The sequence below is a fragment of the [Limnothrix rosea] IAM M-220 genome, assembly GCF_001904615.1.
Classification (GTDB): Bacteria; Cyanobacteriota; Cyanobacteriia; order Cyanobacteriales; family MRBY01; genus MRBY01.
In genome coordinates this window covers 1-57671 of sequence record NZ_MRBY01000018.1, presented here as the reverse complement: position 1 = coordinate 57671, position 57671 = coordinate 1, and the positions used below count along the sequence as shown (strand labels likewise).

Genomic DNA, 57671 nt, shown 5'->3' with positions numbered 1-57671 from the left:
ACAATGTCAGCATTCTCGATGGTGGTTTTGCCGCTTGGGAAAAGTCAGACTATGAATGTAATCAAGAGTTACCTCAAACAGCAACCCAAACCGCTTTTCGACCGCAAATCCGACGTGATTTATTAATTAGTCGGGATGAACTTTTAGTTGCAACGGACAACCAACGCATCGTTTTGGACTGTCGGGACGAGGCGCGCTATCTAGGACAAACGGAGCCGTTAGACCCCGTTGCTGGTCATATACCCGGTGCAATGAATTCACCATGGAAAGCGGTTTCCGATGCAGAGGGATTTGCTTTACCTTTCAAAGAGCAACAAAAACTTTGGCAGGTGTACCCGAAAGATCAGGAGTTGGTTTTGTATTGTGGGTCAGGTGTCACGGCCTGTGTCAATTGGCTCTCACTAGAGATTACGGGACACAATAATCTCAGGCTCTATGTCGGTGGCTGGAGTGATTGGTGTAGTTATCTATCAGAAATGTGAGCTGGTGTAATTTCTCACAATGGATGCGTTGCAAGATTTTTGGTGCGCAGGATGATCAAGGGTCCACCAGCATGGCAATTTATTCCGGGGGCGGCGATCGCCGATATTTCGGACGCTTTACGGTTCGATGGGGTCATCTGATGGTCATCGTACTTGGTGGCGTATTCTCTAGGTCGCGTTTGTTTGGATGGCGTTGACGAAATTTATCGATAAATACGAACACTTTTAATCTGTTGTTGCCCCATCACCCAGTCCATGCTCCTGTTGCTATCATTTAGAACAAACTTAATTTATTTTGTTGGGGCGATCGCCCCCATTAGGTCAGGAAAAATATGTCTGGAATCAACTTTGAATATTTCCTCGATGCTGAAGAAGCGCGTTCTTTTGAGCTACCCGGTGCGAAACCCCACTACAATCCAGACCGTCCGGGACAAGTGAAACATATTCTCCTTGATCTAGATCTTGACATTACAGGGCGATCGCTGACGGGTATTTGTACCATCACCTTGGCTCCCATTCGTCCCGGGGTAACCACTCTGACCCTCGATGCGGTGGATATGGCCATAGAATCCGTGTGCGTTGGCAGTGTTAGTCAACCTTTCGACTATGACGGCGAAGTTTTAACGGTTACATTACTGCAACCGACCACCACCGAAAAATTTGATTTGGCGATCACCTACAAATTGGAGCAACCCCAGCGGGGCATCTATTTTATTAAGCCAGACGACCATTACCCCGATAAGCCAGTACAAGTGTGGACGCAGGGAGAAGATGAAGATTCGCGGTTTTGGTTCCCCTGTTTTGATTACCCCGGACAACTGGCCACCTCTGAAATTAAAATCCGTGTGCCCAAACCCTACCGCGCGATTTCCAATGGCGAACTGGTGGGCACAGAAGAACAGGGCGATCGCACCCAATACCATTGGCACCAAAAAGAGATTCACCCCTCCTACCTCGTCACCCTTGCCGTCGGCGATTTTGCTGAAATTCAAGACGAGTGGCAAGGTATTCCCGTTCTCTATTACGTCGAAAAAGGGAAAGAAGAACAGGGCGATCGCAGTATGGGTAAAACCCCTGAGATGATGGATTTCCTCAGTGCAACCTACGGCTACAAATACCCTTTCCCGAAATATGCCCAAGTCTGCGTCGATGACTTTATTTTCGGTGGCATGGAAAATACTTCCACCACCCTTTTAACAGATCGCTGTCTCCTCGACGAACGCGCAAGCCTCGACAATACCCGCACCGAAACCCTTGTCTTGCATGAGCTGGCACACCAGTGGTTTGGTGATTTAGTGGTGATCAAACATTGGAGCCACGCTTGGATCAAAGAAGGAATGGCCACCTATGCCGAAGTCCTCTGGATGAACCACGAATATGGCAAAGACGAAGCCGCCTACTATCTCCTAGAGCAAATGCGGAACTACCTCAACGAAGACCGCAGCCGCTACCGTCGCCCCATTGTTACCCATGTATACCGTGCACCCATCGAACTGTACGATCGCCACCTCTACGAAAAAGGGGCTTGCGTCTATCACATGATTCGGACACTTTTAGGTGATGACCTATTTTTTAAAGCGATCCGCACATTTATTGGCACCCACGCCCACCGCACCGTAGAAACTATTGATTTACTCCGCGCTGTCGAAGAGTCCACAGGCTTTAATATTGCGCCGCTGTTTGATCAGTACGTTTTTCGCGGTGGACATCCCGATTTTGACGTGAGCTATAGCTGGGATGGCGGTAGCGGTTTAGCTAAACTCACCATTAAACAAACCCAAGCAAAAAAAGATGAAAAGGCATTATTTGATCTCAAAATTCCCGTTGCCTTTGGTTATGTTGACGGCGAAGATGTCACCCAAAAAACCTTTACTTTCCGCCTAAATGAAGCAGAGCAAACCTTTTATCTACCCCTCGAAAAGAAGCCCAGTTTTGTCAGTTTTGATGTGGGAAATCATTGGACAAAAACAGTGAAATTGTCCTACCCAATGGGCGAACTGAAAGCGCAATTGAGCCACGATCCAGACCCTATTTCTCGTATTTACGCTGCCGGGGCGATCGCCAAACAAGGAAATCTCGAAGCCGTCAAAGCCCTCCAAACCGCCCTAACTCAAGAAAAATTTTGGGGAGTGCGCGTTGAGATTGTGAAAGCCCTTGGCAAAATCCAACTCAACCAAGCAGAAGATGCTCTGATGGTGGGACTCAAAGACAGCCATCCCCGCGTCCGCCGTACCGCCCTAACCGCCCTCGGTAACTTTAAAACACCAGATAGCTACAAAGCAGTGAAAGCTTGTCTACTCAAAGGCGACGACAGTTACTACACAGAAGCCGCCGCCGCCAGAACTTTAGGCTCAATGGTATCGGTCAGTTTAGAAGAAAAAGCAGCCGAAAGCCGCGACCTACTCAAACAAATCCTTGAAACTCGGGCTGGCTGGAATGAAGTTGTCCGGGCTGGGGCAATTGGTGGTTTGGCTGCCATGACAACCTCCCCAGAGGCCGTCGACTTATTGTTGCCCTACACTGAAATTGGTGTGCCTCAGCCGTTGCGTCTGGCCGCAATTCGCTCCCTTGGCACTGTGGCTAGTGGCCAAACCAATGACAAACTTGAAGTGATTCTCAACCGTCTAGAGGCGATCGCCCGCGAGACCTTCTTCCTCACCCAAGTGGCGATCGTCGCAGCATTAGGACGTATCGAAAATCCCAAAGCCATGGGATTATTACAAACCCTTGCCAGCCAAGCTCCCGACAAACGAGTGCGTCAACGCGCCGAGGAAACTGTTAGCTCACTTCAGAAAAAATTGAGTAAAGATAAAGCCGTTAAATCCCTACGAAATGACCTCGATAAACTAAAAGAAGAAAACAAACAATTACAAAGTCGTTTAGCCAAACTAGAAGCTAAAACCTAATCTGAACTTCTTAGAAAATATCAAGGTATCCACCGAACTTTTCTCCTCTTTCCACCGTCAAGAAAGCAGGAGAATTTTGTTTTTTGTACCTTTTGATGCAGGCGATCGCCGAAGGAACATTTATCCATAAGGGTGTTAACAAACGAACTGCTACACTCTGAAGAATCAACTTATCAATTCTTTATACTCCAAAGTTCCGTGTTAACATCAGTGTCAAAAAGATGCGGAGAGCAAAAAAACTTTAAACTCTCTCAACATCCAATGGTGGAGGAGTACAAGGAGTTTCTAATTCTATGTCCCAAACAACGGCTGGTGTATCTCAACAACCAAACATTCGCATCGGAGTCATCGGTATCGGTAATATGGGTCAGCACCATACCCGTGTCCTCAGCCTACTCAAGGATGTCGAATTAGTCGGAGTAGCAGACCTAAATGTTGAGCGAGGTTTAGATCTAGCCAGTAAGTATCGCATTCGTTTTTTTGAGGATTATCGCGACCTCCTGCCCCTCGTTGACGCTGTTTGTATCGCTGTCCCCACAAAGCTCCATTATCAAGTCGGCTTAGAATGCATGGAAGCTGGAGTGCATGTCATGATCGAAAAGCCGATCGCCGCCAGTATTGCCGAAGCCGAAGCCCTAGTAAATGCCGCTGCCGAACACCACGTCATTCTGCAAGTCGGACATATTGAGCGGTTCAACCCAGCCTTTCAAGAACTTAGCAAAGTCCTAAAAACAGAAAAACTATTAGCCATTGAAGCCCACCGCATGAGTCCCTATTCCCAACGGGCTAATGACGTTTCCGTCGTTTTAGATTTGATGATTCACGACATTGATTTACTCCTTGAAATGGCCGCATCTTCCGTCGTCCAATTAACAGCAACTGGCTCTAAACGCGAAGATTCTAACCACCTTGACTACGTCACCTCAACCCTAAACTTTGCCAATGGTATTGTGGCCACACTCACAGCCAGTAAGGTGACCCATCGTAAAATTCGTACGATCGCCGCCCATTGCCAAAACTCCCTAACCGAAGCCGATTTTTTAAATAACGAAATTGAAATTCATCGCCAAACAACAGCAAACTATACGACCGACTATGGCCAAGTACTCTATCGTCAAGACGGTCTCATTGAACAGGTTTATACCAGCAACATCGAGCCGCTCCATGCCGAACTAGAACATTTCGTCCAATGTGTACGGGGCGGCGAACAGCCTTCCGTCGGTGGTGAGCAAGCCCTGAAAGCATTGCGCTTAGCCAGCTTGATCGAACAAAGTGCCCTCGATGGCAAAGTTTGGCACGAAATGGACTGGCAATATCAACATCTCAATAAACCTGAGACTGCCGCTGCTCCCGTCAAGCTTGCCTAAAGGTTTTAGACGTTATCAAAATCTTCTGAGCGATCGCCCTTTAAGTTCGATACCCTAATAGATGTAATCCCTTTGCATTTTGTGGAATAGGAGCCACTTACAAATACCTATGTCTGATCTTAACCGTGGCATTATGAAATTTGACGGCGCTGATAAACCCATCGTCGTTGCCGTTTCGGCTGTGCTCGTCCTCGGGGCGATCGCCGCTCTGATTATTTGGGGTGTAACGACAGCCTATACCTTCTAAAGCCTGTTACCCTTCGTTATGTAACCCACTTATTTTCTGGACAAATTGAATTTTCTAGTTGCGATCGCCGAACCCCGTCCCCTTCTCGGAGATGTTTGGCTAGATGTCGCTGTACTGGCGGTAATGCTCTGTATGTCTGCCTTCTTTGCAGGCTCCGAAACAGCAATTACCGCTTTTGACGATCTGAAGCTCGAAGGACTGATCAAACGACAGGGCGATCCACAGGGAATGTTTCGCCTAGTCAAGAAAAATCGCACGAGATTTATTACAACCCTGCTCCTCGGTAATAATCTTGTCAATAACTTTTCTGCCATTATCACCAGTAACCTGTTTGCCATTTGGCTAGGTAATGCGGGTTTGGGCGTTGCGACAGCCGTCGTTACCATTGTCGTCTTGATTTTCGGTGAAATTACGCCGAAATCCCTAGCTATTTTAAATGTGCGTTCCACCTTCATGCTTGTGGTGCGACCCATTTATTTGTTGTCGCAATTTTTGTCACTATTCGGCATTATCTACATTTTTGAAACGATCACCGAAAAAACAATTAAGCTTTTTGCCGGTCAGCAAAACAAAAACGCTCCCACAAGTGAAACACTGACCGAACTACAACTGATGATTGAGATCCTTGGCGGTAAAGGCAAACTTGATCTGCAACGTCGCCGAATTTTAGGCAATGCCTTACTACTCGATAACATGATGGTAAAAGATGTGGTGAAACCCCGCATCGAAATGCAGACGATCGCCCATGATGCCACTGCCCAAGAACTCGTGGATCTATGCCTTGAAACTGGTTATTCAAGGATTCCAGCCCAAGAACAGTCCAAAGATCACATCATCGGCATCGTCAATCTCAAGCAAGCACTGAAGGCAATGAGTGAGGCCTCCCCAGAAGGCCAATCAAACATTTTAGTGAGTATGGTCATGGATACACCAGTCTATGTGCCAGAAACTAAGCGGGTGGCTGATTTACTCAAGGAAATGTTGCAACAGCGCCTGCACATTGCCATTGTGGTGGATGAGTATGGCGGCACGGTGGGGTTGGTGACCCTTGAAGATTTATTAGAAGAATTAGTCGGCGAAATTTACGACGAAAGTGACCTCGAACCGCTTGGCGATCGCCCCTCAAAGCGATACTAGGCCCAGTCAATTTCAGTTAAAAATGACATCTAGAAATTCTTGAGAAAAGGTGCTGTGGCGGCAAGCATGCGGAGACAGGAGACAGAGCAAGATTGCCCTTGTCCTCACCCCGGTCTCACCAAAACTCATTAGGCGAAGACATCGCTCCCTCTTTCCCCATCACCCGGTCCCATTGCAGACTGTACCTAACCCAAACTCCGGCGAAACCATAGACACAAGAAAAAAACTTGCCTAGGGGGTTGCAGAAAATTTCCTTTATGTTAGGATTGATAACTGTGAAAAGAAAAACGTGGGTCGGTGCCCGAGTGGTTAATGGGGGCGGACTGTAAATCCGCTAGCTATGCTTACGCTGGTTCGAATCCAGCTCGGCCCACCACCTTTTCCATGCCCATATGGCTCAGGGGTAGAGCACTCCCTTGGTAAGGGAGAGGTCACGAGTTCAAATCTCGTTATGGGCTTATTGAGCAATAAAAGTTCCAAGTATTTATAGGCTCACCCATCAAAGTTTTTTATTTTTAGAAAATGTATTTTTCTTCGTTTTGAGCGTGCTCTAGACTGCTTGTGGTCTAGATATTACTGAATCTACTGGTGGGTACAGGAGTAGATGTAAGCATCGGCGATCGCCGTGATTGATTGATTGATTGAAATGTTGGTTATGACTGCAGACCATATCTAATATCCTTAATTATTCAAGGACCTGTTTTTTATAAAAGCCATAGAATCAATAAAAAAGGAACGTTTATTGAAACGCTCCTGATTAAAGAATCAATCTTAATATTGAAAAAATTGAACTTGAAAGTGTTGGATTATGCGTTAACAGTCGCTGCATTTCTCGCTTTTTGGAAAAACTTTTCACGAATGGACTGTGCCATTTGTGCAGGAGTCAAACCATGGGCAATTTTAGATTGGTCTGGTGTTGCGTGGTCAACCAAGACATCTCTAATGCCGAAGCGCTGGACAGGAACTTGGATATCATTGTCCTGTAAAGCTTCGCAGACAGCTGAACCGAAGCCACCCATTAAGCAGCCTTCTTCAAAGGTTGCCACTTTACCAATTTCTTTGGCTAGAGGTGCAATTAATTCTTGATCTAAAGGCTTGACAAAGCGAGCATTAATTACTGTGGCAGAGATGCCATGTTCACTGAGGATTTCGGCTACTTGTAGGGTGGGGTGAACCATTGCGCCATAGCCGATCAGTAGGATGTCATCACCATTACGAAGAATTTCGCCTTTACCAATTGGTAATGCTTCCCAGCCTTCTTCCATGAGGGGGACACCAACGCCACTACCACGGGGATAACGCATGGCGATCGCCCCATCTTGGTATTCAATGCCCGTGACGAGCATCCGTTGCAATTCTGCTTCATCCTTGGGAGCCATCACCACAATATTGGGAATGAGACGGAGATAGGAAATGTCGTACATGCCTTGGTGGGTCGGGCCATCGGCACCGACGATTCCGGCACGATCTAAACAGAAAAAGACAGGCAATTTTTGAATGCAGACATCGTGGATAATTTGGTCGTAGGCTCGCTGGAGAAACGTAGAATAGATGGCTACAACAGGGTGAATGCCTTCACAGGCTAAGCCCGCTGCAAGGGTTACTGCATGTTGCTCTGCGATACCAACGTCAATGTATTGCTTGGGTAGTTTTTTCTGAAGTTTGTCTAGTCCCGTGCCTGTTGCCATTGCTGCGGTGATACCAATGATTTTGGGGTTATTTTCAGCAAGGGTTGTGAGGGTGTGGGCGAAAACTTTGGAATAGCTGGGCGGTGTGGGCTTATTGGAAGGGTAAGCTTTGCCTGTGGCTAAGTCAAAGGGTTTCTGGGCATGGTAGCCAACTTGATCTTTTTCGGCGATCGCATAGCCTTTCCCTTTCGTCGTAGCGACATGGACAAGGGTGGGACCCTTCGCCTTGTGAGCCTGCTTAAAGGTGCGAATGAGTTCCTCAATATTGTGACCATCAACGGGGCCAAAATACTTAAAGCCGAGCTCTTCAATCACTGCCCCAACTTTAGAGACAGCAAGGCGCTTCATACTGTCCTTAAAGCGCTCCATTTCTGGAGTGATAGATTCACCGAGGAACGGTAAATGCTTCACTTGCTCTTCGAGGTTGTCCGTTAAAAACTGTACCGGATCACTGAGGCGTACCTTATTGAGATAGCGCGAAATTGCTCCAACATTCGGCGAGATGGACATTTCATTGTCATTGAGCACCACCATCAGGTTTGTGTCGGGGAGATGTCCTGCATGGTTAATAGCTTCTAGGGCCATACCACCGGTTAAAGCACCGTCGCCGATGACCGCCACAGTTTTGTAGTCTTCTCCTTTCGCATCCCGCGCGAGAGCCATACCAAGGGCGGCGGAAATACTGGTAGAAGCATGACCTGCACCAAAGTGGTCAAATTGATTTTCACTCCGTTTGAGATAGCCTGCCACACCGTCTTTTTGGCGTAGGGTGTGGAACTGGCCATAACGTCCAGTGAGGAGTTTGTGGGGGTAGGCTTGGTGGCCAACGTCCCAAACGACTTTGTCGCAGTCTAGATCAAGGGTTTGATAAAGGGCAATTGTCAGTTCGACAACGCCTAAACCGGGGCCAAGGTGACCACCACTGGCGGCGATAGTTTGTAGGTGTTTTTCGCGGATTTGACGGGCTATTTCTTCTAGCTGACGAACCGATAAACCGTGGAGTTGGTTGGGGTGGGTGATTTCACTAAGATGCATAGGTTTGCTGGAAAGCCATCTTATAAAAAGGTCTAGTTCTCAGCATATCAGGTCTGCTAATTTTGATCAGAATAATCAAATTTTTTAACGGGGATCGCGCTCTAGCAGAGGCTAGAGATCACGGAAAACGAATGGCTATTGGTCGCAAAAAGTACCAAATAACCTATTTTTGCTAAAAACATCTGTTGTGCTTACGTATATGGTTTCGTTTGCTCTCAGGGGAATTTTTTCATAGGGGGCAAGTCGAATTCTAGGCTTGTCGAAAATGAAGTGGATATTGTAAGAAATGGAATGTTTCTAGCAGAAGAACTTCGCTGTACTCCGACCATAGGTGAAAGCTTGGTTGGTGGTGTAGCGAAGCGTGAACAAAGTGAGCAGTTTACACAGTTTTTTTATCTTGTAGATATGCTTAATGTGACATGGGAATTCAAGCTAGAGCTACCTGCCGAGTAGGTTGTAGAGATTGAGCGCACTTTAACGGTTTGCTGTAGGGTGTGGAACTTTGCTCTGCGAGGGCGGAAGGATTGACTCAGTTCTGGGAAATCACCGATCAATGCTTGCTCGATTCGGCAGGAGTTCATCTTGCCAGCAACGTATTGCTGATACCCGTAGGGACTGGCATTTTAAGTTGGCTCATTATCTGTGTGATAACGCTGGGATGGTGTTCGTGGAAGATTTGGACTTTCGCATGGTGCCAAAGGGATGTTAGGTCAGCACACTTTGGATGCTGGTCTAGGTCAGTTCACCCACCAGATTCTCCCTTGGGTGTGTTGTTTCAAGCGGGATGTGTATTACGGCAAGGTGGATGCGCGTGGCACGTCTCAAGGGTGTCCAGATGGTGGAGCGGCGGTCGGGAAAGACCTCTCAATGCTTATCTATCACTGCTACAACTGCGGGTCAGTTAAGCCTCGTGATGTGGCGGCTGCTCAAGTGATTAGTACCCGTGGGCAACGGGAAATCGAAAATGCCTGTGGAGTCGAGGTAGCGGGGGCATCGGTAACGGTGTCTAGCCAACGGGTGGTGAAGCAGGAAATCTTTGGGGCGACCCAAGGAATCTCTCTGGATACCTGCTAGGGTGGCTGGGAGTGGGTGTCAATGAGAAATAGGGATTTCACGGTGGATAATGAAAGCTAGACTGATGGTCAAGGTTTTGTGAAAAGTCTTTGATTTGTTTTTTGTGGCGATCGCCGATTAATGTTGTGAAAAAACCTGAACCCCTACAACTAAAGCAACTAGCACCCTACGAAGATATGTTGCTCCATGCCCTCGCTTTTTTTCGGACAAACCGGAGCGTTGAGACCCAAGCCCATCATTGTTTGTCAATGTATTTGCGTCAAGGGGAAGCCCGTGTTATGGGGGAAGTGGGCTTTTATGCGCAACTTTTGGGGATGGAACCCAAGGATTTGTTGCAGCTAATTTATACAAATCCCGACGAGGCGATCGCCCGCTTGTCACCGTGTGGGGAAATTGCGCCAGTGGCGGAGGAAAATAATGAACTTTAATAGGCATAATAGAAAAAGAGCACCTTCGCTGCCCTGTGTCTATGACAGCTAAACCCGCCCCCGAAACCTATCAGGTTGAAGATATCCAAGAAATTCTCCAGTTGGCGATCGCCCGCCGTGAAGAAGATAGTGAGCTTACTCGCACCCAGCTAGAGGAGATTGCTGCGGATTTGGGAATTCCCCAAACGGATTTGGTGGTGGCGGAAGAAACATGGCGTAGCCAGAAAATCGTTAATCAAAAAAAACAAGAGTTTAACCAGCATCGCCGCCATTTACTAAAAAATAAAACCACCCGTTTTGCCATTATTAATGCATTTTTATTGGGCTTGAATACCCTCGGTGCGGGGCATCCTTCCTGGTCGCTTTATATTTTGCTCATTTGGGGTCTATTTTTTAGTTTAAAAAGTTGGCAGCTTTGGCAAACGAGCGGCGAAAACTACGAAACCGAATTTCAGCGCTGGGATCGTAAAACGCAACTGAAAGAATCTGTGCAAACCCTCTGGCAAAAAACCCAGAAGTTTCTCAATGGTGGCGATTTTAGTTAGAAAGTGCAACGGGTGGTGAACCGTTATTTTCTAAATTTTCTGGACTGTTGTCCCCTCGGAGGCGATCGCCAAAACCTTTGTTTGGGCATTGATCTTAAATTTTGCCCAAGCTGTTGCCATAGATTGAGCCACCTGTTCAGCATTGTCCGGAGGGGTTAAGGCCAGTAACGTTGGCCCTGCACCGCTGATCACCATGCCAAAAGCCCCAGCGTCTATGGCTGCCTGTTGCACTTGGTCATAGCCGACAATCAGATTTTTGCGGTAGGGCTGATGAATTTGATCATCTAGGGACGCTCGTAAATAGTCAGGATGATTTTGAGCCAAGCCATGGGGCAACAGACCAAGACGAGAGGCATTAAAAATGGCCTGGGCGCGGGCATATTGTTGGGGCAAGACGAGGCGAGATTCCTCGGTTGACAGCTCAAAATCCGGAATCGCAACCACGGGAATTACCGCTTTATGCCAAGCCCAGGGACAAATGACCCATTTTTGTTGATGATTTACCGAAAGCTGACAACCGCCGAGCAACGCTGGCACAACGTTATCGGGATGCCCTTCTAGTTCAATGGCGAGTTGCATCACTTCCGGTTCCTTTAAAGGCGAACCTGCCAAGGTATTCGCGCCAACCAAGCCGCCGACAATAGCTGTGGCTGAGCTACCAAGCCCCCGTGATAGGGGCACATTTAAATCGATAGCAATATGGATATTGGGGATAGGTTGACCAATTTTTTCGTAAAGGTATTTAAAGGCGACATAGAGCAGATTATCTGGGTCTGCATCTAATTTATTCGCTTCCACTGCCGCCCCAGTGACTTCTAGGCTAAAGGGTTTTGCCTCTGCATCAGTTGGTGTAAAGCGAAAGGTATTATTTAGGGTGAGGGCAGCACCAAGGCAATCAAAGCCTGCGCCGATATTCGCCGTTGTGGCAGGAACCTTTACTTGAATTGTTGTCATTGGTCATTAGTCTCTTGGTGGAGTTCTTGGTTGAAAAAGAAATTCAGGTTAAGGAAATTTAGGGGAGGATATTGGCTTTGAGTCGGATAATTTGCTCGGTGGGAATGGCGATCGCCGTAAAGTTATTTTGACTTAATAAATTTAGGACTTCAATGAGGCGATTTTCGTCGGTCGTTTGTTCGACGAGGAGATAGCCCCGGGTGCCATGGGTAACAAGATCAATATCCTGCGCAAGTAAAGCTTTCAGTTCCGTGGCGATCGCCGGATTTACACCATAGTCTACGAGGATGCCATACCCATCACCAGTCAAAGCCTGTGGCTCAAATCTCTCCACAGACTCAGACGTAGGCGCTAATTCAGCACTGAGAGTACCTACTGGAATAGTACGGTCGGGTTTAATGCGCCCTTGAAAAACATCCGGTGCCACAACCCCCTCTGTCGGTACAACAACCTCAGGCGGATCTGCAGCTCCCAATAGGGTTGGAATCACTGGCGGTTCCACTGGCGTATTAGCCATTGTCGTCACTGGAGTAATGACCATTAACGGTAAACCCACCGCATTGTCAAAATATTCAGCCCACTGTGTGGCGCGCGCTTGGGATGTGAAATTGCCCACACGACTGAGAATATTGCCGCCGTACTGGCAGACTAAAAGATGATGGTCTTTAGAAAGCGTCCGACCCACCTGTAATCGAACTTCTTCCCGGAGAGGCTGTGACGGTGTAAATACCAATACGAGAAATTCATTGGCAGCGGGAGATGGGCAAATGGGCAGATTTTCATCCTGGGCGATCGCCCCCTGTGCCGTCACAAAGGCAGACAAGCTACCCAATAGAACAGACAGCCACGGCGATCGCCCGATCTTCCAAAACTTACCCATTACTGATTCCTCCAGCGGCAATAAATCACAGCCCCATTTTAGGGAATTCCCCGACTACATCACCTCTCCAGACAAAGACTTGAGCGGTTCTGGAATTTCGTCAGAAGGGGCTTCAAATTCCCCCAAATAGACGTATTCGAGGCGTAGCTTGAGCCAAGTAATAAATTTTTTGTTGGTGGAAATAACCGCAGCACAGGGTTGGGGCGTTGTGGCTTTTGCCTCCTTTTGGCTAGGAGCATCAATGAATGCCGGATCTTGAACAACCCAAAAATCCTTTTCTAAACCCTTATCGGCATAGTGACGCTTACGTTCTTTAATCACCTCTGGAAAAGGCTCATCTTCAAAGAGAAATTTCTTGCTTGCCAGCGCGTAATAATACGTGGTCATAACAGTTGATATAAAAGTATTTTTAAAGGTTTTTGCCTCAGTAAAGATACCCTACAATTGCCCCCCCATGGCAAGCTTCATTTCCCGGACAGCACGCTCTAAACCCACCAAAACGGCGCGGCTAATAATGGTATGACCAATATTGAGTTCTTCCATGCCCTCAATGCAAGCGACGGGGAAAACATTACGATAGGTTAAGCCGTGCCCCGCATTGACCCGTAACCCTTGGGCGATCGCCTGTTGTGCACCACGACGCAGATAATCTAATTCCACCTGTTGTGCTACTTCGCTAGGGGCTTCAGCATATTTGCCCGTGTGTAGCTCAATAAATTTTGCCCCAGTTTTTTGGGACGCTTCAATTTGTTCCGGCTCCGCATCAATAAACCAGCTCACAGGAATATCTGCCCCTTGTAGCTCGTCGACTACACCTTTAAACCGTTCAAAATTGCCCACAATATCAATGCCCCCTTCCGTGGTGATTTCCTCACGTTTTTCGGGAACAAGGGTGACATAGTCCGGCTTGATGTCGAGGGCGATCGCCACCATTTCGTCCGTGGGAGCCATTTCGAGGTTGAGGTGAGTCTGTACCGTTTGGCGCAAAATCTGCACATCACGGTCTTGGATATGGCGACGGTCTTCCCGCAGGTGCACCGTAATGCCATTCGCACCCCCCAGCTCCGCTAGGGCTGCAGCCGTGACCGGATCCGGTTCTACCGTACGACGAGCTTGGCGAATGGTCGCAACATGGTCAATATTGACCCCAAGGGTGAGAAGAGGACTAGGACTTTGCATCGGAATCTATACAGAAAAATAGCGAATTGGAAAAATACACAGGCTCTATCATATCAACTATTCCCAATGGCTTGCAGTGGCGATCGCCAATCTATACCCATCCATTTCAAGGCTATTTTGGCTCAGTTTAAACCCCTTCACCGCAACTAAAGCTAACGATCAAAAAAAATAAAACCGATATTTATGACCATACTTTTAGCGATTCAGTTGAGTAGAGAAAATGCATTTCCCTTGATCCCTAACTATGATTTCCTAGGATCTCGATATTTCCTTATGTAGATTGGCGATCGCCCCAGCAAATCTTAATCAAATGATCCCTTTCCCTTAGAATACGCCGTTGAGAATCAGACCTACGGAGGATATTTACAAGAAAAGTAGCAAAAAGTTTGCATTTTTACTTTTCCAGATGACCCCTACAGTCATAAACTTGACTCAGAGGTCACAGGCAGTCATGAGGTCTTTTTTGTGAAACGCGTCCTAGGAATAATACTCGGCGGCGGCGCAGGTACTCGCCTATATCCGCTAACTAAGCTTAGAGCTAAGCCCGCAGTACCTCTAGCAGGAAAATATCGTCTGATCGATATTCCCGTTAGTAATTGCATCAATTCTGAAATCCATAAAATATACGTTTTAACTCAATTTAACTCGGCATCCCTAAACCGACATATTGGTAGAACCTATAATTTTGCTGGCTTTAACGATGGCTTTGTCGAAGTTCTCGCAGCCCAGCAAACTAAAGAAAATCCCGACTGGTTCCAAGGTACAGCCGACGCTGTCCGTCAATATAGCTGGCTGATGGAAGAATGGGATGTCGATGAATTTATCATCCTCTCCGGTGACCACCTCTACAGGATGGATTACCGTGACTTTGTGATGCGCCACCGCGAAACGGGCGCAGATATTACCCTCTCCGTTGTGCCCGTTGGTGAAAAGGTCGCCCCAGCCTTTGGTTTAATGAAAATCAATGACCAAGGTCGTGTGGTTGACTTTAGCGAAAAACCCACGGGTGAGGCTCTTAAAGCAATGCAGGTAGATACCCAATCCTTGGGTCTTGACCCTGAGCAAGCAAAGGAAAAGCCCTATATCGCGTCGATGGGAATTTATGTTTTTAAAAAGCAAGTTCTTCTTGATCTACTGAGACAGGGCAAGGATAAAACTGACTTCGGTAAAGAAATCATTCCTGATGCGTCTAGGGACTACAACGTCCAAGCATATTTATTTGATGATTATTGGGAAGATATAGGCACTATCGAAGCGTTCTATGACGCTAACCTTGGTTTGACGAAGCAGCCTATTCCTCCCTTTAGCTTCTACGATGAGCAAGCGCCGATTTATACCCGTGCTCGTTATTTGCCACCGACAAAGGTTCTCAATGCGAATGTCACTGAGTCGATGATCAGCGAAGGCTGCATTATTAAAAATTGTCGTATTCACCATTCTGTCCTTGGTATTCGTACCCGTGTTGAGGCGAATTGTACGATCGAAGATACGATGATCATGGGTTCTGACTATTATCAACCCTATGAGAAGCGCCTTGAAAGCTTGAAAAATGGGAAGCCTCCGATTGGTATTGGTGAGGGGACAACGATTCGCCGGGCGATTGTTGACAAAAATGCTCATATTGGCAAGGATGTCATGATCGTCAATAAGGATGGGGTTGAGGAGTCTAACCGTGAGGAACTCGGTTTCTATATCCGTAGTGGTATTGTGGTGGTTCTTAAGAATGCGATTATTCCTGATGGCACTGTGATCTAAGGGCGATCGCCTTTTGTTTTTTGTTTAAATCTCTTTTTGACACAAGCTCTTTTTAAAAAAAGTTTAAATATTTTAGTTTTGCCTCTAACTGGTTTGTCGTTAGAGGTTTTTGTTTTTTGTTAATTTAAAGCTGCCATCGCCAATGGTGTCGGGAGAGGCGATCGCCGATCATCTTTTCCCACTTACTTAATTGTTCTGGGAATTTCTGATCATTAATACCTTTGCGCCACATGATCAAAGCATCTTCGCCAGTAGCTTGGTAATATCCTTTGCGCCGCCCTGCGATCTGAAAGTCAAATTTTTCATAGAGGGCGATCGCCTCCTTGTTTTAGACCTTCAGCCAGTCAAAGATTTCTGTGACTGATAGTTGCCAATCTTCAATCTCGGCGATTAAGGTCAATGGCTCTGTCGCATTACGTTCTAGAGAATAAACTTTTGGAAAACTGGTTTGTTGGAAAATAGAAATGGATTTCACTTGGGGATCAATAAGCCAGCCTAATTCTGTACCTTGCTCCATACAGAAAATAATTTTTTCCATTACTGTTGTGGCGGATTGGTCTGGAGAAAGAATTTCAATTGTCCAATCAGGGAAACGTTCGTAGCGATCGCCGATATCTCCATCTTCATCCCTCGGTAAATTGTCCCAACGCACCACTGCAATATCTGGCACCAGCGATCGCCCACCAAAAGTACAACGTAATTCTGTCAGCGCAAGGGCAATTTTTTTATTTTCTGTCTGTAGATCAATTTCTCGCGCCAATCGACTCTGTAAACGGCTATGTTTTCCTTTGGGCATTGGCTTTTGAGTAATTAATCCGTGAGCATATTCGTTGGCTGGTTTAGTTTCTGGCATCGCCAAAAAATCTACCAAACTTATGCTTTTTTCTACAGCTGTGGTCGTAAGCATTTTGCCGTTCTCGTAAAGGCTTACTCCCGATTGTACTCACTTTGAAAGCGCCAACTGTTTTGCCGGAGGCGATCGCCGACCATTTTTTCCCACTTATTTAATTGCTCAGGAAATTTCTGCTCATTAATACCCTTGCGCCACATGATTAGGGCATCTTCGCCTGTCGTTTGGTAATAACCTTTACGTTTGCCTGCTACTTGAAATCCAAATTTTTCATAAAGGGCGATCGCCGCCGTATTGGATTCTCGGACTTCTAAAGTGGCCCGCTCTAAACCCCGTAGCCAAGCATCCCGTAATAATCCCAGCAGAATCAGTTGCCCTAGACCCTGTCCTTGAAAATCAGGGTGGACTGCCATAATAGTGACATGGGCTTCTTCAACAATAGACCATAAACAGCCTAAACCCATCAGGCGATCGCCATCATTTGGCAAAGGTAAAATCAGCAAAGTACTATTCGGACTGGCCATTTCTCGAAGATAACCATCCTTTGACCAGAGTCCTCCGAAGCAAGCCTGATCTAGCTCTAAAACCTGTGGTAAATCATCTTCGGTGAGCAGTTGGAGTTGTAAGGAAATGGTGGTCACAGGTAGAAAAAGCGTAGAGGGGTAGGATTATCACCGTTACAGGAATCAATTCATACCTTACACTGCTTAATTAACTTTATTCGTTATGGAAATTATCTAAACCAACGCTTATGTTAACTGTCGAATCTACCGCAAATACGGGACGGCAATATTTGCCAGAAAACCCCGAAACCCTTTCCCCAAACCAAAGCTTAATGCCCTTAACGGCGACGGTGAATGACCAAGATCATTTAGTTGTCGGTGGTTGTGATGTTGTTGAGCTGGTGGAAAAATATGGCTCCCCGCTCTACATTCTCGATGAGCACACCCTCCGCACCACTTGTCGTCAATATCGTGAGAGCCTCCAAAAATATTATTCCGGTGAATCCCTTGCGATTTATGCTTCTAAAGCTTGGAGCTGTATGGCAATTTGCGCCATTGTGGATAGTGAAGGTTTGGGCTTTGATGTGGTGTCTGGCGGTGAAATCTACACGACTTTACAGGCTGGCATTAGCCCGACAAAGATCTATTTTCACGGTAATAACAAGTCCCGCGAGGAGCTAAACTTCGCCCTCGATAGCGGCGTTACCATTATTGTTGATAATTTCCTTGAGCTAGAAATGCTGGCAGAAATTACCGGCGATCGCCAAGCAACTGCCAATATCATTTTGCGCCTCACTCCCGGCATCGAATGCCATACCCACGAATATATTCGTACCGGCCACCTCGACAGTAAATTTGGCTTTGATCCCAACCAAATCGAAGAAACCTTTACCCTGGTTGGTCGCCATGACTACCTCAACTGCATCGGTCTCCATGCCCATATCGGTTCCCAGATCTTTGAACAACAGCCCCACAAAGATCTCGGTGATGTACTGGCTGGCTGGCTAAAAAAAGCCGGCGAATACGGCCTTAACCTTGAAATCCTCAACCTCGGTGGTGGCTTAGGCATTCGTTATACCGAGTCTGATGATCCCCCAAGTATTGAAGCTTGGTGTCGTAATGTGGCTGAGTCCCTAGAAGCTGCCTGTCTAAAGTATGGTGTTGGGTTGCCAAAACTGATTGTTGAACCCGGCCGTTCCCTGGTGGGTACTGCTTGCATCACGGCTTATACCGTGGGTAGCCGCAAAGTCGTCCCTGAAATTCGTACCTACGTTTCGGTTGATGGCGGCATGTCTGACAACCCCCGCCCGATTACCTATCAATCTTTGTATCGTTCTGTCGTTGCAAACCGCATGTCTGATGAGTGCAATGAAACGGTTACTGTGGCGGGTAAACACTGCGAGTCTGGCGATGTTGTGATTAAAGATGCGCGACTGCCGACACCCCAGCCCGGCGATATTCTCGTTGTCCTTGATACGGGAGCCTACAACTACAGTATGGCATCTAACTACAACCGTATTGGTCGTCCTGCGGCAGTACTGGTCAATGAAGGGGAAGCTCAAGTGATTATTCGTCGGGAAACCTATGATGATTTAGTTCGCCAAGATTGTTTGCCGGAGCGTTTACGCCAAATTTAAAGCGTGAGTCGGTCATTACTGATTTGCTCAAGTTCTAATCAAAATTCGAGAAATTCAAAGGGGTGATCGTTGTCAGGCGATCGCCTTTTTTTAGGTCTTTTAACATTTTCTAAATTTGTCTAAAGACGCTTAAAACCGACTGGAGTTCCCAAAAACGTAAAAGCAAAACTTAAGAAAAAACAAGCATTAAATTTGCTGAATCAAAATGGCATGATCCGACGAAACCCAGCAAAATTAATAGCATTCATCGTGGGGCTCTATGCCATGATAGAGTCTAACCGCAGGTTTGTCGGTTATGCAGAGGTAGCGGTTATCGCAGATGCCGAGTTGGCTTTTCTATAGCGTTGATATTGCGCTGACTTTATTCCTGATCTACGTGGCATTGTTTGTCATTGAAGAGCGACGTACGTTGTGGGTCGTACGCGGTTTTTTAGTGCTAATTATTGCCGAAAAAGTGGCTCACCTTGCCCAGTTTGGTTATGTCGAAGCGATCCTCGATAAATTGGTGCTCATCTCTGCTGTGGCGATCGCCATTGTTTTTCAATCCCAGTTGAGACGTTTACTAGAACGCATTGGACGAGGAGATATTGTCAGTCTCTTGCGACCTTCGCCCGTACGGGTGATTGCGACCGAAGACAATTTACTCGACAGTATCGTTGAAGCCATTAAAAGCCTGTCCCAAAACCGGACTGGTGCGTTGCTGGTGATCGAAACGATAACGCCCATGGACGAAAAAGATTTCTCCGTTCCCGGCGTGATCCTTAATGCCGAAATTTCCAAAGAACTCCTCCAAACCATTTTTCAGACCAGCACATTGCTCCATGACGGCGCTGTTTTTATTAGCGGTTCACGTATCGTGGCCGCTGGCGTAATTTTGCCCCTCTCCGAAAAATCAGCATCACGACAGTTGGGCACAAGGCACCGGGCGGCCATGGGGATCACAGAGCGCGTTGAACATTGCGTTTGTGTTGTTGTCTCCGAAGAAACAGGCTCCATTTCCTTAGCTGAGCGTGGCAATCTAAACCGACCTCTAACGAGTAGCAAACTAAAAGAACTATTGGCCGAATACTTTACCCCTAGCGATCATGAATCTGTCACCCCGGATCTTGGGCGGATCAGTCGACAGTTAAGTTTTCAGGGTAGAGTTTTGCTAGAGCGTTTTTTGCGGTTACCGTCCTCCACGGTAGACAAGGATTGAAGTGCTTTCTTTTTTTCTTAATTCCGTAGATTACACTTGGCTATTTGTAGATTATTTTTGTTCGTATTTATCCGTACTAAAAAGTTTGCTCGCGTTATGGCTTATCCTCTGCCCATTGATCTTGATCCAAATAAATTACCTCAACATATTGCCGTCATCATGGATGGCAACGGCCGCTGGGGTAAGCAACGGGGATTACCGCGCATCATGGGTCACCAGCGGGGGGTAGACACGATTCGCAATATTTTGACCTATTGTCAAGATTGGGGGGTGGGGGCTTTAACGGTATATGCTTTTTCAACGGAAAATTGGCGTCGTCCCCCTGCGGAGGTGGAATTTTTAATGGCGCTATTTGAAAAGGTGCTGCGCCGCGAAATTAAGATTTGGGCGCAAAAGGGTATTCAAATTCGTTTTGTGGGCGATTTGACTTCCCTCCCCTATTCGCTCCAGGAGGAAATTCAGCGCTCGGTTTTACAAACGAAAGATAATACTGGTATTCAGTTTACTGTCGCGACAAACTATGGTGGTCGGCAGGAACTCGTACAGGCTTGTCGGGCGATCGCCGTAAAAGTTGCGGCGGGGGAATTGGATCCGGCGGATATTGACGAAAATCTCATCGACAATCATTTATATACCCGTGGCATTCCTGATCCTGATCTGTTGATTCGCACCAGTGGCGAAATGCGCCTCAGTAATTTTCTCCTGTGGCAGATGGCCTATAGCGAGATTTATGTGACACCAACCCTTTGGCCAGACTTTGATAAGCACGAATTTCATCAAGCCTTACTCGCCTTTCAAAAACGGGAGCGGAGATTCGGGAAGGCATCTGTGTCCTAATCCTAAGGCTTCGTTACCCTGCTCAAGGCGATCGCCCTACTTGATTTCTAACCACTACAGCAATATTTTTTTTGCTTTAGGGGGTTGACATAAATTTTTTCTGTGAATATATTATTAAAAGTGACTTAAACCACTGGGGACTGTAGTTCAGCTGGTTAGAATGCCTGCCTGTCACGCAGGAGGTCGCGGGTTCGAGTCCCGTCAGTCCCGTTCAAACAAAGCCTAAGTCTGGCATAGAGCATTACTTGAATTATCTTGAAGTTAAATGCTTTTATGCATCTGGGCAGTAGTCAGATACAAAGATGGCTGGTAGTCTGATATCAGGATTCTCAAGGGCCACAGTTCAAGATGAGATTGGATCGACGCAGCTTCTTACAAGGGTTAGGATTAACTCTATTATCCCTTGGTCTTTTTGACCGAGGATTTCGAGGTGAAGTTGGCCGTTATGCTCAAGCCCTCGATAAATTTTCTGGGCGCAAGTTTGCGCTCCTGATTGGTATTGACCGTTATCCCGATGCGGATGATCTGGCGGGTTGTGCCGTTGATATTAATATTCAAAAGCGGCTTTTGATCCATCGTTTTGGTCTTGACCCTGCGGATATTTTTGTCTTAAAAAATGAAACGGCTAATCGCGAAAATATTTTTACAGCCTTTCAAAAGCAACTGAAGGATCTGCTGACACCAGAGGACTTTTTGCTCGTTCACTTTAGTGGCTATGGCACCACGATTACAACGACCCAGGGAAAAGCGATTAATGCTTTGATGCCTGTCGATGGTGTACTGGGCAAATCTAAGGCTGTGATTAATAATGCGATCGCCGTCTCGACCATTGAAGGTTTTATGCGATCGCTGAATGTCGCCCAGTCGGTGTTGGTCTTAGATACTAGTTTTGAGCCATTGCCTAGGGGAGAGTATCAGTATTTGCGTGGGAGAGCCTACCCGAAACCCTTGTCTGGTAGTGCTAATCCTTCAGAAATCGCCATTGCAGAACAGCTACAACGGAATTTACTCCAGCGAAATCTCAAGGGCAAATCTCTGCTAAAGCTTAGTGCGGCACAGCTCACTGGCGGTAAAGAATTTGCTATTAATGGGACAAATGTTGGTTTATTTACGGTGACTTTGGCGCAATATTTGGCGGCGGTTAATCCGAAGGCGACGGTCGCTGAGGCCAATACTTTTCTGAATTTTCGATATCAGCAGTTACAAATTCTGCCCGAAGAGCGTCCTGTCCCTAATTTTGCGGAAAACAACCTGCCCCTTTATGGTTTAATCCCGACTCGAGTTATGCTGCCCAGTGCTGGGCATGTGGTCAATACTGAAGGGAGTTTAACGGAAGTTAGTTTGCTCGGCTATTCGCCGGAAGTATTGCAGGCGATCGCCCCAGAAAGCGAAGTAAAAACCATTGAAGCCGAGCCAAAAATACTGGTGATCACCACAAAAAATGGCCTTTCTGCCCAGGCAAAGACCAACGACACAGCCCCAACACCAGATACACCACTCCAGGAAAATTTACGGGTACTACCTCGTAATCTCACCCTACGTATTTCCCTCAGTGATCATCTCAGTCGCATTGAGAGGGTTGACGCGACCAGTGCCTTTGCCGGCATTGCAACCGTTGCTAATGTGGGGAATCCTTCTGAATGGGCAGACTATATTTTTGATGCGGGCTACAATCTATTTTCCCTGAGTGGTCAACCCTTACCTGCCCTATTTCCCATGGAGAGTAATCAGGCCATTAAGTCTTCTGTGGAGAATTTGCAGCCTACCCTTGAACAGTTATTGGCGTTGAAATGGCTACGACTACTGGTGAACGAAACAAGTTCGACGTTACAGACTCAAGTCAGCTTTAATCGTCTCCAACCCAAGCGATCGCCGCTAATTCAGAAAGTTTCACCCGTTAGTATTGCCCAAGCCCCGAAGTTTCAGGCGGTTAAGGTCAAACCTAGCGAAACCCTGACGTTCCAGTACAAAAATTTAGGCAACGCAACGATTAATTTTATTGGTTTAGCGGTCAGTCCCAAACAGGAAATTATCCTACTCACCACCCAAAATCCATTACAGGTAGAAGTGAATGCTGGTAAAAGCCCTGAGCTTACCTTTATTCCCCAACGTCCGGCTGGTCGCTGGCAAGTGTATTGGATTGGCAGTATTGATCCCTTTACGAAATTTCAGGCGCAACTCGATAGACAATTTTCTAATCTTGAGACCAATACCGTTAAAGTTGAGCAACCATTACCCTTAATTCGCTCTATTCTCGAAGATCTGAGTGCGGTCACGAGTGGCGGTAGTGAAAGTAGTAAGGAAACTTATCGACTCGCGACGAGCCGATGGTTTTCTGGCTGTTTTATCTATGATGTTACTGAGAATGTGCCGAAGGTTAACTGAAGCTTCCTGAAACTGTTTGATCTTGTCGAAAAATCTGGCCATCATGATTTTCGATAGCAACATGGGTTGGGTTTGCTATGGGTTTTTGTTGTTTGTTTCGCTGCACTGTTTGTGGGTTTGTCGCTTTTTTGTTGGCGATCGCCTAGCCCCGCCATGGGAGCCTCGACCTTTAAAGAGCTGCCGGATCTACCCGGTGTGGAGATTGAGCTAGAAAACCTCAGTTTGGGTTAAGGATTTCGCCTCAATGCTTCAGGGAAAAGGAGACACGGGGACATTGGGATAGGGAGGCACGGGATATCAACGGACACCCGCATTAGAATTATTCGAATGAAAAATCTCCCCATCACTCGCTCTCCCTTTCACCGCGTCGTCATCCTAGACCATTCTTAAACCGAACTCAGGTTAGAAACGATTCTTCCCAATCTGCGTGCAGGAAAAAGTTGCCCTCGCTACTCCACAAGAGCAAACCAGTAGACTCAACATCAGCCAGAGCCTAAATTCTTTGCAAATCATTGAGGACTGTTACGTTTGCGTAAGGGATTGTGGGCGATCGCTTTACACTAGCTAGAAGTCATTTTTTATTTTTCGCTTTTATTTAGAATTTAGTACCTATGTTCCCTTCAATGCGTCCCCGCCGTCTGCGTCAAAGCGATTCCCTCCGCCGGATGGTGCGAGAGACGACCTTAACCGCAAATGACATGATCTACCCTTTGTTTGCTGTGCCGGGCGAATCCTTTGCGAAGGAAGTCTCTTCCATGCCCGGTGTCTATCAGCTATCCATCGATAAAATTGTGGACGAAGCCAAGGAAGTTTGGGAACTAGGTATTCCTGCGGTCATTTTGTTTGGGATTCCCACCGACAAAGATGTTGAAGCCACAGGTGCTTGGCATGATTGCGGCATTGTCCAAAAAGCAGCTACGGCCATTAAAGAAGCGATTCCTGAAATGACAGTTGTGGCCGACACTTGCCTCTGTGAATATACACCCCATGGCCACTGTGGCTACCTCGAAACAGGTGATTTAACGGGACGCGTATTAAACGATCCGACCCTCGAACTTCTGAAGAAAACCGCCATTTCCCAAGCAAAGGCAGGGGCAGATATTATTGCGCCATCGGGCATGATGGATGGTTTTGTGGCAGCAATTCGCGAAGGTCTTGATGGAGCGGGTTTTCAGGATATACCGATCATGGCCTACTCGGCCAAATATTCTTCTGGTTATTATGGCCCCTTCCGCGATGCTGCTGAGTCTGCGCCCCAGTTTGGCGATCGCCGCACCTATCAAATGGATCCCGCCAACTCCCGCGAAGCCCTCAAAGAAGTCGAACTAGACATTATGGAAGGCGCAGATATCGTGATGGTTAAACCAGCCTTGTCCTACATGGATATTATTTGTCGCATTAAGGAAATGAGTAATCTGCCCGTGGCGGCCTACAACGTTTCCGGTGAATATTCCATGGTAAAAGCCGCCGCCCTGAACGGTTGGATTGACGAAAAAAAAGTCGTGCTCGAAACCCTGATGAGCTTTAAGCGAGCAGGAGCAGATTTAATTTTGACCTACCACGCTAAAGACGCTGTGCGCTGGCTCGCGGAATAACTTTGACGTTTACAGCAAAATTTAAGCACAAAAACATTTGAGCGCTTTTATAGATATTTTGAATAAGAATGAGAAGGTTCTCCCCCTTGAAAGGGCGGTGGGTTGCCAGTACATTACGCAACCTATCGAAACCCCTTCCCCCCTGTGGATACCTTCCCCAAGGAAGGAAATGGATCACTCTAGACTTTATTCGAAATTACTACATTGACAAGGGCGTTCTTTTTTTCTTTTTCTTTTTCCGATTTTGACTGAAAAACAAGTTTTGTTTGACTGCTATTTTTTGCCATGATTCATCTCGGAGGTCAACCTGAAATAAATTACCGAGGGGGGGTAAATTAAAGCCCAGTACTTGGTCGTCTGCTGGCATAGTGGAATGATTGCTGTCGCCCATTGCGCGCGTAGTTTGGCGAAAGAATTTCGATATCATCTTGATTGCAATAATCCTGCATATTTTGGTGCAGCTCGGAAGAGAGTCGTTCAACTTGTGGTGGATCGCTAATGCAAACTCTGCAGCTCGTAAAAAATCACTAAAAATCCCTTGTCCTCGGAATCACTCAAACCGCGAAGCCTAGTCAAAGTTTTGCACTATTGCTTGCAATCCTACACCGATTTTCTAAATCTAGACTAGCCAGTGCGCCATAGGATTAAAGCTGCAGCTCCTAAACCTAAAGCATTAGGTAGCCATGTTCCAACGAAGGGCGTTACCGTACCCCAAACTCCCATCGAAGTGGAAATTACTGAAATTAAATAATAGGCAAACACAATCGCGACTGATAAACCAACACTAGTGGCGCGACTGGCATTTTGAGGACGCAAACCGATCGCCGCCCCAACCACGGCAAAAACCACACAGACAAAGGGAATCGCAAACTTTTCTTGCTTGGTGACCTGTAGCGTCCGGATCTTTTTTTGGTTACGGCTGAGCTTCAGGCTATCTAAACAGAGATCAATGACATCTAAACTCATTTCATTGACATTTTGACAGCGTGTCGCCAAAACAAGTGGAGCTTCCGAGATGTCTAAAAATTCCGTTTCAAACTGACGAATACTATTAAAAGACCCATTTTTATCAATTTGATAAATGCTGCCCTGTTGAATTTGCCACCCCTGGGAACTCGGATGCCACTGCGCCGAATTAGCCGTAATTACTAGACTCGTATCCACATCGGCACGGTCAAGAATTGTCAATCGCTGCATAATTTCGCCGTCGAATTGCTCTGCATAGAAGAGTGTTTTTAAGACTTCGCGGCGATCGCCCGCCTCATTTTTGATGCGATGATATTCAGGATAGATAATATTTTTTTCCTTAAAAGCATTAACGTCCTCACCAATGGCCTGTTGTATCAAGGTAGAAGCTTGGCGTGTCGTTGTGGGTACAACCAAATCGTTGAGGCCAAAGGTGACAACACTGACAATTAGTCCAGCGACAATACAGGGAACCATTAGACGAATCGGTTTAAAACCAGCACTACGGAGCGCAATAATTTCACTAAAGGAAGAAAGGCCACTATAGGCCGTCAAGCTCCCCAAGAGCACAGCCATTGGTAAGCCCAGCACCAAATACTCCGGTAAGCGTAGGACTAAAACCTGCCCGGCGATCGCCCAGGTGATTTCATTGGCGACGACCTTGCGCATCACATCAAAAAGCACACCAATGGATAGGCTAAGGCTCGTAAACACACCAAGACCAAACAAAAATGGCAACACCAGCTGCGCCATAATGTAACGGTCAACAAGGGAAAATAAAGGAAAAGATCTCAACATTACGCCAAACTTCACTGGAAATTCTCACCAGAGAACCCCAAACACCATAATGCCAAAGAAAAGGTCTTTTTGTAATTTTGCTGCAACTTTTCCCCTAGAGCGACAGTCATACACTCGCGAAACTCAAAAACTTTCAACAACCGCCTAAAATATGACACAGAAAACCTTAAAACTTTGATGATTTGCCCCATGCTCTACCGAATAAGAGATCATCAATACTGCGATTTCCTCAGTGGTGACATAAAAAAATATCTATTGTTTTGGACAGTTTGAGACATTAATGCTTGATCTTCTTTTGCCTTTTCTGCTAACTCAGCCCCCTAATCTGTCTGAGTCATTGACAAAGAACGTTATACCCGTGTCTTCGACGGCCTCTGAAGATACCTCGGTCATTGCCCAAAGTGCTGGCCGACTCCCTAAAGAAAACGAGGAAGCAAAGGAGTCCCCAGACCCCGATAATACCGCCGAAATTTCTGAGATAGAAGAAGCCGAAACGATTGAAGAGTTAGAAGAATTTCTGGAGCTTGACCGAGATATCCCTGCCTTTGAGCCAGAGTTGCCCAAGATATTAGTAGATTATCAGTCTGTATTGCCCCTACCGGGAGAGCTCAATCAAGTGCCGGTCTTTAACAGCAATAGCCCTGAGATTATTACCCAGGAAGGTATTCTACTATCGACATTTCCCAAAAGTACTAAAAGGTATCCCCATGCCCATCTCGAAGCAGCCTTGGAGGGGCGCTTTGATATTTTTACCCACCACATTTCCCGCCCTGCCGGAACCCCAAAAACCCTCTACCAAGGTCTCATTGTTAATAATCCCACGGGCAAACGCCGTAGTATTCGCATTTTGCAAGGGCTGAGTTATCTCAATAGTCAAGATGCCCCTTTTCGTGAGTTGCCTCCCTTTATCGAAGATCCTAATGGTCATGTTTTTTCTGGGCCGGGCTCGCGCTTAGTGGGTGATTTGTTGCGTGGGAAAAACCAAGAAATCTTTCCTGAGCTGGTTTCTGTGCCCCCCTACAGCACAAAAATTTTATTTAGCTTACCGATTCCGCCGAGTAGCTCCCGTTCAACCTATTTGCAGTTAGAGAGTGATGGGGGTCTTTATCTGGCTAATCTCGCTAAATATGAGGTGACAGATTTTATTGAGCGTGAAGTTGTTGATGAAGAGGCTTGGGATCGCATTCAGGAGGAGCGTCGCCAAAAACCTGTTGAAACGGAGTTGGAGGGGCTAGAGTCTGACTCGAAGGGCTTTGAGATTGATTTTGGTCGAGGTGAAGCTGATGAATCTTTATTCCGGATTCCGACAAAAATTATCCGTGAGTCTTTTGTGCGATCGCCGTCTTTAGATGAATGGCGTACGCTCCTGACTACAGGTAAATTAGTGGAGCCTCGCGATCTTGCTCCGATTCCCAACCCTAGTAGTAATCAAGTCATTTATGGGCGTGTGGCTGGGGTTTCTGTTGGTTCCCAGTGGCATACGACTGTTACTAATTTAGATAAAAATAAATTTATCATTCCAGATGTAGGTAAGGCGGTTTCTTTTCCCATTAGTACGACGAGCACTGGTACTTTTAATACGGAGCAAGTCCATAGTGCGCCGATGTTGGTGCGTTATCCGGATACGGCTTGGGAGGGACATGGCAACTATTTAGTCCATTATGATCTTCAGTTTCCGTTGCATAATGCCACTGATGAGACGCAAAAGGTTTCGCTGATTTTCCAAACACCGATTAAGCAAAATCAGTTTAGCGATCGCCTGACTTTTTTTGAAACGCCGCCGGATCGGGTATTTTACCGGGGCACAGTGCGAGTCCGCTACCCAGATATGTGGGGAGATGAAGTTACTGATTATTATCATTTGGTGCAGCGGCGCGGTGAGCGGGGGCAACCGCTTGTAACCTTAGATATTCCGCCAAATCAAACAATGGATGCACGGGTTGATTTTTTCTATCCTCCCGATGCAACGCCACCTCAGGTGATTACTGTTAAAACGTTAGATGTGGGAAGTGAAACTGACTAGGTTGCTTTTGTGGCGATAAAACTAGAGTCGAACGCTGGGGAAAATCTGTCCCATCGGGATACCCCAGCAGGCAAAGTCGCGGCGGATGCTTACGTTGGGGTGAGGGTCAATGGCTGTGACGGTACTTTCTGATAGGAATAATGTTGGTAAAAGGGTCAGGGACATTTGGACAATCACATTGCTTAAGAAAAAGCCGGCGATCGCCAATCCTAAGCCGATAATTCGCCAGTGCAAAAATCCTTCGCTAACACCTGTCGCGAGGGGAGAATAGTGGGCAATTTGCCAAAGGAGAATCACCATCACCACTGCACCAAGGGCATTGAGTAGCGGTTGGCGCGTGCCCTGAATGAGGCGCAAAATTTGTTTTTGGCGTTCATCCATCCGTTCTGGTGGAATCTGAAAAATCAAAAATCCGAAGGGTTGCCACGGGCGCAAAATTTGCAACACCCACACGGGTACACCACCGACTAGAACAATAGCGACTAACTCCAGTACAGAAAATGGTAGCGGAATCCCCCAAGCTAGGGCGATCGCCACTAATGCCAAGGTGAGCGGCAGTAGCGCCAAACCCACTAAATGCAGCCAGAGATACGGGTCGAAAACCATCACAACATTGCAAAATCAGATATCTCTTTTATTCTACGGGAAAGTTTTGCGTCGCTCCCTTTAGTTTTGCTTCTGGGACTGGCGAACAAGTTCAATTTTTTCTTCGGGGAAGCGCGTGTAGCTCACACCACGGTAAGTGAGGATACATCCTGCTTTGCTTTGCTGGCGGGGAGATTGGATAGTTTCGTCTTTCACACTAAAACCTAAAACTGCGGCGTAAATCGAGCAGACGGCAGACATTGCGGAGGTGAACTGGAGAATAGTGATGACGCTAACCATGTGATGAACTCCAAAAGAAAAGAAATGCTTGCTGATGTCTTTAGTATCGTCAACTCTTGCGGCTTTTTCGGTGATGTGCCAAGACAAACAGGCTGAATTTACTCACGTTGTCACAGGGTTTGGAGTGACGCATATTCTCGATGGATATCTCCTAATCTCAGTGATTTTACTCACATGGCGATCGCCAAATTATTTATTTTCACAGCAAAAATCCCCAACCTATTTCAAGTCAGGGATTGTGGAATTGGACTAGATCTTATCGGTTTGGTCGAGGCGTTTCGCGAAATGCCTTTACAAGTTAGCGCGAAAATCCGGCTTTCTTTTTTTTAATAGTAGTTACCCACTTTCCGGTGGTGGACTGCGGTTAAGCCCTCTTGATTGGAGACTCTGCCCGTTTCTACTTTGCTGTAGACAATCCAGTGATCGCTCGCTTCCATACGGCTCATCACTTCGCATTCTAAATAGGCTAACGCCTCCCCAAGAATCGGCGAACCATTTTTTGCCATCTGAACATTTACGCCTTCAAAACGATCCGCACCGGGTGGGAAACGCTTGAGGAAATGTTTCATTAAGCCTTGATACTTGCCTTCTTCAAGGATATTTAGCACAAAGCGATCGCCGACTTGCATGAGAGATTCAATGGCACGATCCTTCGCAACCGCAACGGTAAATCCGGGTGGTTCAAAACTAGCTTGGGTCACCCATGAGGCGACCATTGCCCCTTTCACATCACCTTTTTGAGCGGTCAGAATGTAGAGGCCACCGCTAATGCGACCCATGGCTTTATCGAGATCGCTATCAAGGGATTTACGAGCTTTTAGTTTTTCTTTTTGGGTTAAAAGTTGACCAAGGTCTGTACCGGATTCTTCACAGAGTTGGTAGAGGGCTTCGTCGGGTTCTGTCTTCACGCGAATGGAGTCGAAAGCCGTGGTTAGACCTGTATCGCGGAATTTCATGAGGAGTGGATCGATGGGTTCATCGTTACCACCGTAGGACTCAAACATCCCGAAGACCTGCTTATCTTTGGAGGCTGCGAGGATTGTACCGACAGCTTTACTGAGCTCGTCATTGTAAGCGCTATCGAGGGGCGGCATCCCGATCACCAAACCGGCGGCGCGACCCACAATTTCGTGGACATCTTGGGGATCTGCCACTTTGAGATCCACCATTTCTACGGCAACGCCTGCTTTGGTAATGCCTTTGGCGATCGCCTGAGAAATTCGATCACTATAGCCGTAGTCGGAAACGTAAAATACTGCTGCGGTTTTATCGCCCTTTGTTTGGGCTTCACTCCACTCGCGATACCACTCCATCAACTCCTTCGTGTTGTGTTTGAGGAGGGGGCCATGGCCATTGGCGACGAGGGTAATCTCGCTGTCGAGCTTGTCGATGCGCTTCATGGCACTGAGGACAGAGCGGGCATTGGGAGCCATCAAACATTCGTAATAAAAACGATAATCTGGGGTAATGGCCTTCAAATCATCGTCGTAGGTCGCGGCGGAGCAATAGTGCAATCCAAAGGCATCACAGGTAAACAGTGTTAGGGTTTTGGGATCGTAGGTGAAAATGGTGTCTGGCCAATGCAGGTTAGGCGCACTCACAAATTCAAGATCGTGACCTTTGCCTAAATCGAGGCGATCGCCGCTTTTGACCTGAATAAATTCAAAAGGATCATGAACTAAATCTTTCAGAAATTTGATAGCAACTTTCGCGCCGACAATTACCGCTTGGGGCGCAAGTTTTAGCACATCTGCGATCAGACCGCTATGGTCAGGTTCGGTATGACTGACAATGATGTAATCAATGGTGGTGGGATCAATTTCCCCCGTCAAGGCATCGAGGTAAAGCTGGCGGAATTTGGCGTGGGAGGTATCCACAAGGGCAATTTTTTCGCCACGGATAATGTAGGAGTTGTAGGTGGTTCCGTTCTGTAAACCGAACTCGATATCGAAGCGATCGCGATCCCAGTCAAGGGAACGAATTGTGGTGGTGTCTTCGTTAATCTGTTCTGTCTGGATCGTTAATCTTTTTTCGGTTTGATTTTTCTCGGGTTTAAGGGGCGTAGCAACCATCGGGAAACCTCCTCCGTACGATTCGGTAGTCATCTTTACTTATTGTGACATGATTTCTTTTTGGTGGTAATAGAACCTAGTGATTTCAGGTATCAGGTATCAGTTATCAGTTATCAGTTATCAGTTATCAGTGACCAGACATCAGATATGAAATGCTTCGAAAAACTCTTTGACCTCTACACCAAAATGACTGCCTAACCATCCTTCCTTGGGGAAGCTTTTCGTATAAGGAAGGGGTTTCGATAGGTTATGTAACCTACTGAGAACCCACCCCTAGTCCCTCCCAAGAGGGGAACTTTTATAAAAGTAAGAGAGCGGGCGATCGCCTCGAAAAACTCTTTGACCTCTACACCAAAATGACTGCCTAACCATCCTTCCTTGGGGAAGCTTTTCGTATAAGGAAGGGGTTTCGATAGGTTATGTAACCCACCGAGAACCCACCCCTAGTCCCTCCCAAGAGGGGAACTTTTAAAAAGGGAAAGTAAAGGGCGATCGCCGTCCCATAATTCATTAGGATTGATAGGGTGGGTATTGCTCACGAAGATGCGTGATCGGGAGAACAGACGATGAATGCGGTAGAGATTGAAGAAGCGGTTTCTCGGTTGGCGGCAGAACCTTTTGACTCAGTAGCTTTTCCGTTTCAGTTTTTAGAGGCATTTGGTAATAAAAAGACCACGATTAAGCGGCTAAAAAGTAAGAAAAATAGCTCGAACCAATCGGATATCGGCGGGGTGCTCCAGCGCAATAATATTCACCTCAAGGTGTGTGAAGCGGGACAGGTGACGGCAACGCTCAAGGAATTGCAGGACAGTAAGGCGACAAAAAAATATAAGGCAAAGTTTATTCTGGCGACGGATGGGCAGGATCTAGAGGCGGAAAATCTCAATGATGGGGAAACGATCGCCTGTTCTTTTGTTGATTTCGCGGATTATTTTGGTTTCTTTTTGCCGTTGGCGGGCATCACGACGGTGCGGCAGATTCGGGAAAATGCGTTTGATATCAAAGCAACTTCTCGGCTAAATCGGCTCTATGTGGAGCTACTGCGGGAAAATCCGGACTGGGAACAGCGGCAGGAAGGGTTTAATCATTTTATGGCGCGGCTAATCTTCTGCTTTTTTGCGGAGGATACGAATATTTTCCACGGGGAAGGGCTATTTACTCAGACTGTGGCAAAGATGAGTGCGGCGGATGGCTCGAATACTCATGAGGTGATCGGGGAGTTGTTTCGGGCGATGGCGATCGCCCTGGATCAGCGGGAAGTACAGGGGATTAAGAATTGGGCGAATGGGTTTCCTTATGTGAATGGGGGTTTGTTTTGTGATGATCTATCTGTGCCGCGTTTTACGAAGATTGCGCGTTCGTATCTCATTCATGTGGGAAATCTGAATTGGCAAAAGATTAATCCTGATATTTTTGGGTCGATGATTCAGGCGATCGCCGATGAGGATGAGCGGGGCACTTTGGGGATGCACTACACGAGTGTGCCGAATATTCTTAAGGTGCTAAATCCTTTGTTTCTGGATGATTTGCGGGAACAGCTAGAAGCGGCGGGGGACAATGCTCGGAAGTTGCTCAATCTGCGGAAACGGTTGGCGAAAATTCGGGTATTTGATCCGGCTTGTGGGTCAGGGAATTTTTTGGTGATTGCCTATAAGGAAATGCGGGCGATCGAGGCGGAAATTAATCGACGGCGGGGGGACGCAGCACGGGAGTCGGTGATTCCGTTAACGAATTTTCGGGGCATTGAGATTCGGCATTTTTCCTGTGAGGTGGCGCGGTTAGCGTTGGTGATCGCGGAGTATCAGTGCAATGTGGTTTATCTGGGGGAACAGCAGGCGAATTTGTTGTTTTTGCCGCTCAAGGCTGAGAACTGGATTACCTGTGGCAATGCGTTGCGGTTGGATTGGTTGAGTCTTTGTCCACCGACGGAAAAAGGGGTTCAGGTTCAGCGGGAAGATCTGGATGTGTGGCAGGAAACGAAGGACGAAGCGGAGATTGATTTTGAAAATGAAGGCGGCGAAACCTATATCTGTGGAAATCCACCCTATTTAGGAAGTCAGTGGCAATCAAAAGAACAGAAGAATGATCTAGAGCAAATTTTTGCAGGGAGGACGAAAAAGTGGAAGTCGCTGGATTACGTAGCGGGTTGGTTCATGAAAGCGGCAGATTATGGTACACAGACCCAAATGACAGCGGCTTTTGTTTCTACAAACTCAATTTGTCAAGGACGGCAAGTCGAAAATTTATGGAAGTTGATTTTTCAAACTAAACATGAAATTGTCTTTGCCTTTACGAGTTTCAAGTGGGCAAATCTTGCTAGTCATAATGCCGGAGTTACTGTCGCAATTATTGGAATTAGTTTGGACTCTACAGCAAATCGAAAATTATTTTCCCTAGATCAAGATAGACAAGTAGTACTTCAAGAAACAGAGCATATCAACGCCTATTTAGTCGCTGCTCCAAATGTCATTGTCAATTCATCTAATCAACCTTTATCGCAAATTAGTGAGATGAGCTTTGGCAATATGGCGAATGACGGAGGCTTCCTTACACTTGATTTTTCTGAAGCGAAGCAAGCAATTAATGAATTTAAAGTTGACCCACTATATATTCGTCCTTTTTTAGGAGCAAGAGAATACATTAGAGGACTTGAAAGAAGATGTGTTTGGATATCAGCGGCTGATGTAGAAAAGGTTGAAAATAAGTGGCTAGATAGTCGCTTTAAATCTGTTGCAGAAAAACGTAAAAAATCTAATCGATCAACTACTAAGGAACTCGCAAATTTTCCTTTTCGGTTCGGCGAAATACGTCAGACTGGCTCTGAAATTGTGACAATCATTCCAAAAGTATCTTCCGAAACACGGGACTATCTACCCGTTGGATTGCTTAACTCCGGTTCGATTGTGAGTGATTTGGCATTCGCAATGTTTGATGCGCCGTTGTGGAATATGGCATTGATTGCATCGCGGTTGCATTTAGTTTGGATTGGGACGGTGTGCGGCAAGCTAAAAACAGATTTTCGCTATTCAAATACCCTTGGTTGGAATACCTTTCCTGTGCCTACTCTCACGGAACAAAACAAAAAAGATTTGACCCGTTGTGCGGAGGATATCTTAATAGCGAGAGAGCGATATTTTCCCGCCACCATTGCCGATATGTATGACCCCAAGCGCATGGACAAAGAATTTCCCTTAGTGCGAGAAGCCCATGATCGCAACGACGAAACCCTAGAAAGAATCTACATTGGTCGCCGCTTTAAAAACGACACAGAACGCCTTGAAAAACTCTTTGACCTCTACACCAAAATGACAACTTAAAAATCCTTCCTTGGGGAAGGTGCTCGAAGAGCGGAAGGGGTTTCGATAAGTCATGCCACCCACCCCTAGCCCCTCCCAAGAGGGGAACTTGCAGAGGAAAAGATACAATCAAAGACACTATCAAAATGAAACTATGCAAAAAGACACCGTCACGACTCTTACCGAGAACTTTGAAGCCCATGCCCAGCAAACCGAAAACGGCATTGAATACTGGCTAGCCCGTGACCTTCAGTATCTCCTAGGGTATGCAAAATGGGACAACTTTCTTAATGTTGTTTCCAAAGCTAAAACAGCATGTGAGATTTCAGGACATGATGTTGCAGACCATTTTGCTGATGTCGGGAAAATGGTCGAACTTGGCTCAGGGAGCCAAAGACAGATAGATGACATCATGTTGACCCGTTACGCCTGCTACCTCATTGCTCAAAACGGCGATCCTAAAAAACAAGAAATTGCCTTTGCCCAAACTTATTTTGCAATCCAAACCAGAAAGGCAGAGTTAATTGAACAACGTTTACTGGAAGCCGAGAGAGTTTCTGCTCGAAAAAAACTATCCAAAACAGAAAAAGAACTTTCCAGAGTAATTTACGAACAAACAGGCAGTGATCGCAATTTTGCGTCAATTCGCAGCAAAGGAGATACGGCTTTATTTGGTAAATCAACAAAGGCAATGAAGGCTCAATGGAAAGTCCCAAATAATAGACCACTCGCAGACTTTGCACCCACAATTATCCTGAAAGCGAAGGATTTTGCAACAGAAATCACAATCTTTAATTCTCAGCAAAACCAACTGAGTACAGAACCACAAATTTCTAGGGAACACATCACAAATAACAAAGCAGTTCGGAATACTTTACTAGAAAGAGGTATTCGTCCTGAATCATTACCCCCTGCTGAAGATGTCAAAAAAGTTGAGCGACGACTTGCTTCAGATCAGAAAAAATCCATGAAAAATCCTGATGTCTTAAAGGATTAGTAGGATGGGCGATCGCCTCGAAAAACTCTTTGACCTCTACACCAAAATGACTGCCTAACCATCCTTCCTTGGGGAAGCTTTTCGTATAAGGAAGGGGTTTCGATAGGTTATGCAACCCACCGAGAACCCACCCCTAGTCCCTCCCAAGAGGGGAACTTTTAAAAAGGGAAAGTAAAGGGCGATCGCCTTGTATCCTGTGGGATACAATTAAGCCATGCTGGAAATTCGCCAAACAGAAACCTACCGAAAATGGTTTGAATCCCTTCGAGACCGTCAAGCTAAAGCTCGTATCAATATTCGGATTCGGCGTTTGTCCCTTGGAAATCCCGGCGATGTTAAACCCATCGGTCAAGGCGTATCAGAACTACGAATCACCTATGACCCCGGTTATCGCGTTTACTTTGTCGAACGAGAAAAAACAATTATTTTCTTACTAGCAGGAGGAGACAAGAAAACCCAACAGCGAGACATTAAAACAGCTTTAAAACTCGCCCAAAACATCTAACGAAATATCTAGAAATTCAGAGGAGTAAACTGATGACAGTAGAAACCACTTCCCCTTGGGATGCCGCCGACTACCTCAACACGAAAGCAGACATTATTGCGTATCTAGAAGCCGCCTTAGAAGATGGCGACCCCTCTCTAATTATTGCCGCTCTAGGGGATATTTCCCGCTCGAAAGGCATGACTTACATCGCCCGCGAAACAGGCTTAGGCAGAGAAAGTCTCTATAAAGCCTTGTCTAACAGTGGCAACCCAGAATTTGCCACAGTACTTAAGGTCATCAACGCCCTCGGTCTACGGTTTCAGGTCACGTCTTTAGCGCAGTAATCAGGTATCAGGGAACAGTAATCAGTAAACAGATATCAAAATGGAGCAACTCGCCATGTATGAGGGTTAAGGGAAAGTAAGGGGCGATATCAAAAAAATATCAATCACGAGAAACTCAAACCATGATTCAAATACAACTGAACTTACCTGAAAGTGCCTTCTCTGCCCTGCGCAGCACCCCTGATGAATTTGCCCAAAAACTACTCATTTCTGCCATCGTCAAATGGTACGAAGTCGGTATTATTTCCCAATCAAAAGCCGCTGAAATTGCAGGTATTAGCCGTCAAGCCTTTATGCAAGCCCTTAACGAATTTGAAGTTTCGCCATTTCAGATTACGCCAGAAGAACTCATCGAGGAAATAAATCGTGACTAAACGTTGGGTCATCAACGCTTCGCCGATTATCAGTCTCACTAAAATTGATCGTATTCATCTCTTAGAACAACTTTGTGACAAAATGGTCATCCCCCAAGGCGTTGCCGATGAAATTAAACTGGGAGGCTACAACGACAGCGCAGCCATATGGATTGAGAAACACGCTCAACCTTTCATTCAGCCAGTATCAGTTATCGACCCAAAGGTTGCAAACTGGGATTTAGGACTAGGGGAAAGCCACGTCTTATCTTGGGCAATTGAACATTCTGGCTATGAAGCAGTGCTTGATGACTTAGCCGCCCGAAAAGCAGCCAAAGTTCTTCAGATACCAGTTCGAGGCACTATTTCAGTAGTCATCCTCGCGAAACAACAAGGTTTCATCACGTCCGTCAGAGAAGATTTAGAAAGTCTCATAGAAGTTGGCTTGCGAATTAGTCCAACTCTGATGAAACAGGCGATCGCCTTAGCAGGAGAAGCTTGACTCTTAGAGATTAGATAACAAGGAGAATAGGGGCGATCGCCCCTTAGACCTCAGACTTCACCAATAGACAAAGACTCTAAATCACGATAGCCACTAATAATACGCACAATATCAATACCATCAGCCCTTGGAAAATAAAAAACAACGTAGTCCTTTACGATGATTCCCCTCAAATCTTGAGCAACCTCACCATAATCTTTGCCCATATACGGGAACTAAGCGGCCTTTCGACATTTTTCTCGAATCTTCTCAAACAGGGCGATCGCCGCATTTCGATTAACGACTTCTAGCGACTCACAGATTTCCTCAAGATCTAAAATAGCCTGAGCCGAAAAAGTATAAGTCCCCATTAATCAATACCCAAATCGATTATTGACCCTGAAGCCGTTCAAATAACCGATCAAATACCGTTTCCCCATCCATGACCTGACCTGCCTCAACTTGATCTACTCCGATCTGGATTTCCTCGCGGAGTTCATTTAACCGTTGTTGACGCTGCTCCAAAAGTTGTAAACCCGCCAAAACTACATCATCCGCCGAATGATATTGACCATTCGTAAGGTATTGGGTAATACGCTGCTCCGTCTCGTGGGTCAGAGATAAACTCATGGTGAATCACTTTTATCAGATAAATCTATGCTCCATTATCGCGAATAAACTTTGAGATCGACAAACGACTTAGATAACCTGAGTTCGGTTTAAGAATGGTCTAGGATGACGACGCGGTGAAAGGGAGAGCGAGTGATGGGGAGATTTTTCATTCAAATAATTCTAATGCGGGTGTCCGTTGATATCCCGTGCCTCCCAATCCCAATGTCCCCGTGCCTCCCCCTCTCCGTGTCTCCCGATCCCAATGTCCCCGTGTCTCCTTTTCCCTGAAGCATTGAGGCGAAATCATTAACCCAAACTGAGGTTAGATAACAAGGAGAGTAGGGGCGATCGCCTGAGATCTCCGACACAATAGAAACATCACTAATAAGACCTAAGCACCATGACCACAGCCGAAAAACTCTATCAACTCATTCCGAGCCTGACCGATGCCCAACTAAGTGAAGTACTCGATTTCGCTGAATTTCTGCACCATAAAAAGTCCCAGAACAATCATTCCAAAACTCCGACTACCGAAATTGCTGATGCAATAGAGACTATGGCAGGTCTTTTGAGAACCGATCAATCCGCCCCCACGGATGAGGAAGTTGCACTAATGCTAGAAAATCGACGAGAGGCAAAATACCTTTAATGAAAATCTTATTTGACACCAATATTCTTTTGGATTTTTTATTGCAGCGCGAACCATTTTTCACAGAAGTAGCACCTCTATTCAAGGCGATCGCCACAGGTCAAATTATTGGTCATGTCACAGCCACAACAATCACGGATATTTTTTACATCGCTCGCAAACACACCAAAAGCATCGTCAAAGCGAGACAAAGTATTGCGACTATCCTCGTCAGTTTTGATATTTGTCCCATAGATCGCTACATCATTGAAGCCGCCTACCATTCAGACATTAGCGACTTTGAAGATGCTGTACAAATTTTTGCCGCTATTGCCCAAGATGTTGACGCTATTGTTACTCGCGATCGCCATGATTTTGAAAATAGCCCTCTCCCCATCTATTCCCCCACAGAGCTTTTAGAACAGATTTAATAGACAACTATCCCAGAATTTCCATGACCACTAAGGCGATCGCCGCACCGTTCTCTAGGAAATCAAGCGGGCAAAGACTTTGGACTAGAATAAAGAAAATACACGATGCCTGTCATGGATGAAGTGGCGATCGCCATACCGAGCGAGATTATTTCTGAATTTTGTCAGCAGTGGAGGGTCGTAGAACTCTCCTTGTTCGGTTCTGTCTTGCGTGACGATTTTCATGCTGATAGTGATATCGATGTGATGGTGCAATTTCATCCAGATGCTCGCCCAAAATTTACGACGCTCGACGAGATGCAAGCAGAACTCCAAGGCATTTTTCAGAGAAAGATTGATCTCGTTACCCGTTCCGGAATCGAAGCTAGTCGCAACTATTTGCGCCGCCAAGAAATATTATCTTCAGCCAAAGTAATTTATGCGAAGAGATCCCCAGTTTCTACTTGATATGCTGCAATCAGCAGAGTTGATAATGGCTTATGTGGAACGGTGTGATGAGCAGACATTCATTGAAGATATTCAACTTCAGGACTCAGTCATTCGGCGGCTACTCGTTATCGCAGAAGCTGCAAAGCGCGTTTCAGACGAAACAAAAAATAAGTTACCGGGCATTGCATGGCGAGAAATTAATGGAATGCGAAATCGTCTTGTCCATGAATATGATGATGTCAATCTAAAAATAGTTTGGGATGTGGTGCAATCAGAAATTCCCGAATTAATCGAACAAATCAAAAAACAAGGATATTTTTAAAGCTTGTTTTTTCTATGCCCTTTTTCCTAAACCATTGCTATAAAAACGTTTTCGACCATGACCACTAATGCGATCGCCGTCCCTGCTGTTTCCGTAAATTACGCCCACGATGGCAGCTCTACAAAATCCAATGAACTGGGAATGCGTCCCATGCAGGAGCGAGCTTACATGAAACGTGGTGAACAATATTTACTCATTAAGTCGCCCCCCGCCTCTGGTAAAAGTCGTGCCCTGATGTTTATCGCCCTCGACAAACTGGAAAACCAAGGACTAAAACAGGCGATCGTTGTGGTTCCCGAAAAATCCATCGGCTCCAGTTTCCATAATGAACCTCTCAGTAAATTTGGCTTTTGGGCAGATTGGATCGTTGAACCCAAATGGAATCTCTGTGATGCTCCCGGCACGGATGGCGGCAAAGTTAATGCGGTAAAAAAATTCCTTGAAAGTGATGCCAAAATTCTGATTTGTACCCATGCTACTTTCCGCTTTGCCGTCGATAAATTTGGGGTAGAAAGTTTCGGCGATCGCCTGATAGCAGTAGATGAATTTCACCATGTTTCTGCCAACCCAGACAATAAACTCGGTGACCATGTTCGCCAATTTATCACTTTAGATAAAAATCACATTGTGGCGATGACAGGCTCCTATTTTCGCGGCGATGCCGAAGCCGTTTTACATCCCGAAGACGAAGCAAAATTTGAAACTGTCACCTACACCTACTACGAACAGCTCAACGGCTATACCTACTTAAAACAATTAGACATTGGCTACTACTTCTATGCGGGGAGCTATGCCGATTCAATTATGGAAGTGCTAAACCCTGCGGAAAAAACTATTCTGCATATTCCCAATGTCAACTCCCGTGAAAGCACAAAGGACAAAATCCGAGAAGTGGAACACATCATTGAAGAATTAGGAGAATGGCAGGGAGCCGATCCAGACACCGGATTTCAGCTTGTCAAAACGCCCGCTGGTAAAATCCTAAAAATTGCTGATTTGGTAGATGATGATCCCAATAAACGCGATAAAGTCGCCGCTGCCCTCAAAGATCCGACCCAGAAAAATAACCGCGACCATGTGGATATTATTATTGCCCTCGGCATGGCAAAGGAAGGCTTTGACTGGATTTGGTGTGAACATGCTTTAACAGTCGGTTATCGTTCCAGTCTCACTGAAATTATTCAAATTATTGGTCGTGCCACCCGCGATGCCCCCGACAAAACCCGCGCCCGCTTTACTAATCTCATCGCTGAACCCGATGCCAGCGAAGAAAATGTTACCGAAGCCGTTAATGATACCCTCAAGGCGATCGCCGCCAGTTTATTAATGGAACAAGTGCTTGCCCCTCGCTTTGAATTTCGCCCCAAACGCCCCGACAACGAACCCACCCCCGGCTTTGATTACGGCGAAAATGGCTATGATCCCAACGGCACAAATGTCGGCATTAACCCCGCCACAGGACAAATACAACTAGAGATCAAAGGACTCGCCGAACCGAAAAGCCCCGAAGCCCAACGCATCGTCAAAGAAGATCTTACGGAACTGGTGACAGCTTTTGTACAAGATAAACCCACTATTGAGCGGGGACTTTTTGACGAGGAGACCATTCCCGAAGAATTAACCCAACTTGCAATGGGCAAAATCATCAAAAAAAAATATCCTAACCTCGAAACCGAAGACCAAGAAGCCGTCCGACAACAGGCGATCGCCGCCCTAAATACGCTCCAACAAGCCAAAAAAGTGATGGAAGATAGCAGTACATATGCTGTTAATGCCCAAGAAAATACAGAAGAACAAGAACCCAGCCCCAATACAGCTCTCCTTGACGGCGTGAAACAATTTGCCTTGTCCGTAACCGACCTAGACATGGATCTCATTGACCGCATTAATCCCTTCGGAGAAGCCTACGCCATTCTGGCTAAAACCATGAGCGAAGAACGCTTAAAACAAGTCGCAGAAATTATCGGCGCAAAAAAAATCAAACTATCCGTAGACGAAGCGCGAGAATTGGCAACACGTGCCCTACGCTTTAAAAACGAACGAGGCAGATTACCCAGCTTGACAGCAGCAGACCCCTGGGAGAAAAAAATGGCAGAAGGAGTCGCCTTCTTACAACGTAAAGCCAAAGAGGAACGCAATGGCTAAACCAAAACTCACCACCGATGACGATTTAGCCCTACTGTCAGAACTGGGCGTTGATCTTGATCCCAAGCCAATTCCAGAAAGAACTCCTAGGGAACAGCGCATCATTGCAGGCTTTGAGGAAATCGAACATTTTGTCGAAGAGCAGGGGAGATTGCCCCACCACAGTGGCGAAGATATCTTTGAGCGAATTTATGCCACCCGTTTAGAAGCCATCAGAAAATCAGAAGAATGCCGTACCTTACTAGAACCCCTTGATACACATCATCTCCTAGATGCTGATGCAGCACTAGAGTCGTTCAGCACTACCGAATTAAGCGACGAAGAATTGCTAGCCTCCCTTGGAGTCGAGGTTGATTCAGAGAGTGATCTTACAGAACTCAAACACGTGCGATCGCGCCAAGAAATCCAAGCCGCCGAAGAAATCGCTAAACGCACTCCCTGCAAAGACTTTAAGCAATTCAAACCTATTTTTGAAGAAATTCAACAAGACCTAAATACTGGTGCAAGAAAAACCGTTAAATATCAAGATAATGCCACCATCAACCAAGGTGATTTATTTATTCTTGATGGGCAAAAAATTCTCGTAGCAGAAAAAGGTGAACTGTTTACAACCGACTATGGCTTGATGAATGCTCGGCTGCGGGTGATTTACGACAACGGCACAGAAAATGATTTTTTATTACGTTCATTTCAGCGTGCTTTAAACAAAGATAAAACGAGTCGTCGCATCACATCGTTTGATCTAGGACCGCTTTTTTCCCAAACTGAAGAATCAGCGAGCGATGTTCCTACAGGTTATATTTATGTCCTTCGCAGTCATTCTGAAGATCCTTATATTGTCCAAAATCGAGATATCATCCACAAAATTGGGGTCACGAATGGTGATGTCAAAAAACGTATCGCTAATGCAAAAAAAGAATCAACTTATTTACTCGCAGATGTAGAAATCGTCCAAGTTTTTACTTTAACCAATGTCCATGCAAAAAAGTTGGAAGCGTTGCTCCATAAATTTTTTGAGGCAGCTCGTTTGCAAGTGAAAATACAAGATCGCTTTGGGAACCCAGTTCAACCTAAAGAATGGTTTCTTGTGCCTTTGTCTGTCATTGAAACGGTTATCGAAAAGATTCAATTAGGTACTCTAGATCAATTCTTTTATGATGTTTCGACAGCAAATCTTAAGATGAAAATGTAATTCAAGATAGTTGTTTTTTCTGAATCACTAATTCTTAATTAACACTGGTATAACCTTTAGTTAATCATGAGGATAGTTGACGGATTTATGACATGATTTTTTCAGGATTATGATTGCTCTTTTTAATGGCTGAAATTAATGGTGCAGTGGAACCGTATTCAGGAAGTCTCTCAGTTATTTTTACGTTTGGGTTTTACGGCCTTTGGGGGGCCGGTTGCCCATATTGCCATGATGCATGACGAGATTGTCAAACAGCGCCAATGGTTAACGGAGCAAGAATTTCTCGATATTCTTGGCACAACGAATCTCATTCCGGGGCCAAACTCTACGGAAATGGCTATTCACCTGAGTTACAAACGAGCTGGCTGGCTGGGATTATTATTTGGGGGGCTAAGTTTTACGGCTCCGGCGGTGGGGTTGATTTTGGTTTGTGCTTGGGCTTATCAAAATTTTGGGGGGTCGCCTCAGGGGGAATGGCTTTTGTATGGTGTGAAACCTGTGGCGATCGCCCTAATTGCGCAAGCATTATGGAAACTGGGCAAAAAAGCAATTAAAGGAAAATTTGCTGTTGGGCTGGCGGTTCTAAATGTTGTGTTATCGCTAGTTGGACTGCACGAATTACTATTGCTGGTGATGAGTGGTGGCATTGGTTTACTTAAAAAAGCGGGTAAAAATCTTTTCAAATCAGGCTCAAATCAAAACAAAAATTTGGCGATCGCCCCACTTCCTTTTCTGATGCCTATGAACTTGGCAACGGTTAGCGCAACAACCACAACAGCGAGCTTGCCTTGGGTCTTTTTGACTTTTCTGAAAGTTGGCGCGGTGATGTATGGCAGTGGCTATGTGCTATTAGCGTTTCTGCGGGCAGATTTGGTTGAGCGTTTGGGGTGGCTCACGGATCAGCAACTCCTTGATGCGATCGCCATTGGCCAGATTACGCCGGGGCCTTTGTCGTCAACGGCTACTTTTATCGGGTTTTTACTAGGTGGTTTTGGTGGTGCTGGCGTTGCCACATTGGGGATGTTTTTACCTTCGTTTTTGTTTGTGGCGGCGCTGAATCCGATTTTGCCGAAGCTAAACAAGTCCCAATGGTTTCGCGCTTTTCTCGACGGAGTGAATGTGGGAGCATTGAGCCTGATGACTGTGGTGACGGTGTTTCTCGCCGAGTCTTCCCTTGTCGATCCGCTGACAGTTGGGGTGGCGATCGCCGCGTTATTTTTATTAATTCAATACAAAGTTAATTCCCTGTGGCTGGTGCTCGGTGGTATGGCGATCGGCTTGCTACTGCCCTTCCTGCCCATTTGAGGCCGTCAAGGTTCAGCACGGCTTTATCGTCAAAACCACCAAGATCAAGACATTGAATCTGCTTGAAAGCCTGATTTTCTCCGGGTTAAACCCCTGAAACACCTATCAATCTTGCCGACGACAACTATGCCATGCATACATTCAATCCGGAAGATTTTTCGGAGGGATGTTACCAGCGAGGTCATGGAGAACTTTGCCGAGACCCAAAATACAACAAATCATCAACCTGATGATGCCTAAGTCATCGTGATAGTGGCATACTTTCGTTAGTGAGTGGGATAAAAAAAATAATGGGTGCATCCAGCATTGGTGAAGCAATTTATAACTATCAAAATGCGCTACAACTTTTCATTGCCCAGCCAAATCAACAGCACCTTTTAGAAACACTCTATGCCCGCGATCGCCTAGCGTATCTACTGAGGGAAAATTCCCCCATTTCCGTCGGCTATCAAGATCAACTCACCCACCTCGACCAAGAATTTAAACAACAAGCAAATCTTATTGTTGAAACCCTAGATTTAGCCCCGACCCGCGAAAGCTGTAGCCCATCGCCAGAAGCATGGTGGTGGTTTCCCGAAAAATTTTTGCAACCCCATGAACAAGATAAGCTCGACTGGGCATGGCGTAGCGGCACTCTTGTGGGCTGGACGGTTAATCTCGCATTGCTCACTGATATCACCACCAAATTTATTAGCGGCGGTATTGGTTTGGGGGGAGCGGGTGCAATTATTTTGCCGAGTTTACTGACCCTCGTTAAAGCCCGTGGCGACCTCACCGACGTTGGACAAAATAGTCTACGCAGTCTTTTTACTAAAATTGGGATCAAATCCCAGTGGCGTGAAGAGGCCACAATGGTTTCTACTTGGGCATTGTTCTTCGTGATTTTCGGGTTGTGGGCATCTCTCCCCCAAATCTCTAAGCTCTACAACTACCTCGGTCACCAGGCGGCTCAATCTGGCGATCTACCCACCGCTGAAGCAAACTATAAACGGGCGATCGCCCTCAAAGAAGACAACATGCAAGCCCATTACAACTTGGGCAATCTCTACGAAGATTTGCGGGATGTCGAGGCCGCCAAAGCTCAATACGAAATCGTTGCCAATGCCGAACCTGCAAATGCCGATAATAACGTTGCCCTCGCCCAGAACAATTTAGCGCGTCTGTTTATCCTTGAAGAAGACTATTCCAGCGCAGCTTCTCTGTTAACCGAAGTTAAAAATAATCTCCAATACGTTCCCGAAGATGTGCAGGAAGAAACGGGGCTTGTTTACAGCTTTAACAAAAACCTCGGTTGGGCAAGGTACAAACAGGAGCTCTATGACCAAGCAGATCTCTATCTCACCGCTGCTGAAGAAATTCGACCCGATGGCGCAGCAGCCCATTGTCTCCAAGCCCAAAATTTTGCAGCAAAAGATGAAACAACTCAGGCGATCGCCGCGTGGGAAAAATGCCGAGACCTTGCCGATCCGGCTCAACCCGACCAAGACAATTGGCTGGTGATGGCAATTAAAGCTTTGGACGCTGCAGAGGCTGGAAATTAATTGGTCGTAACGGGACTTTTGCGACGAGAGAATTTAATTTTCAAGCCATCTTTTGGTAAAGGCGTGGGAATCACTTGCATCGATAAATCTTGGTCGGGCAGCAATTCCCAATCGTAATTTCGTGCCAACATCGACACTAAAATTTTCGCTTCCAAACGGGCAAACTCTTTACCAATACATTCCCGCATCCCGCCACCGAAGGGAATAAAGCCAAATTTCTTTTGCTTATCTGCCATGCGCTCTGGCGAAAAACGATCTGGGTCAAAAAGCTTGTGTTCGGGGTAAAGGGTTTCGTCATTGTGAGTTTGCACAATTTGATATTGCACAGACCAACCCTTGGGAATTTGATAGCCCTTATACTCAAAGGTTTGAATAATTTCCCGGAAACCGCCGCCCACCGGAGGCACAACCCGCAATACTTCCTTAAACACTTGGTCGAGATAGGTCATTTTCTGGAGGGTTGCCATATCCAACTCGCCGTTAATCCCTAGCGTTTCTTGTTCAGCACGAATTTTTTCAAAGACATCACGATGCTGACCCACCAATAAACCAAAAGAAACCAATGAAGAGGTTAGGGTTTCATGCCCTGCGAATAGCAATAAAAGAATTTGATCTTTGAGTTCATCAATAGACAAAGATTTGCCGTCATCATCCTTCGCTTGAATTAATAAATCTAGCGCATCCGTAGGTTCAGAATTTTGGTTCGCGAGGCGATCGCCGATAATAATTTCCAGTTCTTTGAGGAGCTGTTTACGACATTTCATCGCTTTGCCAAAGGTTGTCCAAGGCAAATTGAGGGGAATTGAAAATAAACCTTTTACCCATTCCTCAAACAAGTTTGCCAAAGGCGTTTCTGCACCGCCGTCTTTACCGATAAACAATGTGCTGGCAACGTCAAAAGTGTATTTGCGCAGCTCGTCATACCAAGGAAATTCTTTTTTCTCTTCCCACTTGTCGAGGTAACGTTGGGTAATTTTCTCGATGGTAGGAATATAACTTTCAAGGGCACGGGGTTGGAATGCCTGAAAAATGATGCGTCGTCGGGAACTGTGAATGCCCCCTTCTTGGGTTGCTAGGGAATCAGAACCGAGGAGGATACGGGTACTTTTCGGCCAAGTAGCTTTTACATATTTATTCTCGTTGCGGAACAGCACTTCATTCGCTTCTGCACCCACCATCACCACTGTGGGGCTATTGAAAATATTGGTTTTAAAAACATCGCCGTACTGCTCTAGACGCTTCTTTTGGAAATTCCGATCTGTAAAAAACTCAATGGTTTCACCAATAATCGGTAAACCAAATTTTCCGGGGGGTAAGGGTAGTTCGTTGGGGGAGGAAGTCATGGGCGATCGCCTGTTGCCTTAGAAGTCAAACATTAAGCAAGGTAGCAAATTCCTAGGTTAATAGGGGCGCTCACCCACATAATTGCCGGGCGGATCGTAATTGCACACCCAAATTTCCCAGCCATTATCTTTGCGCACCATGCCGCAGCCGACTTCCGTAGTTTCTTCCCAAACGAGCTGTGTGTAGTGCCCGCACATTTTTCCGGGAGCACAACGGTTAGTTTGATAGTCGTAGTCTGCCACTTCGTTGCCCCACAAATTTACGACCTGTTCAGGGGAAAAGAAAATATTTGTGCCAGTAGCTAAATTTTCGCCAAAATCTGGATTATTGGGATTGTGTTGCATTCTTTGTTTCGCCGCCAACTCCTCAGCCCAATCCTGGGCGAAATCTGCCAATTCATCAGACCAAGTTAGGGGCGCAATGCCGACCTGCGATCGCCAGTAGTTATGAGCCGCTAACATCTCATCAATACCCGCCTGAGTTGATAAATCATAGGCCTGACTCGAAGCGTTATGCGTTTGGGTGACATCGACATTTTGAATGCGAAATATCGGCACATTTTCTTCAATGGCGCGATCGCCGTGGTACTGCACCGTAAAGGCTGGCCGACCAGCACTGATAATGCCGTAGAGAATCCTTGCCCGGAGCCATTCACCATCGCGCTCTACGTAAACGGGCTGATCTAAATCGATATCGGCAGTTTGAGTTTGGGGCTGCGATGCAAAATCACTAGGTCGTAATCGACTTGCGGGAACATCCTTCTCCAGAAAGCCCACATCAAGGTAAAGCACCCGATATAGCCGCATATCGTTATCCGCTGTCACCCCGATCACTTCGCCCGATCGCCACTGCCCGTTGCGATTAATCTCTAGGCGATCGCCAACTTCATATTCCCATTCAGCTTGGGCAACCAGTATTGCTGCTTGGAGCGGCTGTGGGCTGAAATTCAGACTACCAAAAGCAATACCAAGACCTAAAACTAGAGCAGCGGGAGATTTGAACATAGCAAATTCGGAAAGTGACGCTACCAATCCAAGACCCAAGGCGATCGCCAAAAGTTGCCGCTTTTATAATTCTTTTTTGACTTCAGTTAAAAGACCATCACAGGCATCCAGCAACAAATCAATCACATAATCAAAACCCGAATCACCGCCATAGTAAGGATCCGGCACTTCCGTATCACGGAAATTTTCGGCATAATCACACATCATTTTTACCTTATCGCCGTACTCACCCTTGCGGTCTAGGGACAAAATATTACGGTAGTTGTCATTGTCCATCGCCAAAATCAGATCAAAATCTTGAAAATCTGCCCGGCTAAATTGTCGCGACTGACCTAAAAGTTTAATGCCTTTTTTCCGTGCCGCTGCCTGCATCCGCCGATCCGGGGCAGAGCCGACATGGTAGCTGGATGTACCCGCCGAATCACAAATAATTTGATCCGCTAAATCTTCTTCCTCAATTAAATGGCGCATAATATTTTCTGCCGACGGAGACCGACAAATATTTCCGAGACAGACGAACAAAAGTTTGTAGGCCATGGCGATCGCTCCAAAAAAACACAAAATAACACCGCGCTTTATTCTAAATGGCTCCTTAAAAAATCACTAATGCCCATGACAAAATCACCATCTGCCTTAAAAATAAGGAAGGATTTTGTTGCAAAGGAAAAAAACCGCATGTTTAAGCGTCGTCGGCGTTATTCGTCCTATGGTGGAAGCAGAAGACGAAAAAAGAAAATTTCTCCTTGGACGATTGTCGTCGCGATTCCCCTAGCCCTGATTGGTTTGGAGATTTTAGCCAGACTCGGTTCTCGCTATTTTGAGAAAGGCGAAGACCAGCTCTCCCGGGAGGCGATCGCCTACAGCCTCAAATTTGTAGACGAAGACCGTAGCGAATACCAAGGTCTCGACAATCGCGGCAAACTGCTCGCGACAGAATCTATCTCCACAGGCTACGAACTGATTGGCGAACAACAAACGGAATTTTTTACCCTCAACGACCAGGGTTTCCGCGATGACGAGCCACTCCCCCTAGAAAAACCCCAAGGTGAAATCCGTGTTTTTGTCCTCGGTAATTCTGCCGCCTTTGGTCGCGGTGTCACCGATAACGAACAAACCCTTTCCCATCGCCTCGAACAACTTTTACAGGAACGTGTCCAGCGGCAACAACAAAATCCCGGCATTTATCGCCCTGATGTTTTTCCCTTTTTTGCGCCTTCGCGAGAGCCTCTCCTAGAAAAGCCCGCAAAAATTAAGCAGGGAAATTACCGCGTTATTAATGTGGCAGTACCCGGCTATAGCTCTGGGAATGAGTTGGCGCAATTTGCCCTAGAAATTCTGCCCTACCAACCCGATGTGGTGATTGTGCTCAACGGCTACGAAGATTTGCTCCTCGAAGCTGAGGCTGAAGCTACCGATATTCCCAAACTTAACGAATTTGCCAAAGATCCAGATCGTTATTTCCAGCAATACATCCGCGATTCCTTTGGCAGCAAAATTAAAAAAAGTGCCCTCATTCGGACGATTATTAATCTAACGTCGAAAAAATCCAATGCTCAGGTGGGTGAGGTTCTGAGTATTCGTGAGCGCAATGAGCAATCCCTTGCGGCTCAACTGCCCAGCTCTGAAGAGGCCTTTAATGGTCGAGTGGCGCGCTACCGCAATAATCTCAAACAGTTAGTGAGTCTTTGTAGTTCTGCCAGCATTCCGCTGTTGGTGGCCATTCAACCGGAAATTACGGGTCGCCCTGAAGGGCAACTTGACCCGACGGAACAAGCGGTTTTAAATCAGTTGCCTGAAGGCTATGTGGAGGGTGTCACAACTTATTATCCCCGGATGGTGGCAGCGGCGCAGGAACTTGAAAAGGCATTTCCCAACAATCTTAAGGTGCTGAATTTTTATCAATTAAATAATAAATTCCCCTCGCCAACCTTCATTGACCCCATCCACTTTAATGGGGAAGCCCATGGGGAAATGGCACAACAGATCTATACGGCGATCGCCAGTATTGAGAAAATGCAGATTATCCCGGAGAATTTTTATCTCGATTAAGGGACATATTAGTTAAAACGGTGAGAAGGGACGTGGGGACATGGAGATGCGGGGACATGGAGATGCGGGGACATGGAGATGCGGAGACATGGAGATGCGGGGACACGGAGAGACTCATTTTAAAGTTAAAAAATCTCCCGTTCACCGCGTCATCATTAGTGAGCAATTTTGCTGCACTAACCCACGATTCCCTTAGGATTTACGGGGGATTCCCGCGCTGGTGAGCACATGGGTAAGCTTCGGGCAGGAAGACTCTAAACCGAAGCTGCGGGGACTATAGGTTTTTTGGTAAGTAAAGTGGCGATAATCCATACAAAAGCGATCCCAAGCGGCCATCTGAATGCGGAAAACTTTAATAATGACTTTGGCGAGTCCAATGGAGAGGGGAATCTTAAAGTAAACTTTCTGGCCGCGATGTTCGCATAGTTGGGCGATCGCCTCGTCTACTGTTAACGGTTCATTGCCGAGGACAAATAAACGATTTTGATCTAGCTCACCTTCTGGCAGATCAAACCGGATAATTGGCGGCTGTTGAGCCAGATGACGCACCACCGTGGCAATATCCTCACCGTGAATAAAGTGGAAGCTTCCGTCAGCACTAAAAAATTTTGCTAAACCTAACCACTTAATGACTTCCTTGAGGCCACCAGAAAGGTGGGAATAGGGTTTATCGACTGCACCACCGGCGACTAATGTCGGGAAAACCACCGTAATTTTGGGGGCGAGCTTTAGGGTTTTGAGTTTTTGATAGCATTCATATTTTGTGCGGACATAGTCAGTGCCTAAATCCCGCGCTTCTGTCAAAATTTCGTTGTCACGTCCTAGCAGGCTTGCCGTTGAGAAATAAATAATTTGCTCGCAGATGGTGGGGTCAAGGAGATCAATCAGTCGCGCTGTTTTCACCACATTGGTTTCGAAGGATTCCTGCGCACCGCCCCACGCCGTTGCTGCTAAAATCGCCACATTAATGGTTTGCAGTAGATCTGCTTGGGCTTCAATGTCCATCAAATCCCCCTGGACAACGTGAATGCCTTCTCTGGCATTGGTATCAAACTGGAGTTTTTGGGGCGATCGCACGAATAGGTAAAGCTCATAATCCGTGTGCCGAATAAATGTTTCAGCGAGATAATGCCCGATACAGCCACTAACGCCAGTGATAAAGACCTTTTTTGTCATGAATGGGGGGAGTTGCAGAAATGAACCATTAGTTTAGTACGACAGCGCCCTAGACAAAATTGTGCCATGGCCTAAAACTTAGGGGGGATTTGATTATCGTCAAGGGTCTCTATGATAGATGGGACTAATGGAGTAGCATGTTCTCGAAAAAATGACCGATAATGGTGAATGTCGTAATATTTTTTTAAGAATTACATGCCCTTACCCACCCAAAGCCTCACTACTTTAGATGGCACTCCCCTTGCGCCTGAGACAATCGAGAATAAGGTTGTTTTATTTGTAAATGTTGCAAGCCAGTGCGGTTTGACTCCCCAGTACAGCGGTCTTGTGGCACTCGATAAAGAGTATGGCGATCGCGGTCTTGTGATTATTGGTGTCCCCTGTAATCAGTTTGGCGCACAAGAACCGGGCAGCCCTGATGAAATTAAAGATTTCACCAAGAGCAAGTATGACGTTGAGTTTACGCTCCTCGAAAAGCAAGATGTCAATGGTGCAAACCGTAGCCCGCTTTATCAGTTCCTCGTTGGTGAAGGTGATGATATTGCTTGGAACTTTGGTAAGTTCCTCATTGGCCGCAATGGTGAAGTGATTGAGCGTTTTGAGCCCCAAACTGCTCCTGATGATGCAGCGCTAAAGGCTGCTATTGAAAAGGCACTTGGTTAATTTTCTCGTCATCTTCTGAAACAGAAAACCAAATTTTTGGCGATCGCCCTACACTGAGATACAGTAAACCTCCAGATTATCTGTGGAGTTTAGCTAAACTCTCACTAGGGCGATTTTTTTGAGACTAAAGCCTAGCCTGTTTTCTCGGACAGCTGGCAAACCGTCCTGATCTTTTCATTGGGTGTTCTACCATATCATGTCTGAAACTAAAGCCTGACAAGCCTTTCGGCGACTCCTTCCCCTTCAAGACTGTCATCACCATAGACCAGTTGAGAGAGTGGCACAGTATCGTCCGGATCCCATTACCATCACCGATAGATTCAAGGTGTCGAACACAGCAATCTACCGAGACGAAACCCAATGAACACTAACACAATTTCTTCTACTTCTTTCTCTTCTACTCTCCAAACTTGGCAACCGGAAAATCTCGAGCTAGATGGTCTCCAGATTTGGATTGAGGCAGAATTTAAACATCAACTTGATACCAGCTTCAAAATGATTCGGGCGATCGCCACTCGCATGACCACTGAAGTGAAGCGTATCTGCGAAAAAAGCAACCGTATCCAAAACTCCGGCGATATTCCCGCTTGGGAAAAATCCCTCGCTCGCCACCGCATCACCAAATGTGTCGGTTATTTTCGCCTCGGTTCTGCCCAGGGTCGTGCTGAGCTACATAGCAAACTCAGTGTCATTGTTTACCGCTATATCGCGCCCTCTCGCGCTCAGTTAGGCTTCTCTGGTCGCTACACCTTGATCGAAGACTTTATGCAGGACTTTTATGCCGAGTCCCTCAAAGCCTTCCGTCGGGAAAATGATGTCCCGGAAGATTATCAGCCCCGCACTCGCCTTGAGTTGGCGGAATACATGGCTTTTACTGAGCAGTATGCAAAGCGCTCGATTACCTTGCCCGGCGGCTATAGCCAGCAGCTCATCATTCTCCGTGCCCAAACTTTTGCGAAGCGGATGCCGAAAGAAGCTGTGGTGGATATCGAAAAGGCGACTGAATTTTCTAATGACGAAAATCCGGCACAACGTTATTCGGCGACCATGCAGCAGGTGCGTGCCCAACTCGTTAGCGATGTCCATGACCCCACGGAAGGTGCTACCCGCGATCGCCTGATTACAGCGCTTTTTCAATATTTTGAAGATCAAGGTCACAAGGACTGTGCTGATTATCTAGCGCTCAAATTACAGGATCTCCCTGCCTGTGAAATTGATGAGATTTTAGGGCTCACGGCTCGTCAACGGGACTATCTCCAACAGCGTTTTAAGTACCATGTGGAAAAATTCTCCCGCAATTCTAACTGGAAAATTGTCCACCAGTGGCTAGGGGCGGAGCTAGAGCAACGCCTCGGCTTGACGGATTCGCAATGGGAAACTTTCTGTGACAATCTAAATGATCTCCAGCTTGAGATTATTGGGCTACGTCGTGAACAACTCTCTGATAAGGCGATCGCCGCTGAACTTGGTTTAACGCCCAAAAAAGTTCAGAAGCAATGGACTACAATTCTTGAGATGGCATGGGAAATCCGTAACAAAAAAGCTTAGTCACGCAGTGACTAAACTCCCACTACTGTCAAAATCTAGGTAGTCTATGACAAAAATTATTTTGTTCTGTCATCAGCATCTTCCCCCGCCTCGTTGCATCATTTGTAGCGGGGTTCTCGCTTGTCAGGTATCAGTGAACAGGTATCAGTGAACAGGTATCAGTGAACAGGTATCAGGTATCAGTGAACAGGTATCAGTGAACAGATATCAGTATTGGCTATTAATGTGCTATTGGTTAACTCTAGGTTAGAGATGATGGTATATGGGGGATGATTGGTAATGAAGGAGAGGTTTGATGGGTTATTTGAGCAGATCGAAACGTTAGTGATGCACCATTCTCCCAGTGGTATGGAGGGGGAAATTGATCGGTATTTGCTCAACATCTTGACTGATTTGGAGTTAGAGCCTTGGCAGGATCGAGCGGGGAATATTTTGGTCAAAATTGCCGGAACTAACCCTGATGCTGGGGCGATCGCCATTACTGCCCATAAAGATGAAATTGGGGCGATCGTTAAAGAAATTCAACCGCAAACGGGTCGGGTGTTAATTCGAGCGTTGGGTGGTGCTTATCCTTGGATCTACGGGGAAGGGGTCATGGACATCATTGGTGACTATCAAACTATTCCCGCAATTTTAAGCTTTGGGTCACGCCACGTTTCCCATGAGTCGCCTCAGAAAAAGCTCCAAACAGAAACTCCTGTGCAATGGCAACAAGCTTGGCTCGAAACCAAGTGTTCACAAAAAGAACTGGATCTTGCCGGGGTTCGAGCAGGTAGTCGAGTAGTGGTGGGCAAACATCGTAAAGCTCCTTTTCGTCTCAAGGATTTCATCGGTAGCTATACCCTCGACAATAAAGCATCCATCGTAATTCTCATTGAGCTGGCAAAACGCCTCAAAAATCCGCCCCAAGATGTTTATCTCGTTGCCTCTGCCAAGGAAGAAGTTGGTGCATTAGGGGCGCTCTACTTCAGTCAAAATACGAAAGTTGATGCGCTAGTTGCCCTCGAAATTTGTCCCCTCGCACGGGAATATGCGATCGCCTCGGGAGACAGACCCGTTCTCTTGCACCAAGATGGCTACGGTATTTACGATGATGGCCTAAACCAAGAAATTATTGAAGCCGCCGCCAGTATTCGCCGACCTTTACAGCAAGCAATTATTCAAGGTTTTGGTAGTGACGCATCCATCGCCATGAAATTTGGCCACATTAGTCGCGGCGCTTGCCTGAGTTTCCCCACCGAGAATACCCACGGCTATGAAATCACTCACCTAGGGGCGATCGCCCACTGCATCGATATCCTCGAAGCCTATTGCAATGATGCCGATAAATTAACGACTTAATCTAAAAAATCACGGACAATTTTGAGGATTTGTTTAGAGCTTGTACCATCCCCAAAGGGATTGGTTGCCGTTGCCATTTGATCATATTGCTGGCGATCAGTGAGCAATGCTTTTGTCGCTTCAAAAATATCGGTGGAGTCAGTACCGATTAGTCTTGCAGTGCCTGCCGTCACGGCTTCAGGCCGTTCAGTTGTTTTGCGGAGCACCAAAACAGGTTTCCCTAAACTGGGCGCTTCTTCCTGCAATCCACCCGAATCGGTCAACAACAAATCACAACGCTGCATCGCTCCCACCAACTGGGGGTAATCTAAAGGCTCGGTTAGGAAAATCCGAGGATGTTCCCCTAAAATCTGCTGAATCGGTTCGCGCACTTTTGGGTTGCGGTGCATCGGTAATAAAATCGCCACATCGGAAAAAGCTTCGACAATTTTTAAAAAGCCCTGCAAAATATTATCCAGCGGTTCACCCCAATTTTCCCGGCGATGCACAGTTGATAAAATTACCCGCTTCGCTGACCAGTCTAAACCCGGAATTTCACAGGTTGGCTCCGATGCTGCCACGGTCAATAATGCATCGATAACCGTATTCCCTGTGTGGTATGGCTGACCTAAAATATCTGACTTTTTGAGGTTGGCGATCGCCTGATCTGTCGGCGCAAAATGCAACTGTGAAATTTGCGAAATAAGACGACGATTTGCCTCTTCAGGAAAGGGGTTGAGAATATTGTCAGTACGCAAACCTGCTTCCACATGTCCCACGGGAATTTGTTGATAAAACGCCGCTAAAGCCGCCGCAAATGCTGTTGTTGTATCGCCCTGTACCAAGACAATATCAGGGGATAATTCACGATAAATTTTCTGGAGACCATCCACACTACGGCAAGTAATATCAGACAACGTTTGGCCGGGCTGCATAATCTCCAGATCAAAATCAGCCGTCAAATCAAACCACTGCATCACCTGATCAACCATTTCGCGGTGCTGACCTGTCAAAATTACGGATGTTTCAAAATCAGCCGCTTGCCGAAACTGACGAATGACAGGAGCCAATTTAATGGCTTCTGGTCTCGTCCCAAGGGTGATACAAACTGAGGGCATACAACTCTCACCAAAAGATCTTTCGCTATCTTATAGCTTTTTCCCTAGCCCAAAAAAACTAGGAAGCATTTATAGATAGCGCTTTCCTCCTAATCTATCAGATGGTCGTTTGCTGAAATTTGCAAAAAGACCATAGGCCTATTCACGACTTTCTCGGTCTATTTGTCTTCTCAAACCTTGTTCGGATATGACCCTGAAAGGTCAGTCGGTGTGGCGATCGCCCTTTAAAATCCAGAATATCCCAAGCTTTAACCCAAGCTCTAAATAGATGTGTTGTGGCAGAGCAAAGCTTGGTTTCAACAGCACATGTCGGAAGTAATACGATTACACCTCAATGACTCTACATAGATAGAATAGCTTTATGGGTGCGATAAAAATTCCATTTAAATAGAGTAAAAAATATCATGAAAAGCCTCGGCATTCTAGTCATTTTAGTTTCTGCGGTTTTGTTTGGATGCGACAATAGCAGCGCCCCTGTCGATGTTTCTAATACTTCCACTGATTCGACACCCACAGAGGTTACGGAAGCCTCAAGCGAAATCACTCCGGTTGAAATTACTGATGCGTCAACATTAGCCGCCGAATATGTCGTAAACGGAACAAACCCTAACGGCTCAGGGTATGTCGGTCAGGTCGATGTGGCGACAAATACTGATGACTCAGTCACATTGGAGTGGACGATCAATCAGGATAAATGGACTGGTCTTGGAGAAATCACCAATGAGGGAAAGTTGTATGTTCGATATGAAGGTGGTTTCAGCGGCGATGGTACTTGGACATTGATGTCAGATGGTTCGCTAAGTGGTGAATGGAAAGCGGATGGTGACGATCAAAGTGGCACTGAAATCTGGAAAAAACAATAATAAAAATCACAATTTTCCTCGTTAAAAAAACTTTCTAAACATCAATAAAAAGAGAGGAAAAGAGGGGGAGTTTGTTTGAATATGCAAAAACGAAGAATCAAGTTTTTCTTCTAGCTCGGCGATCGCCTGTCAAAAATTATTAACTTGCCAACATGGGAATTAATTTTATTTCCTAGCAACTCTCTTCGTCTTGATATATGTACTAAGCAAACCTAGAGCTGAGCCTGCGGGAGTCATACCAATCAGAAATGCTCTTTTCATGACGTATTCAAATTGTTCACCAGTAAAAGATTCAGGAGTAATTCCTTCCAGAGGGCCATAGGGCAATAAAATTGATGCAGCGCCCCAAGTCAAGATACCAGCGCAGCAAAAAAGAATAAACCAGAATAAACCTTTCTTCGTAGATTTGCGCCTGATTAACAGAAAGAGAATGATGACGACGGCAAAGGTTAATACTCCTACCAGAAAACCGGCTATTAGAGCCCCAAAAACAAGTCCTCCCATTCCTAAAATAATCATTCCCATTTCTATAATTTATCTAAAGTAACGTCAGTTATGGATAAGAATGTAGCCAAAATTCTTTAGAGAAAAGGAGAC

Annotated in this window: 55 protein-coding genes and 3 tRNA genes (1 of these 58 running past the window's edge); 38 read left to right on the top strand and 20 right to left on the bottom strand. The window is 46.2% G+C overall.

Translation table 11 applies throughout. The features are described from left to right. The 7 genes from NIES208_RS19915 to NIES208_RS09080 all read left to right on the top strand — a co-directional run. Positions 1 to 482: the end of a rhodanese-like domain-containing protein gene (locus NIES208_RS19915; RefSeq protein ID WP_075891935.1), read on the top strand. Its footprint begins 781 nt before the window's first position; 482 of the gene's 1263 nt are visible here — the last part of the coding sequence; the start codon falls outside the window, past its left edge; it ends in the stop codon at positions 480 to 482. A gap of 332 nt (positions 483 to 814) precedes the next feature. Beyond that, positions 815 to 3388 (top strand): M1 family metallopeptidase, encoded by a 2574-nt coding sequence (locus NIES208_RS09100; RefSeq protein ID WP_075891933.1) that lies wholly within the window; start codon positions 815 to 817, stop codon positions 3386 to 3388. Between the two features lie 293 nt (positions 3389 to 3681). Then, on the top strand, positions 3682 to 4755 hold the full coding sequence (locus NIES208_RS09095) for a Gfo/Idh/MocA family protein (protein WP_075891931.1): 1074 nt from the start codon (positions 3682 to 3684) through the stop codon (positions 4753 to 4755). 109 nt (positions 4756 to 4864) lie between these two features. Beyond that, positions 4865 to 5002 carry a hypothetical protein gene (locus NIES208_RS18935; protein ID WP_171971744.1) on the top strand — a complete coding sequence of 46 codons (138 nt, stop codon included), beginning with the start codon at positions 4865 to 4867 and terminating at the stop codon, positions 5000 to 5002. Positions 5003 to 5047: 45 nt separating this feature from the next. Continuing rightward, a complete protein-coding gene (locus NIES208_RS09090) occupies positions 5048 to 6139 on the top strand; it encodes a hemolysin family protein (RefSeq protein WP_075891929.1) in 1092 nt (363 codons plus the stop codon). Positions 6140 to 6430: 291 nt separating this feature from the next. Further along, positions 6431 to 6515: transfer RNA gene (locus NIES208_RS09085), tRNA-Tyr, on the top strand. 10 nt (positions 6516 to 6525) lie between these two features. Further along, positions 6526 to 6597, top strand: a tRNA-Thr gene (locus NIES208_RS09080). 348 nt (positions 6598 to 6945) lie between these two features. On the opposite strand, the gene dxs is transcribed toward NIES208_RS09080, so the two are convergent. Next, the gene (gene dxs / locus NIES208_RS09075; protein WP_075891927.1) at positions 6946 to 8862 is read right to left on the bottom strand and encodes a 1-deoxy-D-xylulose-5-phosphate synthase; all 1917 of its coding nucleotides are present in this window, start codon (positions 8860 to 8862) and stop codon (positions 6946 to 6948) included. Between the two features lie 702 nt (positions 8863 to 9564). Between dxs and NIES208_RS19515 the strand changes: the two genes are divergently transcribed. The 3 genes from NIES208_RS19515 to NIES208_RS09060 all read left to right on the top strand — a co-directional run bounded on the left by NIES208_RS19515 (position 9565) and on the right by NIES208_RS09060 (position 10909). Then, the gene (locus tag NIES208_RS19515) at positions 9565 to 9936 is read left to right on the top strand and encodes a zinc ribbon domain-containing protein (RefSeq protein ID WP_216349389.1); all 372 of its coding nucleotides are present in this window, start codon (positions 9565 to 9567) and stop codon (positions 9934 to 9936) included. Positions 9937 to 10025: 89 nt separating this feature from the next. Further along, positions 10026 to 10364: a hypothetical protein gene (locus NIES208_RS09065; protein WP_225875280.1), complete on the top strand. Its 339-nt coding sequence runs from the start codon at positions 10026 to 10028 to the stop codon at positions 10362 to 10364. Between the two features lie 41 nt (positions 10365 to 10405). Beyond that, entirely contained in the window at positions 10406 to 10909 is a 504-nt protein-coding gene (locus NIES208_RS09060; RefSeq protein ID WP_075891925.1) for a 2TM domain-containing protein, read from the top strand. Positions 10910 to 10939: 30 nt separating this feature from the next. Here NIES208_RS09060 and thrB read toward each other — a convergent pair whose 3' ends face one another. The 4 genes from thrB to NIES208_RS09040 are packed head-to-tail and all read right to left on the bottom strand — an operon-like array spanning position 10940 to position 13922. Continuing rightward, positions 10940 to 11863: a homoserine kinase gene (thrB, locus tag NIES208_RS09055; protein WP_075891923.1), complete on the bottom strand. Its 924-nt coding sequence runs from the start codon at positions 11861 to 11863 to the stop codon at positions 10940 to 10942. A gap of 58 nt (positions 11864 to 11921) precedes the next feature. After that, entirely contained in the window at positions 11922 to 12743 is an 822-nt protein-coding gene (locus NIES208_RS09050; RefSeq protein WP_075891921.1) for a hypothetical protein, read from the bottom strand. Positions 12744 to 12797: 54 nt separating this feature from the next. Further along, positions 12798 to 13130, bottom strand: coding sequence for an MgPME-cyclase complex family protein (locus NIES208_RS09045; protein WP_075891919.1), 333 nt, complete (start codon positions 13128 to 13130; stop codon positions 12798 to 12800). A 51-nt stretch (positions 13131 to 13181) separates the two neighbouring features. Next, on the bottom strand, positions 13182 to 13922 hold the full coding sequence (locus NIES208_RS09040; protein ID WP_075891917.1) for a pyridoxine 5'-phosphate synthase: 741 nt from the start codon (positions 13920 to 13922) through the stop codon (positions 13182 to 13184). Between the two features lie 465 nt (positions 13923 to 14387). On the opposite strand from NIES208_RS09040, the gene NIES208_RS09035 reads away from it, so the two are divergent. Next, a complete protein-coding gene (locus NIES208_RS09035; protein WP_075891915.1) occupies positions 14388 to 15677 on the top strand; it encodes a glucose-1-phosphate adenylyltransferase in 1290 nt (429 codons plus the stop codon). Positions 15678 to 16005: 328 nt separating this feature from the next. Here the strand turns inward: NIES208_RS09035 and NIES208_RS09030 are convergent, their stop codons facing one another. Both NIES208_RS09030 and rimI read right to left on the bottom strand, forming a co-directional pair. After that, entirely contained in the window at positions 16006 to 16584 is a 579-nt protein-coding gene (locus NIES208_RS09030) for a Uma2 family endonuclease (RefSeq protein ID WP_075891913.1), read from the bottom strand. Between the two features lie 20 nt (positions 16585 to 16604). Then, positions 16605 to 17168, bottom strand: coding sequence for a ribosomal protein S18-alanine N-acetyltransferase (gene rimI, locus NIES208_RS09025; protein ID WP_075891911.1), 564 nt, complete (start codon positions 17166 to 17168; stop codon positions 16605 to 16607). 110 nt (positions 17169 to 17278) lie between these two features. Between rimI and lysA the strand changes: the two genes are divergently transcribed. The 6 genes from lysA to hemB all read left to right on the top strand — a co-directional run bounded on the left by lysA (position 17279) and on the right by hemB (position 24682). Then, positions 17279 to 18667: a diaminopimelate decarboxylase gene (gene lysA, locus NIES208_RS09020; protein ID WP_075891910.1), complete on the top strand. Its 1389-nt coding sequence runs from the start codon at positions 17279 to 17281 to the stop codon at positions 18665 to 18667. Between the two features lie 319 nt (positions 18668 to 18986). Further along, positions 18987 to 19865, top strand: coding sequence for a diadenylate cyclase CdaA (gene cdaA / locus NIES208_RS09015; protein ID WP_075891908.1), 879 nt, complete (start codon positions 18987 to 18989; stop codon positions 19863 to 19865). Positions 19866 to 19961: 96 nt separating this feature from the next. Continuing rightward, on the top strand, positions 19962 to 20702 hold the full coding sequence (locus NIES208_RS09010; protein WP_075891906.1) for an isoprenyl transferase: 741 nt from the start codon (positions 19962 to 19964) through the stop codon (positions 20700 to 20702). Between the two features lie 136 nt (positions 20703 to 20838). Next, positions 20839 to 20912 (top strand) — tRNA-Asp (locus NIES208_RS09005). A gap of 138 nt (positions 20913 to 21050) precedes the next feature. Then, positions 21051 to 23087 (top strand): caspase family protein, encoded by a 2037-nt coding sequence (locus NIES208_RS09000; RefSeq protein WP_075891904.1) that lies wholly within the window; start codon positions 21051 to 21053, stop codon positions 23085 to 23087. Between the two features lie 611 nt (positions 23088 to 23698). After that, positions 23699 to 24682 carry a porphobilinogen synthase gene (gene hemB / locus NIES208_RS08995; RefSeq protein WP_075891902.1) on the top strand — a complete coding sequence of 328 codons (984 nt, stop codon included), beginning with the start codon at positions 23699 to 23701 and terminating at the stop codon, positions 24680 to 24682. A 624-nt stretch (positions 24683 to 25306) separates the two neighbouring features. Here the strand turns inward: hemB and NIES208_RS08985 are convergent. Further along, positions 25307 to 26446, bottom strand: coding sequence for an LptF/LptG family permease (locus NIES208_RS08985; RefSeq protein WP_075891898.1), 1140 nt, complete (start codon positions 26444 to 26446; stop codon positions 25307 to 25309). 358 nt (positions 26447 to 26804) lie between these two features. On the opposite strand from NIES208_RS08985, the gene NIES208_RS08975 reads away from it, so the two are divergent. Beyond that, positions 26805 to 28469: a DUF3370 domain-containing protein gene (locus tag NIES208_RS08975; protein ID WP_235641362.1), complete on the top strand. Its 1665-nt coding sequence runs from the start codon at positions 26805 to 26807 to the stop codon at positions 28467 to 28469. A gap of 21 nt (positions 28470 to 28490) precedes the next feature. Here the strand turns inward: NIES208_RS08975 and NIES208_RS08970 are convergent, their stop codons facing one another. Together NIES208_RS08970 and NIES208_RS08965 are read right to left on the bottom strand one after the other, a co-directional pair. Next, positions 28491 to 29075, bottom strand: coding sequence for a low-complexity tail membrane protein (locus NIES208_RS08970; protein ID WP_075891892.1), 585 nt, complete (start codon positions 29073 to 29075; stop codon positions 28491 to 28493). A gap of 60 nt (positions 29076 to 29135) precedes the next feature. Next, positions 29136 to 29354 (bottom strand): hypothetical protein, encoded by a 219-nt coding sequence (locus NIES208_RS08965; RefSeq protein ID WP_075891890.1) that lies wholly within the window; start codon positions 29352 to 29354, stop codon positions 29136 to 29138. A gap of 34 nt (positions 29355 to 29388) precedes the next feature. Here NIES208_RS08965 and NIES208_RS18585 point away from each other — a divergent pair, with 34 nt between their 5' ends. Next, positions 29389 to 29607, top strand: a complete 219-nt coding sequence (locus NIES208_RS18585) for a hypothetical protein (protein ID WP_139325023.1) — start codon at positions 29389 to 29391, stop codon at positions 29605 to 29607. A 73-nt stretch (positions 29608 to 29680) separates the two neighbouring features. Here the strand turns inward: NIES208_RS18585 and NIES208_RS08960 are convergent, their stop codons facing one another. After that, positions 29681 to 31426 (bottom strand): diflavin flavoprotein, encoded by a 1746-nt coding sequence (locus NIES208_RS08960; RefSeq protein WP_075891888.1) that lies wholly within the window; start codon positions 31424 to 31426, stop codon positions 29681 to 29683. A 566-nt stretch (positions 31427 to 31992) separates the two neighbouring features. Between NIES208_RS08960 and NIES208_RS08955 the strand changes: the two genes are divergently transcribed. The 6 genes from NIES208_RS08955 to NIES208_RS08930 all read left to right on the top strand — a co-directional run bounded on the left by NIES208_RS08955 (position 31993) and on the right by NIES208_RS08930 (position 37405). Beyond that, positions 31993 to 34743, top strand: a complete 2751-nt coding sequence (locus NIES208_RS08955; protein WP_075891886.1) for a class I SAM-dependent DNA methyltransferase — start codon at positions 31993 to 31995, stop codon at positions 34741 to 34743. Positions 34744 to 34876: 133 nt separating this feature from the next. After that, a complete protein-coding gene (gene dinD / locus NIES208_RS08950) occupies positions 34877 to 35719 on the top strand; it encodes a DNA damage-inducible protein D (protein ID WP_075891884.1) in 843 nt (280 codons plus the stop codon). Between the two features lie 214 nt (positions 35720 to 35933). Next, the gene (locus NIES208_RS08945) at positions 35934 to 36224 is read left to right on the top strand and encodes a type II toxin-antitoxin system RelE/ParE family toxin (RefSeq protein ID WP_075891882.1); all 291 of its coding nucleotides are present in this window, start codon (positions 35934 to 35936) and stop codon (positions 36222 to 36224) included. A 32-nt stretch (positions 36225 to 36256) separates the two neighbouring features. Further along, on the top strand, positions 36257 to 36550 hold the full coding sequence (locus NIES208_RS08940; RefSeq protein WP_075891880.1) for an addiction module antidote protein: 294 nt from the start codon (positions 36257 to 36259) through the stop codon (positions 36548 to 36550). 122 nt (positions 36551 to 36672) lie between these two features. Further along, positions 36673 to 36924: a UPF0175 family protein gene (locus NIES208_RS08935; protein ID WP_075891878.1), complete on the top strand. Its 252-nt coding sequence runs from the start codon at positions 36673 to 36675 to the stop codon at positions 36922 to 36924. Then, on the top strand, positions 36917 to 37405 hold the full coding sequence (locus tag NIES208_RS08930; protein ID WP_075891876.1) for a PIN domain-containing protein: 489 nt from the start codon (positions 36917 to 36919) through the stop codon (positions 37403 to 37405). The genes NIES208_RS08935 and NIES208_RS08930 overlap by 8 nt, the downstream gene beginning before the upstream one ends. A 50-nt stretch (positions 37406 to 37455) precedes the next feature. Here NIES208_RS08930 and NIES208_RS19215 read toward each other — a convergent pair whose 3' ends face one another. The 3 genes from NIES208_RS19215 to NIES208_RS08920 are packed head-to-tail and all read right to left on the bottom strand — an operon-like array spanning position 37456 to position 38014. Next, positions 37456 to 37611, bottom strand: a complete 156-nt coding sequence (locus NIES208_RS19215; RefSeq protein ID WP_216349388.1) for a type II toxin-antitoxin system RelE/ParE family toxin — start codon at positions 37609 to 37611, stop codon at positions 37456 to 37458. A gap of 9 nt (positions 37612 to 37620) precedes the next feature. Further along, on the bottom strand, positions 37621 to 37755 hold the full coding sequence (locus tag NIES208_RS19665) for a hypothetical protein (protein ID WP_282956372.1): 135 nt from the start codon (positions 37753 to 37755) through the stop codon (positions 37621 to 37623). Between the two features lie 19 nt (positions 37756 to 37774). Next, a complete protein-coding gene (locus tag NIES208_RS08920; protein WP_075891874.1) occupies positions 37775 to 38014 on the bottom strand; it encodes a type II toxin-antitoxin system ParD family antitoxin in 240 nt (79 codons plus the stop codon). A gap of 382 nt (positions 38015 to 38396) precedes the next feature. On the opposite strand from NIES208_RS08920, the gene NIES208_RS08915 reads away from it, so the two are divergent. From NIES208_RS08915 to NIES208_RS08880, 8 genes are all read left to right on the top strand, one after another. Further along, complete coding sequence (locus NIES208_RS08915) at positions 38397 to 38645, top strand: DUF2281 domain-containing protein (protein WP_075891872.1); 249 nt, start codon at positions 38397 to 38399, stop codon at positions 38643 to 38645. Then, a complete protein-coding gene (locus NIES208_RS08910) occupies positions 38645 to 39055 on the top strand; it encodes a PIN domain-containing protein (protein ID WP_075891870.1) in 411 nt (136 codons plus the stop codon). Before NIES208_RS08915 ends, NIES208_RS08910 begins: the two co-directional genes overlap by 1 nt. Positions 39056 to 39160: 105 nt before the next feature. Next, positions 39161 to 39502 carry a nucleotidyltransferase family protein gene (locus NIES208_RS08905; RefSeq protein WP_235641361.1) on the top strand — a complete coding sequence of 114 codons (342 nt, stop codon included), beginning with the start codon at positions 39161 to 39163 and terminating at the stop codon, positions 39500 to 39502. A 1-nt stretch (position 39503) separates the two neighbouring features. Continuing rightward, positions 39504 to 39806 (top strand): HepT-like ribonuclease domain-containing protein, encoded by a 303-nt coding sequence (locus NIES208_RS08900; RefSeq protein ID WP_235641360.1) that lies wholly within the window; start codon positions 39504 to 39506, stop codon positions 39804 to 39806. Between the two features lie 57 nt (positions 39807 to 39863). Further along, complete coding sequence (locus tag NIES208_RS08895) at positions 39864 to 41951, top strand: DEAD/DEAH box helicase (RefSeq protein WP_075891866.1); 2088 nt, start codon at positions 39864 to 39866, stop codon at positions 41949 to 41951. Then, the gene (locus NIES208_RS08890) at positions 41944 to 43143 is read left to right on the top strand and encodes a GIY-YIG nuclease family protein (protein ID WP_075891863.1); all 1200 of its coding nucleotides are present in this window, start codon (positions 41944 to 41946) and stop codon (positions 43141 to 43143) included. The genes NIES208_RS08895 and NIES208_RS08890 overlap by 8 nt, the downstream gene beginning before the upstream one ends. A 138-nt stretch (positions 43144 to 43281) precedes the next feature. Beyond that, on the top strand, positions 43282 to 44448 hold the full coding sequence (gene chrA / locus NIES208_RS08885) for a chromate efflux transporter (RefSeq protein ID WP_075891861.1): 1167 nt from the start codon (positions 43282 to 43284) through the stop codon (positions 44446 to 44448). A gap of 290 nt (positions 44449 to 44738) precedes the next feature. Beyond that, positions 44739 to 45989, top strand: coding sequence for a tetratricopeptide repeat protein (locus NIES208_RS08880; protein WP_075891859.1), 1251 nt, complete (start codon positions 44739 to 44741; stop codon positions 45987 to 45989). Here the strand turns inward: NIES208_RS08880 and NIES208_RS08875 are convergent. The 3 genes from NIES208_RS08875 to NIES208_RS08865 form a co-directional block, all read right to left on the bottom strand. Then, positions 45986 to 47332, bottom strand: coding sequence for a cytochrome P450 (locus NIES208_RS08875; RefSeq protein WP_075891857.1), 1347 nt, complete (start codon positions 47330 to 47332; stop codon positions 45986 to 45988). The genes NIES208_RS08880 and NIES208_RS08875 overlap by 4 nt on opposite strands. A 57-nt stretch (positions 47333 to 47389) precedes the next feature. Further along, a complete protein-coding gene (locus NIES208_RS18580) occupies positions 47390 to 48337 on the bottom strand; it encodes a CAP domain-containing protein (RefSeq protein WP_139325022.1) in 948 nt (315 codons plus the stop codon). Between the two features lie 63 nt (positions 48338 to 48400). Beyond that, the gene (locus NIES208_RS08865; RefSeq protein ID WP_075891855.1) at positions 48401 to 48874 is read right to left on the bottom strand and encodes a low molecular weight protein-tyrosine-phosphatase; all 474 of its coding nucleotides are present in this window, start codon (positions 48872 to 48874) and stop codon (positions 48401 to 48403) included. Between the two features lie 138 nt (positions 48875 to 49012). Between NIES208_RS08865 and NIES208_RS08860 the strand changes: the two genes are divergently transcribed. Next, positions 49013 to 50386, top strand: a complete 1374-nt coding sequence (locus tag NIES208_RS08860; protein ID WP_084176580.1) for an SGNH/GDSL hydrolase family protein — start codon at positions 49013 to 49015, stop codon at positions 50384 to 50386. A gap of 192 nt (positions 50387 to 50578) precedes the next feature. Here the strand turns inward: NIES208_RS08860 and NIES208_RS08855 are convergent, their stop codons facing one another. After that, a complete protein-coding gene (locus NIES208_RS08855; protein ID WP_075891853.1) occupies positions 50579 to 51562 on the bottom strand; it encodes an NAD-dependent epimerase/dehydratase family protein in 984 nt (327 codons plus the stop codon). Positions 51563 to 51757: 195 nt separating this feature from the next. On the opposite strand from NIES208_RS08855, the gene NIES208_RS08850 reads away from it, so the two are divergent. The 3 genes from NIES208_RS08850 to NIES208_RS08840 all read left to right on the top strand — a co-directional run bounded on the left by NIES208_RS08850 (position 51758) and on the right by NIES208_RS08840 (position 55114). Further along, complete coding sequence (locus NIES208_RS08850) at positions 51758 to 52225, top strand: glutathione peroxidase (RefSeq protein WP_075891851.1); 468 nt, start codon at positions 51758 to 51760, stop codon at positions 52223 to 52225. 360 nt (positions 52226 to 52585) lie between these two features. Continuing rightward, positions 52586 to 53773, top strand: a complete 1188-nt coding sequence (locus tag NIES208_RS08845) for a hypothetical protein (protein WP_075891849.1) — start codon at positions 52586 to 52588, stop codon at positions 53771 to 53773. Between the two features lie 279 nt (positions 53774 to 54052). Beyond that, positions 54053 to 55114, top strand: coding sequence for a M42 family metallopeptidase (locus NIES208_RS08840; RefSeq protein ID WP_075891847.1), 1062 nt, complete (start codon positions 54053 to 54055; stop codon positions 55112 to 55114). Here the strand turns inward: NIES208_RS08840 and wecB are convergent. Next, on the bottom strand, positions 55111 to 56211 hold the full coding sequence (gene wecB, locus NIES208_RS08835; RefSeq protein ID WP_075891845.1) for a non-hydrolyzing UDP-N-acetylglucosamine 2-epimerase: 1101 nt from the start codon (positions 56209 to 56211) through the stop codon (positions 55111 to 55113). The genes NIES208_RS08840 and wecB overlap by 4 nt on opposite strands. 404 nt (positions 56212 to 56615) lie before the next feature. Here wecB and NIES208_RS08830 point away from each other — a divergent pair, with 404 nt between their 5' ends. Next, positions 56616 to 57074: a hypothetical protein gene (locus NIES208_RS08830; protein ID WP_075891843.1), complete on the top strand. Its 459-nt coding sequence runs from the start codon at positions 56616 to 56618 to the stop codon at positions 57072 to 57074. Positions 57075 to 57239: 165 nt separating this feature from the next. On the opposite strand, the gene NIES208_RS08825 is transcribed toward NIES208_RS08830, so the two are convergent. Then, the gene (locus NIES208_RS08825; protein WP_139325021.1) at positions 57240 to 57599 is read right to left on the bottom strand and encodes a hypothetical protein; all 360 of its coding nucleotides are present in this window, start codon (positions 57597 to 57599) and stop codon (positions 57240 to 57242) included. Positions 57600 to 57671: the final 72 nt, after the last annotated feature.

Excerpts from the sequence above, each read along its gene's own strand:
- NIES208_RS09100 (WP_075891933.1), top strand. The coding sequence starts at position 815 with ATGTCTGGAATCAACTTTGAATATTTCCTCGATGCTGAAGAAGCGCGT.
- NIES208_RS09095 (WP_075891931.1), top strand. The coding sequence starts at position 3,682 with ATGTCCCAAACAACGGCTGGTGTATCTCAACAACCAAACATTCGCATC.
- NIES208_RS18935 (WP_171971744.1), top strand. The coding sequence starts at position 4,865 with ATGTCTGATCTTAACCGTGGCATTATGAAATTTGACGGCGCTGATAAA.
- dxs (WP_075891927.1), bottom strand. The coding sequence starts at position 8,862 with ATGCATCTTAGTGAAATCACCCACCCCAACCAACTCCACGGTTTATCG.
- NIES208_RS19515 (WP_216349389.1), top strand. The coding sequence starts at position 9,565 with ATGTTAGGTCAGCACACTTTGGATGCTGGTCTAGGTCAGTTCACCCAC.
- NIES208_RS09060 (WP_075891925.1), top strand. The coding sequence starts at position 10,406 with ATGACAGCTAAACCCGCCCCCGAAACCTATCAGGTTGAAGATATCCAA.
- thrB (WP_075891923.1), bottom strand. The coding sequence starts at position 11,863 with ATGACAACAATTCAAGTAAAGGTTCCTGCCACAACGGCGAATATCGGC.
- NIES208_RS09050 (WP_075891921.1), bottom strand. The coding sequence starts at position 12,743 with ATGGGTAAGTTTTGGAAGATCGGGCGATCGCCGTGGCTGTCTGTTCTA.
- NIES208_RS09045 (WP_075891919.1), bottom strand. The coding sequence starts at position 13,130 with ATGACCACGTATTATTACGCGCTGGCAAGCAAGAAATTTCTCTTTGAA.
- NIES208_RS09040 (WP_075891917.1), bottom strand. The coding sequence starts at position 13,922 with ATGCAAAGTCCTAGTCCTCTTCTCACCCTTGGGGTCAATATTGACCAT.
- NIES208_RS09030 (WP_075891913.1), bottom strand. The coding sequence starts at position 16,584 with ATGCTTACGACCACAGCTGTAGAAAAAAGCATAAGTTTGGTAGATTTT.
- lysA (WP_075891910.1), top strand. The coding sequence starts at position 17,279 with ATGTTAACTGTCGAATCTACCGCAAATACGGGACGGCAATATTTGCCA.
- cdaA (WP_075891908.1), top strand. The coding sequence starts at position 18,987 with ATGCCGAGTTGGCTTTTCTATAGCGTTGATATTGCGCTGACTTTATTC.
- NIES208_RS09010 (WP_075891906.1), top strand. The coding sequence starts at position 19,962 with ATGGCTTATCCTCTGCCCATTGATCTTGATCCAAATAAATTACCTCAA.
- NIES208_RS09000 (WP_075891904.1), top strand. The coding sequence starts at position 21,051 with ATGAGATTGGATCGACGCAGCTTCTTACAAGGGTTAGGATTAACTCTA.
- hemB (WP_075891902.1), top strand. The coding sequence starts at position 23,699 with ATGTTCCCTTCAATGCGTCCCCGCCGTCTGCGTCAAAGCGATTCCCTC.
- NIES208_RS08985 (WP_075891898.1), bottom strand. The coding sequence starts at position 26,446 with ATGTTGAGATCTTTTCCTTTATTTTCCCTTGTTGACCGTTACATTATG.
- NIES208_RS08970 (WP_075891892.1), bottom strand. The coding sequence starts at position 29,075 with ATGGTTTTCGACCCGTATCTCTGGCTGCATTTAGTGGGTTTGGCGCTA.
- NIES208_RS08965 (WP_075891890.1), bottom strand. The coding sequence starts at position 29,354 with ATGGTTAGCGTCATCACTATTCTCCAGTTCACCTCCGCAATGTCTGCC.
- NIES208_RS18585 (WP_139325023.1), top strand. The coding sequence starts at position 29,389 with ATGTCTTTAGTATCGTCAACTCTTGCGGCTTTTTCGGTGATGTGCCAA.
- NIES208_RS08960 (WP_075891888.1), bottom strand. The coding sequence starts at position 31,426 with ATGGTTGCTACGCCCCTTAAACCCGAGAAAAATCAAACCGAAAAAAGA.
- NIES208_RS08955 (WP_075891886.1), top strand. The coding sequence starts at position 31,993 with ATGAATGCGGTAGAGATTGAAGAAGCGGTTTCTCGGTTGGCGGCAGAA.
- dinD (WP_075891884.1), top strand. The coding sequence starts at position 34,877 with ATGCAAAAAGACACCGTCACGACTCTTACCGAGAACTTTGAAGCCCAT.
- NIES208_RS08945 (WP_075891882.1), top strand. The coding sequence starts at position 35,934 with ATGCTGGAAATTCGCCAAACAGAAACCTACCGAAAATGGTTTGAATCC.
- NIES208_RS08940 (WP_075891880.1), top strand. The coding sequence starts at position 36,257 with ATGACAGTAGAAACCACTTCCCCTTGGGATGCCGCCGACTACCTCAAC.
- NIES208_RS08935 (WP_075891878.1), top strand. The coding sequence starts at position 36,673 with ATGATTCAAATACAACTGAACTTACCTGAAAGTGCCTTCTCTGCCCTG.
- NIES208_RS19215 (WP_216349388.1), bottom strand. The coding sequence starts at position 37,611 with ATGGGCAAAGATTATGGTGAGGTTGCTCAAGATTTGAGGGGAATCATC.
- NIES208_RS19665 (WP_282956372.1), bottom strand. The coding sequence starts at position 37,755 with ATGGGGACTTATACTTTTTCGGCTCAGGCTATTTTAGATCTTGAGGAA.
- NIES208_RS08920 (WP_075891874.1), bottom strand. The coding sequence starts at position 38,014 with ATGAGTTTATCTCTGACCCACGAGACGGAGCAGCGTATTACCCAATAC.
- NIES208_RS08915 (WP_075891872.1), top strand. The coding sequence starts at position 38,397 with ATGACCACAGCCGAAAAACTCTATCAACTCATTCCGAGCCTGACCGAT.
- NIES208_RS08910 (WP_075891870.1), top strand. The coding sequence starts at position 38,645 with ATGAAAATCTTATTTGACACCAATATTCTTTTGGATTTTTTATTGCAG.
- NIES208_RS08905 (WP_235641361.1), top strand. The coding sequence starts at position 39,161 with ATGCCTGTCATGGATGAAGTGGCGATCGCCATACCGAGCGAGATTATT.
- NIES208_RS08900 (WP_235641360.1), top strand. The coding sequence starts at position 39,504 with ATGCTGCAATCAGCAGAGTTGATAATGGCTTATGTGGAACGGTGTGAT.
- NIES208_RS08895 (WP_075891866.1), top strand. The coding sequence starts at position 39,864 with ATGACCACTAATGCGATCGCCGTCCCTGCTGTTTCCGTAAATTACGCC.
- NIES208_RS08890 (WP_075891863.1), top strand. The coding sequence starts at position 41,944 with ATGGCTAAACCAAAACTCACCACCGATGACGATTTAGCCCTACTGTCA.
- chrA (WP_075891861.1), top strand. The coding sequence starts at position 43,282 with ATGGTGCAGTGGAACCGTATTCAGGAAGTCTCTCAGTTATTTTTACGT.
- NIES208_RS08880 (WP_075891859.1), top strand. The coding sequence starts at position 44,739 with ATGGGTGCATCCAGCATTGGTGAAGCAATTTATAACTATCAAAATGCG.
- NIES208_RS08875 (WP_075891857.1), bottom strand. The coding sequence starts at position 47,332 with ATGACTTCCTCCCCCAACGAACTACCCTTACCCCCCGGAAAATTTGGT.
- NIES208_RS18580 (WP_139325022.1), bottom strand. The coding sequence starts at position 48,337 with ATGTTCAAATCTCCCGCTGCTCTAGTTTTAGGTCTTGGTATTGCTTTT.
- NIES208_RS08865 (WP_075891855.1), bottom strand. The coding sequence starts at position 48,874 with ATGGCCTACAAACTTTTGTTCGTCTGTCTCGGAAATATTTGTCGGTCT.
- NIES208_RS08860 (WP_084176580.1), top strand. The coding sequence starts at position 49,013 with ATGTTTAAGCGTCGTCGGCGTTATTCGTCCTATGGTGGAAGCAGAAGA.
- NIES208_RS08855 (WP_075891853.1), bottom strand. The coding sequence starts at position 51,562 with ATGACAAAAAAGGTCTTTATCACTGGCGTTAGTGGCTGTATCGGGCAT.
- NIES208_RS08850 (WP_075891851.1), top strand. The coding sequence starts at position 51,758 with ATGCCCTTACCCACCCAAAGCCTCACTACTTTAGATGGCACTCCCCTT.
- NIES208_RS08845 (WP_075891849.1), top strand. The coding sequence starts at position 52,586 with ATGAACACTAACACAATTTCTTCTACTTCTTTCTCTTCTACTCTCCAA.
- NIES208_RS08840 (WP_075891847.1), top strand. The coding sequence starts at position 54,053 with ATGAAGGAGAGGTTTGATGGGTTATTTGAGCAGATCGAAACGTTAGTG.
- wecB (WP_075891845.1), bottom strand. The coding sequence starts at position 56,211 with ATGCCCTCAGTTTGTATCACCCTTGGGACGAGACCAGAAGCCATTAAA.
- NIES208_RS08830 (WP_075891843.1), top strand. The coding sequence starts at position 56,616 with ATGAAAAGCCTCGGCATTCTAGTCATTTTAGTTTCTGCGGTTTTGTTT.
- NIES208_RS08825 (WP_139325021.1), bottom strand. The coding sequence starts at position 57,599 with ATGGGAATGATTATTTTAGGAATGGGAGGACTTGTTTTTGGGGCTCTA.